The sequence below is a fragment of the Roseitranquillus sediminis genome (genome assembly GCF_016918935.1).
GTDB classification, from domain to species: domain Bacteria; phylum Pseudomonadota; class Alphaproteobacteria; order Rhodobacterales; family Rhodobacteraceae; genus Roseitranquillus; species Roseitranquillus sediminis.
Window position 1 is genome coordinate 22,837 of record NZ_JAFFOB010000022.1, and the last position, 49,779, is coordinate 72,615.

Annotated in this window: 43 protein-coding genes; 12 read left to right on the forward strand and 31 right to left on the reverse strand. The window is 67.7% G+C overall.

Going from position 1 to position 49,779, the window contains the following annotated elements:
- From JM664_RS15375 to purC, 6 genes are all read right to left on the reverse strand, one after another.
- On the reverse strand, nt 1-2,515 hold a 2,515-nt coding region (locus tag JM664_RS15375), incomplete at its 3' end, for an Rne/Rng family ribonuclease (RefSeq protein WP_227420819.1).
- Nucleotides 2,516-2,913: 398 nt separating this feature from the next.
- A complete protein-coding gene (locus JM664_RS15380; protein WP_227420820.1) occupies nt 2,914-4,242 on the reverse strand; it encodes a sigma-54-dependent transcriptional regulator in 1,329 nt (442 codons plus the stop codon).
- Between the two features lie 10 nt (nt 4,243-4,252).
- Complete coding sequence (locus tag JM664_RS15385) at nt 4,253-6,010, reverse strand: sensor histidine kinase (RefSeq protein WP_406675819.1); 1,758 nt, start codon at nt 6,008-6,010, stop codon at nt 4,253-4,255.
- Nucleotides 6,011-6,041: 31 nt separating this feature from the next.
- A complete protein-coding gene (gene purQ / locus JM664_RS15390; RefSeq protein WP_227420821.1) occupies nt 6,042-6,710 on the reverse strand; it encodes a phosphoribosylformylglycinamidine synthase subunit PurQ in 669 nt (222 codons plus the stop codon).
- Nucleotides 6,707-6,946 carry a phosphoribosylformylglycinamidine synthase subunit PurS gene (gene purS, locus JM664_RS15395; protein WP_227420822.1) on the reverse strand — a complete coding sequence of 80 codons (240 nt, stop codon included), beginning with the start codon at nt 6,944-6,946 and terminating at the stop codon, nt 6,707-6,709. Before purS ends, purQ begins: the two co-directional genes overlap by 4 nt.
- Nucleotides 6,946-7,707: a phosphoribosylaminoimidazolesuccinocarboxamide synthase gene (gene purC, locus JM664_RS15400; protein WP_227420823.1), complete on the reverse strand. Its 762-nt coding sequence runs from the start codon at nt 7,705-7,707 to the stop codon at nt 6,946-6,948. The genes purS and purC overlap by 1 nt, the downstream gene beginning before the upstream one ends.
- 152 nt (nt 7,708-7,859) lie before the next feature.
- On the opposite strand from purC, the gene JM664_RS15405 reads away from it, so the two are divergent.
- Nucleotides 7,860-8,174, forward strand: a complete 315-nt coding sequence (locus JM664_RS15405) for a DUF1476 domain-containing protein (RefSeq protein ID WP_227420824.1) — start codon at nt 7,860-7,862, stop codon at nt 8,172-8,174.
- A 90-nt stretch (nt 8,175-8,264) separates the two neighbouring features.
- Complete coding sequence (gene bmt, locus JM664_RS15410) at nt 8,265-9,272, forward strand: betaine--homocysteine S-methyltransferase (protein WP_227420825.1); 1,008 nt, start codon at nt 8,265-8,267, stop codon at nt 9,270-9,272.
- An 11-nt stretch (nt 9,273-9,283) separates the two neighbouring features.
- Here bmt and JM664_RS15415 read toward each other — a convergent pair whose 3' ends face one another.
- Complete coding sequence (locus JM664_RS15415) at nt 9,284-10,363, reverse strand: PA0069 family radical SAM protein (protein ID WP_227420826.1); 1,080 nt, start codon at nt 10,361-10,363, stop codon at nt 9,284-9,286.
- Nucleotides 10,364-10,501: 138 nt separating this feature from the next.
- Here JM664_RS15415 and JM664_RS15420 point away from each other — a divergent pair, with 138 nt between their 5' ends.
- Complete coding sequence (locus JM664_RS15420) at nt 10,502-11,206, forward strand: corrinoid protein (protein WP_227420827.1); 705 nt, start codon at nt 10,502-10,504, stop codon at nt 11,204-11,206.
- Nucleotides 11,207-11,428: 222 nt separating this feature from the next.
- On the opposite strand, the gene JM664_RS15425 is transcribed toward JM664_RS15420, so the two are convergent.
- Nucleotides 11,429-11,590 carry a hypothetical protein gene (locus tag JM664_RS15425; RefSeq protein ID WP_227420828.1) on the reverse strand — a complete coding sequence of 54 codons (162 nt, stop codon included), beginning with the start codon at nt 11,588-11,590 and terminating at the stop codon, nt 11,429-11,431.
- A gap of 244 nt (nt 11,591-11,834) precedes the next feature.
- On the opposite strand from JM664_RS15425, the gene JM664_RS15430 reads away from it, so the two are divergent.
- Both JM664_RS15430 and JM664_RS15435 read left to right on the forward strand, forming a co-directional pair.
- The gene (locus JM664_RS15430; protein ID WP_227420829.1) at nt 11,835-12,044 is read left to right on the forward strand and encodes a DUF6494 family protein; all 210 of its coding nucleotides are present in this window, start codon (nt 11,835-11,837) and stop codon (nt 12,042-12,044) included.
- Entirely contained in the window at nt 12,041-13,108 is a 1,068-nt protein-coding gene (locus JM664_RS15435; protein WP_227420830.1) for an Mrp/NBP35 family ATP-binding protein, read from the forward strand. Before JM664_RS15430 ends, JM664_RS15435 begins: the two co-directional genes overlap by 4 nt.
- 412 nt (nt 13,109-13,520) lie before the next feature.
- On the opposite strand, the gene JM664_RS15440 is transcribed toward JM664_RS15435, so the two are convergent.
- Nucleotides 13,521-14,033 carry a gluconokinase gene (locus JM664_RS15440; protein WP_227420831.1) on the reverse strand — a complete coding sequence of 171 codons (513 nt, stop codon included), beginning with the start codon at nt 14,031-14,033 and terminating at the stop codon, nt 13,521-13,523.
- A 123-nt stretch (nt 14,034-14,156) separates the two neighbouring features.
- Between JM664_RS15440 and JM664_RS15445 the strand changes: the two genes are divergently transcribed.
- Both JM664_RS15445 and JM664_RS15450 read left to right on the forward strand, forming a co-directional pair.
- Complete coding sequence (locus tag JM664_RS15445; protein ID WP_406675820.1) at nt 14,157-14,732, forward strand: L,D-transpeptidase; 576 nt, start codon at nt 14,157-14,159, stop codon at nt 14,730-14,732.
- Complete coding sequence (locus JM664_RS15450; RefSeq protein ID WP_227420832.1) at nt 14,729-15,442, forward strand: DsbA family protein; 714 nt, start codon at nt 14,729-14,731, stop codon at nt 15,440-15,442. The genes JM664_RS15445 and JM664_RS15450 overlap by 4 nt, the downstream gene beginning before the upstream one ends.
- Nucleotides 15,443-15,464: 22 nt before the next feature.
- Here the strand turns inward: JM664_RS15450 and JM664_RS15455 are convergent, their stop codons facing one another.
- The 9 genes from JM664_RS15455 to JM664_RS15495 all read right to left on the reverse strand — a co-directional run bounded on the left by JM664_RS15455 (nt 15,465) and on the right by JM664_RS15495 (nt 28,644).
- Nucleotides 15,465-16,775 carry an HlyD family type I secretion periplasmic adaptor subunit gene (locus tag JM664_RS15455; protein ID WP_227420833.1) on the reverse strand — a complete coding sequence of 437 codons (1,311 nt, stop codon included), beginning with the start codon at nt 16,773-16,775 and terminating at the stop codon, nt 15,465-15,467.
- Nucleotides 16,772-18,493: a type I secretion system permease/ATPase gene (locus tag JM664_RS15460; RefSeq protein ID WP_227420834.1), complete on the reverse strand. Its 1,722-nt coding sequence runs from the start codon at nt 18,491-18,493 to the stop codon at nt 16,772-16,774. The genes JM664_RS15455 and JM664_RS15460 overlap by 4 nt, the downstream gene beginning before the upstream one ends.
- Nucleotides 18,494-18,661: 168 nt before the next feature.
- Complete coding sequence (locus tag JM664_RS15465; RefSeq protein ID WP_227420835.1) at nt 18,662-19,708, reverse strand: ATP-grasp domain-containing protein; 1,047 nt, start codon at nt 19,706-19,708, stop codon at nt 18,662-18,664.
- Nucleotides 19,705-20,880: a tyrosine/phenylalanine carboxypeptidase domain-containing protein gene (locus tag JM664_RS15470; protein ID WP_227420836.1), complete on the reverse strand. Its 1,176-nt coding sequence runs from the start codon at nt 20,878-20,880 to the stop codon at nt 19,705-19,707. Before JM664_RS15470 ends, JM664_RS15465 begins: the two co-directional genes overlap by 4 nt.
- The gene (locus JM664_RS15475; RefSeq protein ID WP_227420837.1) at nt 20,877-21,662 is read right to left on the reverse strand and encodes an N-formylglutamate amidohydrolase; all 786 of its coding nucleotides are present in this window, start codon (nt 21,660-21,662) and stop codon (nt 20,877-20,879) included. Before JM664_RS15475 ends, JM664_RS15470 begins: the two co-directional genes overlap by 4 nt.
- A 42-nt stretch (nt 21,663-21,704) precedes the next feature.
- Nucleotides 21,705-24,467 carry a TRAP transporter permease gene (locus JM664_RS15480; protein ID WP_227420838.1) on the reverse strand — a complete coding sequence of 921 codons (2,763 nt, stop codon included), beginning with the start codon at nt 24,465-24,467 and terminating at the stop codon, nt 21,705-21,707.
- Between the two features lie 63 nt (nt 24,468-24,530).
- Nucleotides 24,531-25,487 carry a TAXI family TRAP transporter solute-binding subunit gene (locus tag JM664_RS15485; protein WP_227420839.1) on the reverse strand — a complete coding sequence of 319 codons (957 nt, stop codon included), beginning with the start codon at nt 25,485-25,487 and terminating at the stop codon, nt 24,531-24,533.
- 148 nt (nt 25,488-25,635) lie between these two features.
- Nucleotides 25,636-26,964, reverse strand: a complete 1,329-nt coding sequence (locus JM664_RS15490; protein WP_227420840.1) for an aspartate aminotransferase family protein — start codon at nt 26,962-26,964, stop codon at nt 25,636-25,638.
- Nucleotides 26,965-27,033: 69 nt separating this feature from the next.
- Nucleotides 27,034-28,644 carry an alpha-glucosidase gene (locus JM664_RS15495; RefSeq protein WP_227420841.1) on the reverse strand — a complete coding sequence of 537 codons (1,611 nt, stop codon included), beginning with the start codon at nt 28,642-28,644 and terminating at the stop codon, nt 27,034-27,036.
- Between the two features lie 477 nt (nt 28,645-29,121).
- Between JM664_RS15495 and JM664_RS15500 the strand changes: the two genes are divergently transcribed.
- Together JM664_RS15500 and JM664_RS15505 are read left to right on the forward strand one after the other, a co-directional pair.
- Nucleotides 29,122-29,877, forward strand: coding sequence for an N-acetylmuramidase domain-containing protein (locus JM664_RS15500; RefSeq protein WP_319637547.1), 756 nt, complete (start codon nt 29,122-29,124; stop codon nt 29,875-29,877).
- 1 nt (nt 29,878) lies between these two features.
- A complete protein-coding gene (locus JM664_RS15505) occupies nt 29,879-30,559 on the forward strand; it encodes a hypothetical protein (protein ID WP_227420842.1) in 681 nt (226 codons plus the stop codon).
- A 78-nt stretch (nt 30,560-30,637) separates the two neighbouring features.
- On the opposite strand, the gene JM664_RS15510 is transcribed toward JM664_RS15505, so the two are convergent.
- The 6 genes from JM664_RS15510 to JM664_RS15535 all read right to left on the reverse strand — a co-directional run bounded on the left by JM664_RS15510 (nt 30,638) and on the right by JM664_RS15535 (nt 36,416).
- On the reverse strand, nt 30,638-31,066 hold the full coding sequence (locus tag JM664_RS15510; protein ID WP_227420843.1) for a F0F1 ATP synthase subunit epsilon: 429 nt from the start codon (nt 31,064-31,066) through the stop codon (nt 30,638-30,640).
- Nucleotides 31,066-32,493: a F0F1 ATP synthase subunit beta gene (gene atpD / locus JM664_RS15515; protein WP_227420844.1), complete on the reverse strand. Its 1,428-nt coding sequence runs from the start codon at nt 32,491-32,493 to the stop codon at nt 31,066-31,068. Before atpD ends, JM664_RS15510 begins: the two co-directional genes overlap by 1 nt.
- 21 nt (nt 32,494-32,514) lie before the next feature.
- A complete protein-coding gene (locus JM664_RS15520) occupies nt 32,515-33,387 on the reverse strand; it encodes a F0F1 ATP synthase subunit gamma (protein ID WP_227420845.1) in 873 nt (290 codons plus the stop codon).
- Nucleotides 33,388-33,400: 13 nt separating this feature from the next.
- Nucleotides 33,401-34,939 (reverse strand): F0F1 ATP synthase subunit alpha, encoded by a 1,539-nt coding sequence (gene atpA, locus JM664_RS15525; RefSeq protein WP_227420846.1) that lies wholly within the window; start codon nt 34,937-34,939, stop codon nt 33,401-33,403.
- Entirely contained in the window at nt 34,940-35,500 is a 561-nt protein-coding gene (locus tag JM664_RS15530) for a F0F1 ATP synthase subunit delta (RefSeq protein WP_227420862.1), read from the reverse strand.
- A gap of 169 nt (nt 35,501-35,669) precedes the next feature.
- Nucleotides 35,670-36,416, reverse strand: a complete 747-nt coding sequence (locus JM664_RS15535) for a class I SAM-dependent methyltransferase (RefSeq protein ID WP_227420847.1) — start codon at nt 36,414-36,416, stop codon at nt 35,670-35,672.
- 62 nt (nt 36,417-36,478) lie between these two features.
- On the opposite strand from JM664_RS15535, the gene gloB reads away from it, so the two are divergent.
- The gene (gene gloB / locus JM664_RS15540; RefSeq protein ID WP_227420848.1) at nt 36,479-37,246 is read left to right on the forward strand and encodes a hydroxyacylglutathione hydrolase; all 768 of its coding nucleotides are present in this window, start codon (nt 36,479-36,481) and stop codon (nt 37,244-37,246) included.
- Nucleotides 37,247-37,418: 172 nt separating this feature from the next.
- Nucleotides 37,419-39,737, forward strand: a complete 2,319-nt coding sequence (gene clpA / locus JM664_RS15545; RefSeq protein WP_227420849.1) for an ATP-dependent Clp protease ATP-binding subunit ClpA — start codon at nt 37,419-37,421, stop codon at nt 39,735-39,737.
- Between the two features lie 81 nt (nt 39,738-39,818).
- Here clpA and JM664_RS15550 read toward each other — a convergent pair whose 3' ends face one another.
- The 3 genes from JM664_RS15550 to JM664_RS15560 all read right to left on the reverse strand — a co-directional run bounded on the left by JM664_RS15550 (nt 39,819) and on the right by JM664_RS15560 (nt 44,165).
- Nucleotides 39,819-42,332, reverse strand: a complete 2,514-nt coding sequence (locus JM664_RS15550) for a peptidoglycan -binding protein (protein ID WP_227420850.1) — start codon at nt 42,330-42,332, stop codon at nt 39,819-39,821.
- A 3-nt stretch (nt 42,333-42,335) separates the two neighbouring features.
- The gene (locus tag JM664_RS15555) at nt 42,336-43,541 is read right to left on the reverse strand and encodes a biopolymer transporter ExbB (RefSeq protein ID WP_227420851.1); all 1,206 of its coding nucleotides are present in this window, start codon (nt 43,539-43,541) and stop codon (nt 42,336-42,338) included.
- Nucleotides 43,542-43,625: 84 nt separating this feature from the next.
- On the reverse strand, nt 43,626-44,165 hold the full coding sequence (locus tag JM664_RS15560; RefSeq protein WP_227420852.1) for a gamma-glutamylcyclotransferase: 540 nt from the start codon (nt 44,163-44,165) through the stop codon (nt 43,626-43,628).
- 59 nt (nt 44,166-44,224) lie between these two features.
- On the opposite strand from JM664_RS15560, the gene JM664_RS15565 reads away from it, so the two are divergent.
- Nucleotides 44,225-45,220, forward strand: coding sequence for a DUF2125 domain-containing protein (locus JM664_RS15565; protein ID WP_227420853.1), 996 nt, complete (start codon nt 44,225-44,227; stop codon nt 45,218-45,220).
- A gap of 3 nt (nt 45,221-45,223) precedes the next feature.
- Here JM664_RS15565 and JM664_RS15570 read toward each other — a convergent pair whose 3' ends face one another.
- From JM664_RS15570 to JM664_RS15585, 4 genes are read right to left on the reverse strand one after another with little or no spacing between them, the layout of a single operon-like run.
- A complete protein-coding gene (locus JM664_RS15570) occupies nt 45,224-45,985 on the reverse strand; it encodes an extensin-like domain-containing protein (RefSeq protein ID WP_227420854.1) in 762 nt (253 codons plus the stop codon).
- Nucleotides 45,982-46,893 (reverse strand): prephenate/arogenate dehydrogenase family protein, encoded by a 912-nt coding sequence (locus tag JM664_RS15575; protein ID WP_227420855.1) that lies wholly within the window; start codon nt 46,891-46,893, stop codon nt 45,982-45,984. The genes JM664_RS15570 and JM664_RS15575 overlap by 4 nt, the downstream gene beginning before the upstream one ends.
- Complete coding sequence (hisC, locus tag JM664_RS15580; protein ID WP_227420856.1) at nt 46,890-47,978, reverse strand: histidinol-phosphate transaminase; 1,089 nt, start codon at nt 47,976-47,978, stop codon at nt 46,890-46,892. Before hisC ends, JM664_RS15575 begins: the two co-directional genes overlap by 4 nt.
- Nucleotides 47,979-48,019: 41 nt before the next feature.
- The gene (locus JM664_RS15585) at nt 48,020-49,447 is read right to left on the reverse strand and encodes a homospermidine synthase (protein ID WP_227420857.1); all 1,428 of its coding nucleotides are present in this window, start codon (nt 49,445-49,447) and stop codon (nt 48,020-48,022) included.
- Between the last annotated feature and the right edge of the window lie 332 nt (nt 49,448-49,779).

Here is a 49,779-nt window from a genome sequence, read left to right on the forward strand (position 1 = left end):
CCTGCTCTGCCTTGGCCCCGACCTGCTCATCCGTCTGGGGCGCAAACTGCTCGGCCGCCTGCGGATGTGCCTCGGACCGGGATTCGGCCGAGAGCGGCTCGGAGCGGTCCTCCCCGTCGGCCCGAACGCGCTGGGCCTGCTCGGGAGTGGGCTCGCGCGTCATCTCGGACTGCTCGGTCGCAGCCTGTTCTGCCGGCCGCACCTCGGGAACGAGCGTCGTCGAGTCAGCGGCGGACCCAACGGGCACGGCCTGTTCCGCCACCGGGTCAGCGTTCGCCTCCACCTGCTCCGGCGCGTCGGCATTTGACTGCTCGGTCCGCTTGCGTGACCGGCTGCGCGAGCGCTTCTTCGGCGCCTGGCTCTCCTCCTCCACTGCAGACTCCGGGGCTCGCTCCTCGGCGGGTGCCGCGGCCTCCGTCTCGGCGCGCTCGGCAGACGTCTCCGCACTACCGTTGCCCGACCGACGGCGGCGACGGCGGCGGCGCTTCTTCTTCGGCTGCTGATCATCCGAAGCGGCGGGCTCCGCCTCGCCGGTGTCTTCGGGCACGTCCTCCGGCGTCTCCTCCGACACGTCGTCTTCGTCAATCTCGCTCATGAGCGCCGCGTCGGCGGAGACCACCGGCGCGGTCGCCTCGACGACTCGAGTCTGCGGCGTCTTGAACTTCTCGACCTTGAAGTCCGGACTTACCAGCGTCGGGTCGCCCTCGACCCGGACGGCGAGGCCGTAGCGCGCCTCGATGCCCGCGACGTGCTCGCGCTTCTGGTTCATGATGTAATTTGAGATCGCAACGGGCGTGCGGACGAGAACCTCGCGCGACTTGCCGCGCGTGCCCTCCTCCTCGAGCTGTCGCAGGATCATCAGCGCCAGACTGTCGTCCGACCTGAGCAGGCCGGTGCCGTGGCAGGCGGGACATGGCTGCGTCGTCGCCTCGATCATGCCGGGGCGCAGGCGCTGCCGGCTCATCTCGAGGAGGCCGAAGCCGGAGATGCGACCGACTTGGATGCGCGCGCGGTCGCTCTTCAGGCTATCCTTGAAGCGCTTCTCGACCGCAGCGTTGTTCTTGCGCTCCTCCATGTCGATGAAGTCGACGACGATCAGCCCTGCGAGGTCGCGGAGCCTCAGCTGGCGCGCGATCTCCTCGGCGGCTTCCAGGTTGGTCTTGAGCGCCGTGTCCTCGATCGACCCTTCCTTGGTGGAGCGGCCGGAGTTCACGTCAATCGCGACCAGCGCCTCGGTCACGCCGATGACGATATAGCCGCCCGACTTGAGCTGCACCGTCGGGTTGAACATCGAGGCCAGGTAACTCTCCACCTGAAAGCGCGCGAAGAGCGGCAGCGAGTCCGCGTAGAGCTTCACGTTCTTCGCGTGGCTCGGCATGATCATCTTCATGAAGGCCTTGGCCGTCTTGTAGCCCTCGGCCCCCTCGACCAGCACCTCGTCGATGTCGCGGCTGTAGAGGTCGCGGATCGACCGCTTGATGAGGTCGCCTTCCTCGTAGATCTTCGTCGGCGCGATCGATTTGAGCGTCAGCTCGCGGATTTGCTCCCAGAGCCGCTGCAGGTACTCGTAGTCGCGCTTGATTTCGGTTTTCGTCCGCTGCGACCCTGCGGTGCGGATGATCAGGCCCGCGCCCTTCGGCACGTCGATCTCAGACGCGATCTGCTTGAGCTTCTTCCGGTCGGCGACGTTGGTGATCTTGCGGCTGATGCCGCCGCCGCGGGCGGTGTTCGGCATCAGGACGCAGTACCGCCCGGCGAGGCTCAGGTATGTCGTCAGTGCGGCGCCCTTGTTGCCGCGCTCTTCCTTGACAACTTGGACCAGCATGATCTGCCGGACCTTGATCACCTCCTGGATCTTGTAGCGGCGCGGCCGCTGCTTGCGCTTCGGACGGATATCGTCCGAAGCGTCGTCGTCGGCGACCGACTCAATCTCCTCGTCGCGCGACGCGGCGTCGTCCATGGCGCGGTAAGGCTCGCGCCCGTCGTCATCGTCCGACGAGTTGTCGGATGCGTCCTCCGATGTATCCTCGTCCAGGTCGACGATGTTCATGCCAGGGATGTCCGCCACGACCGCCGCCGTGCGAGCGCGCGCCTCCTCGTCGGCCTCGCCGCCTGACTCGGCAGGAAGTTCGACCGAAACCGCATCCTTGCCGCCTGCATCGGCCGACTTCCCACGGCGACGGCGACGGCCTTGTGCCTGCGACTCCGCCTCCTCGTCCTGAGCCGCGAAAGCCGCCTCTTCCGCCAGCAGCGCCTCCCGGTCCGCAACCGGGATCTGGTAGTAGTCCGGGTGGATCTCCGAGAAGGCGAGGAAGCCGTGTCGGTTGCCGCCATACTCGATGAAGGCCGCCTGGAGCGAGGGCTCGACCCTCGTCACCTTCGCGAGGTAGATATTACCAGCTAGCTGCCGCTTGTTCTCCGATTCAAAGTCGAAGTCCTCGACCTTGTTTCCGTCCACCACCACGACGCGTGTCTCTTCCGCGTGGGTGGCGTCAATGAGCATCTTCTTTGCCATATGATCTCTGTGCACGCGCCGGCCCGGCCGACCCCATGGGGTCCGGCAGGGCGGATCACGCGTCTGGAATGGGCGACACCGCGACGTCGAGACAAGCTCGGCAGATGCACCAATGCACCGCCCTCGCCCGTCCTGATCTTGTCGCGCGTCATCGCGTTTCTTCTCCGACGCCCTTCTAGAGCGCCCGTTTCATGCCCGCGCGGCCTCGCGCGGACGTCCTTCCGACCCCGCTCAGGGGCCAATCGGTCGCAGCGCAGACGGCGGAACGGCGTCGGCCTGCCTTGCGATGCGGCGAAACTTCATCGAGCAGCAGTCCCGAGGCCCGCCCGCCGCTCGTTGCGGTCAACATACGTGTCCCACGGCCGGAAATACAATGGCCAATCCGCGCGGATACACGTCTAGAGGTAGTCCGACCGGTTGAGGCCGTACTTAGCCATCTTCTCGTTGAGCGTGCGCCGCGGCAGGCAGAGTTCGTCCATGACGCTGACGATCGAGCCGCGGTGGCGGCGCATCGTGTTGTCGATCAGCATCCGCTCGAACGCGTCGACATATTGCTTCAGCGGCTTGCCCTCGGTGGTGATGGCCGTAGACGACGTTTCGTCCTCGGACATCAGAAGCGACGCGATGGAGCCGGTGCCGCGGCGCCCCTGCAGCACCGCCCGCTCAGCTACGTTCTGCAACTGCCGGATGTTTCCGGGCCAGGGCGCCTGCAACAGCTGCGCCGCCTCCTGCGCTGTCACCTCAGGCGCCGGACAGCCATAATCCTGCGCGCTCTGCTCGGCGAAGTAGGTGAAGAGCGAGAGGATGTCTTCGCCCCGAGCTCGAAGCGGAGGCAGCGTTATCTTCATTGCCGCGAGACGGTAGAAGAGATCCGGCCGCAGCAGGTCCTCGCACGTCCGCCCCTGTTCCTGCAGGTTGCAGATCGCCACGACGCGCGTTTCGGGCGGGTGTCCCTGCCCGTCGATCCAGGCCAGCAGGCGGGCCTGCAGGGCGGGCGTCAGCGCCTCGATGTGCTCGAGCACCAGGGTGCCGCCGCGCGCCTCCTCTATCAGCGGCAGCTGTGTCGCGTCGTCGCCGCCGAAGAGCCTGGCCGCCAGTGTGGCCTCGTCCCCCGACTGGCACGAATGCAGCACGAACTTCCGCCCCGGCTTGGCGCCGACGGCATGAAGCGCGTGGGCCACCAGCGTCTTGCCGGTGCCGGTTTCGCCATCGATCAGGACGTGGCCCTCGGCCTGTCCGAGGTCGATGATGTCCTCGCGCAGACGCTCCATGACCGGAGACGAACCCTGCAACTTGTGCATTATCCCGGCGCCATCGCTCAGCTCGCGCCTGAGCGCCCGGTTGTCGAGCGTCAGGCGCCGCGCTTGCGTGGCCTTGCGCGCGAGTTCGGTCATGCGCTCCGGGTTGAACGGCTTCTCAAGGAAGTCGAATGCGCCGACGCGCATCGCCTCGACCGCCATGGGCACGTCACCGTGCCCGGTGATCATGATGACCGGCAGCGCGCTGTCGACGCTCATCAGCCGCTTGAGGAACGTCATCCCGTCGACGCCGGGCATCCGGATGTCGCTGATGACGGCGCCGGGCCAGTCGGCGCCGATCGCCTTCAGCGCCTCCTCCGCGCCGGCGTAGGTCTCGGTCTCGAAACCCGACAGCGCCAACCACTGGCCGATCGACTGCCGCATGTCACTCTCGTCGTCGACTATCGCGATCTTCATCGACTTGCTCATCGTCCCCGTCCTATTCGGCCGCGGCAGCCGACCGTTCGTGAAGCGGCAGGTTCACTTCGAATACCGCGCCGCGCTTCTGGCCGTTGCGCGCCGTCAACCTGCCGCCGAAGTTCGATACGATGCCCGACGAGATTGCCAGGCCCAGCCCCACCCCGTCGCCGGGTGCCTTGGTCGTGTAGAACGGCTCGAAGAGACTTTCCAGATCCTCGATGCCGTGCCCGTTGTCGCGTACCGTCAAGCTGGCGCCGCCGCCGCCGGTTGTCAGCACCAGCCGGATCTCCGCCTCCGGCACGTCGCGCGTCGCGTCGAGCGCGTTGCGCATCAGGTTGATGATGACCTGCTCGAGCCGGATCCGATCGACCATCACCACGACAGGCTCGCGCGGGATCGAACGATGGATGCGCACGTTGCGGCTCTTGAGCTGCGGCTCCATCATCGCCAGCGCTGCAGAAACCGCGTCGCGCATGTCTATCGGTTCGACCGCCTCGCCGCCCTTGCGCGCGTAGCTCTTGAGCTGACGCGTAATCGCCCCCATCCGCTCGATCAGATCGTCGATGCGCTGGAAGGACGACAGCGCCTCCTCGGGCCGCTTGCGCTGCAGGAGCAGGCGCGCGCCGGCCAAGTAGGTCTTCATCGCAGCCAGCGGCTGGTTCAGCTCGTGGCTCACCGACGCCGACATCTCTCCCATCGCCGCCAGCTTCGAACTCTGCGCCAGCGTCTGCTCGGCGACCTCCAGGTGCCGCTCGGCCCGCTGCCGCTCCGCGATCTCGCGCTGCAGCGCGTTGTTGAGCTCGCGCAGCTCCGCCGTTTCGCGCTGGAAGAAGATCGAGCGCGACAACGCCTTGCGGCTGCGCAGGTAGAAGGCCAGCGCCAGCAGGATCGCGAAGCCCATGATCTCGATGGCGAGCACGCCGTTCACGCGCTCACGCACGCCCGAGTAGGTGGTGAAGCTGGTCATGCGCCAGCCCTGGAACGGGATGCGCGCCTCCTGCCGCATCACCGCCTCGCCCGAGAGATAGGCGTCGGGCGGCAGGGCGGTCCAGTCGACACTTGCCTGGATGGCCCGGCGGATGGCCGAGGGCGCCGAGCGCACCGCCAGCGCCTCCTCCTCAGTCCGTCCACGCCAGCGCCCTTCGGTCGCGAGAATGATCGCGCCTTCGCTGTTGGTCACCATCACGGCGTCAGAGAAACCTGCCCAGGCCTGCTCGAACTTCTGCAGGTCGACGCCCACCACGATGACACCGAGCACGTCGCCCGGCAGATCCATCTTGCGCGAATAGGTGAATTGATATCCGCCGGCCTCGGTCTGGTACGAGGTGAAGACGGTGTTCGACGCGCGCAGCGCGTCGACGAAGTAGGGCGCCCCGCGGTGCTGCTCCCCGATGCGGTTGCGGTCGGTCGCCGCCACCGTGCGCCCGTCGGAATCGAGCAGCATCAGCGATGCGGCTCCGATCTCGTCGCGGTATCCGATCAGGCGCTGGCTCGACTGTGCGTAATCGGCGGAGTTGAGGGCCCCGATCAGCGCAGGATCGCGCGACAGCAAGAGGGGCACCACCGACGCCCGCTGCAACTCCGAGAGCAGGTTGCCAGAATAGAGAGCCAACCTGACCTCGGCACGGTTGCGCGTGCTTTCGGTAAATCGCTCCGTCAGCCAGAGGTTCGTGACCCACACGACCCCGATCGCGACCGCCACGAAAAGCGCCAGCGCAAGCCGCGCGCCCAGCAGCGGAGGCATAGCGACATAGCGCAGGATCCCGCCCTCTCTCATCTTTCGAGATTACGCTTCCGGCACTCGCTTCTCAAGCGGGCACGGCATCCTCGACCAGACCCCGAAACAGCGCGGCGCCGTCGGTCAGGCCCAGTGCAGGGTCCGCGGCGCGCTCGGGGTGCGGCATCATGCCGAGCACGCGGCGGTTCGCGGACAGGATGCCGGCGATGTCGTCCACGGACCCGTTCACCGGCTCGCCGTAGGTAAAGGCAACGCGGTCTTCCGCGTGCAGCCGCCTCAGCGTCTCCGCATCGGCAAAGTAGTTCCCGTCGTGATGGGCGACGGGCACGCTCAGACTCTGCCCCGTACGGTACCCGGCGGTGAAACGACTGTGGGCCGTCGTCACCTTGAGCGCCACGGTCCGGCAGACGAAGCGGATGCCGGCGTTCCGCATCAAGGCGCCCGGCAGCAGGCCCGCCTCGATCAGCACCTGAAACCCGTTACAAACGCCGAGGGCGTAGCCGCCCCGCTCTACGTGACGGCGCAGTGCCGGAACTACCGGCGCACGCGCGGCGATCGCACCGCACCGCAGGTAGTCCCCCCAAGAAAAGCCACCCGGCACCGCAACGAGGTCCACCCCCTCCGGCAGCGCCGTCTCCTTGTGCCAGACCATCTCGACATCGGCGCCGGCACCGCGGAGCGCAACGGCCAGATCGCGATCGCAATTTGATCCGGGGAAGACGAGAACCGCTGCCTTCACGGCAACTCGACCTGCCAGCTCTCGATGACGGTGTTCGCGAGCAGCGTTTCGCACATGCGCGATATCTCGGCTTCTGCCGCCGCCCGATCCTCGGTGGCGAGATCGACCTCGATGACCTTGCCCTGCCGAACTCCGCGCACACCGTCAAAGCCCAACCCCGTCAGCGCCAGCCGGACGGCCTCGCCCTGCGGGTCGAGCACGCCGTCCTTCAGCATCACGGTGACACGCGCCTTCATCAGTTGATGAGCGTCGGCTTCGCCGCATGGGTCACATTGGTCGGCAACACGCCGAGCCGCTTTGCAACCTCGGTATAGGCATCGGCGAGGTTACCCAGATCGCGGCGGAACACGTCCTTATCGAGCTTCTCGCCCGTCTGCAGGTCCCACAGGCGACAGCTGTCGGGGCTGATCTCGTCAGCCACGACGAGGCGCTGGAAATCGCCTTCCCAGACCCGGCCGATCTCGATCTTGAAGTCCACCAGCCGAATGCCGACCGCCATCATCGTGCCCGACAGGAAGTCGTTCACCCTGAGCGCCAGCGCGACCATGTCATCAAGGTCCTGCTGCGTCGCCCAGCCGAAGGCGATGATATGCTCCTCGGTCACCAGCGGGTCGCCGAGCGCATCGTCCTTGTAGTAGAACTCCACGATCGGCCGCGGCAGCGCGGCGCCTTCCTCGAGGCCCAGCCGCTTCGACAGCGAACCGGCGGCGAGGTTGCGCACGACCACCTCCAGCGGGATGATCTCCACCGAACGGATCAGCTGCTCGCGCATGTTGATGCGGCGGATGAAGTGCGTGGGCACGCCGATCTGGTTCAGGCCCGCCATGAAAAATTCGCTCAGGCGGTTGTTCAGCACGCCCTTGCCCTCGACCACTGCGCGCTTCTCGGCGTTGAACGCCGTCGCGTCGTCCTTGAAGTACTGCACCAGCGTGCCCGGCTCGGGACCCTCATAGAGAATCTTGGCCTTGCCTTCGTAGACCTTCTTGCGACGTGCCATGAATGCTCCGAGAAAAAACCGGCGCCACGGGCGAGGCCCGGCACCAATGTGGGCCGATATAGGGGAAAGGCGTCTCGCGCACAAGCTTCCCCTCTTGGCACGCGGATGCGTGGCAGTCATATCGGGAATGAGATCCTTTGGGGAGAATGCCGATGACCACCTTCGACGACCGCGAGAACGCGTACGAGAACAAGTTCGCGCACGATGCGCAGTTGCAGTTCAAGGCCGAGGCGCGACGCAACCGTCTGCTGGGGCTCTGGGCTGCGGAGAAGCTGGGCAAGGATGGCGATGACGCCGTGGCTTACGCGCGCGAGGTGGTGAAGGCCGATTTCGAGGAGGCGGGCGACGAGGACGTCTTTCGCAAGGTCTCGTCCGATCTGGGCGACAAGGCAAGCGAGAGCGAGATCCGCGCCAAGATGGCCGAGTTGATGACCGAGGCCCGCGCACAAATCCTCACCGAAGTCTGACGCCGCTCGGCAAGGAGGGGTTTGCGCCGGCTGGCGCGCCGTGCGAGAAGCCGCGCCAACGCGCAGGTGGGATCTACGGAGCGACCTTTCATGAGCGACGCATTGACGAGCCTGCTCGCGCAGCGTGACTGGCTGTTGACCGACGGCGCCACCGGCACGAACCTCTTCAACATGGGGCTGGAGGCGGGCGAGGCGCCCGAGCTCTGGAATGTCGACCGACCTGATGCGATCCGGGCGCTCTACCGCGGATCGGTCGACGCGGGCTCGGACCTCTTCCTCACCAACACCTTCGGCGGCAACGCCTCGCGTCTCGCGCTTCACCAGGCGTCCGACCGCGTGGAGGAGTTGAACCGTGCGGGCGCCGCACTGGCGAGGGAGGTGGCTGACGCCTCGGGTCGCGAGGTCGTGGTCGCCGGCTCCATCGGACCGACGGGCGAGATAATGGCCCCGATGGGCTCGCTCACCCGCGAGGCCGCCGCCGACCTGTTCGAAGCACAGGCGGAGGGCCTGCGGGAGGGCGGGGTCGACATCCTCTGGGTCGAGACGCTGTCGGCCGGCGAGGAACTCGAGGCAGCCGCCGAGGCCATACGCCGCACGGGCATGCCGTGGTGCGTGACGATGAGCTTCGACACCGCCGGACGCACGATGATGGGGCTGACCGGCTCGGACCTCGTCCGCCTCGTGACGGCGCTGCCGCACCCTCCCATCGCCTTCGGCGCAAATTGCGGCGTCGGCGCCTCAGATCTCTTGCGCACCGTCCTCGGCATTGCGGCGCAGGGTCCGGAGCTTCCGATCATCGCCAAGGGCAACGCCGGCATCCCCAAGTTCGTGGAGGGCCACATCCACTACAACGGCACGCCCGAGCTGATGGCCGACTACGCCCGCCTTGCCCGCGACTGCGGTGCGCGCATCATCGGCGGTTGCTGCGGCACGACGCCGGAGCACCTCGTGGCGATGCGGCGCGCGCTCGAGACGCACGAGCCGGGGCCGAAGCCGGGGCTCGACGAGATCGTCGAACGGCTCGGCGCCTTTTCGTCGCTCTCGGACGGTGGCGAGGGTGCGCCGGAACGGCGTCCGCGGCGGCGGCGGCGCGGCTGAGTTCGCCGGAGTCAGAGCAGACGGAGCTGGTCGCCCTTCTGCGTCGGCGGCGCGAACAGGTCGCAGCGGAGTTCCGGCATCGCCCGATCCAGACCAGCACGGCGGAGCGCGACGCGGAACCGGCTGGCCAGAAGCTCGGCGTAGGTCCCCTGCCCCTTCATCCGCCGGCCCCACTCTGGGTCATAGTCGCGCCCGCCATGGCTCTCGCGCACCCGCGCCATAACGCGCGCCGCCCGCTCCGGCCGGTGCTCTGCCAGCCACTCACGAAAGAGCGGCGCAACCTCGAGGGGCAGCCGCAGCATCGCCCAGCTGACGGCCCGCGCACCGGCATCCCGCCCCGCTTCGACCAGCGCCTCGATTTCGTTACAGGTCAGCCCCGGGATCACCGGCGAGATCATGATCCTTACCGGAATGCCCGCTTCCGCCAGTCGCCGCAGGGTCGCGAGCCTACGCTGGGGCAACGGCACGCGCGGCTCGAGCGCCCTTGACAGCACTCTATCGAGCGTCGTGACAGTGATGCCCACCTGCACCAGTTGCAGCCGTGCCATCTCCGACAGGATGTCCAGGTCGCGCTCGACAAGGGTTCCCTTGGTGGCGATGGTCACCGGGTGGCGGAAATCCCGCAGCACCTCGAGAACCTGCCGCATCACCCGATGCTCCGCCTCGACCGGCTGATAGGGGTCGGTGTTCGTGCCGATCGCGATCGGCGCTGGAACATAGCGCTTGCGGCGCAGCTCGCGCTCCAGCACGCGCGGCATCTCAGGCCGGACCACTAGTCGCGTCTCGAAGTCGAGTCCGGGTGAGAGGCCGAGCCACGCATGGGTGGGCCGCGCAAAACAGTAGATGCAGCCGTGCTCGCATCCCCTGTACGGATTGATCGACCGGTCGAAGGGGATGTCGGGCGAGCCATTGCGAGTGATCGCGGCTCTCGGACGCTCAGCCGAAACCTCTGTGCGCAGTGGCGGCAGCGGCTCGTCGATCTCCCAACCGTCGTGCACCCGTGACCGTTCGAGCGATTCGTACCGGCCGCTGCGGTTCGTCCGCGCGCCCCGCCCCCTGCGTCGTCCCGGCTCGATGTCACCCGCCTCCATACGCCGAATGCTAGAACGTATGAAGAACATTTGCCAGACGCCCCTCCGCTTTTCATTCGCAGCGGCGGCGCCATCTGGTATGAGGCCGGAACCAACGTCACCCGACGGTATCCAAGACCTGCCTTTGTGGAGAGATCCATGGCCGACCAGGAAGACGACATCGTTCTCGCCGAACTTCCCGACGAGGAGCTGATCCCGCAGATGCACGACGACCTTTACGACGGGCTCAAGGACGAGGTCGAGGAAGGCGTCTATATCCTGCTCGACCGGGGCTGGGCACCCTACAAGGTGCTGACCGAGGCGCTGGTCGCGGGAATGAAAGTCGTGGGCGACGATTTTCGTGACGGCATTCTCTTCGTGCCGGAGGTCCTGCTGGCCGCCAATGCGATGAAGGGCGGCATGAACATCCTCAAGCCGCTGCTCGCCGAGACCGGAGCGCCACGCATGGGTCGCATGGTGATCGGCACCGTGAAGGGCGACATCCACGACATCGGGCAGAACCTCGTGACAATGATGATGGAGGGTGCCGGATTCGAGGTGATGAACATCGGGATTAACAACCCGGTCGAGAAGTACATCGAGGCGCTGCAATCGTTCGAGGCCGACATCCTTGGCATGTCGGCGCTTCTGACGACGACGATGCCCTACATGAAGGTCGTCATCGACACGATGAAGGAGTCGGGCATCCGCGACAACTACATCGTATTGGTGGGCGGAGCGCCCCTCAACGAGGAATTCGGCCGCGCGATCGGCGCCGACGCCTACTGCCGCGACGCGGCGGTGGCGGTCGAAACCGCAAAGAGCCTGATTGCGCGTCGGCACAACCAAGCCACCGCCGGCTGAGGCTTGGATCAGCGGTAAGCTCGCCAGTTCCGCGCCCGGAACCCGCGTCGCGGGCGGGACGATGAGCCACGTCGCCTTCCTACAGCTTCCCTACGCTTCTTCTCGGCCCAGAGGGGATAGTCCTCCCGCGCCCAGTTCCTGTCGGCGCGGCCGCAGCCGATGTCGGCGAATGCAGCCTCGAAATCTATCGAGCCGGATAGAAGTACGCGAACACGATTGCCATCAGAACGAAGCCGATGATCGAATGCCAGAGCAGAGACAGTCGGATGCCAAGATCTGCGCACCGAAGACGATCACCGACCAGACGATGAGCTTCGGTTCGAAGTCGAGATTCTTCGCAGCCGGATGCTCGTCGCCGAAGATGCGTCGCCGCGCCGGGTCCACGCCAGGACGCCCGGTTCGGAACGTCGTGCGCCACCCAGAACACGAAGGCGAGCTGGCAACCAAACGGCGGACGAACCGCTCCACGAAAGTGACTCGCACGATCGAGCAACCGGACCATGCGTGATCATCGCCAATAACGACTACCTGCGCTGCGACATGGTCAACCCCACCATAACCGAGCCGGCGCACCGCTTGCTCTCGGGCCCGCGACCGCCGACATAGAGCCGGAAAGAAGGAGGACGGGATGAGCGACGAATTCAACATGTCCATGCGCAAGTTCCTCAAGCAGGTCGGCGTTACCTCGCAGCAGCAGATCGAGGCGGCGTTGCGCGAGGCGCGCGAGGCCGGAAAGCTGGGCGACACGATCCACGCCCGCTGCGTGCTCACGATCGACGGCCTCGAGTTCCGCCACGAGGTCGAAGGCGACATCAGGACCGCCGGGGCGCCGGAATGAGCTTCAGCCGCGCCGACGTTCTCGAGGTCCTGCGGAGCCTGGCCGACCCCGCGAGCGGCAAGTCGCTGTTGGACGCCGACGTTGTCCGCGCCCTCACGGTCGAGGACGGGCGCGTGCGCTTCGTGATGGAGGTCGCGGCCGAGCAGGCGCCGACGATGGAGGCGGTCCGGCAGGAGGCCGTCGCGCGGCTCGAGCGGCTGGCCGGCGCCGGCAACGTCAGCGCGCTTCTCACCTCCCATACCGAACGCAAGCCGCCCGACCTCAAGATCGGCCGGCACCCCGACCAGCCGAAGGGCCCGCAGAAGGTGCCGGGCGTGGAGAGCATCATCGCCGTTGCGTCCGGCAAGGGCGGCGTCGGGAAGTCCACGGTCAGCTCCAACATCGCGGTCGCGCTCGCCGCCGAGGGCAAGCGCGTCGGCATGCTCGACGCCGACGTCTACGGCCCGTCGCAGCCGCGGATGCTCGGCATCTCCGGCCGCCCGGCCTCGCCCGACGGCAAGACCATCCTGCCTTTGCGCAACCATGGTGTGACGCTGATGTCGATCGGCCTCCTGACCCAGGAGGACGAGGCCGTGATCTGGCGCGGCCCGATGCTGATGGGCGCGCTGCAGCAGATGCTGGGCCAGGTCCAGTGGGGCCAGCTCGACGTGCTGATCGTCGACCTGCCGCCCGGCACCGGCGACGTGCAGATGACGCTCAGCCAGAAGGCCGAGGTCACCGGCGCGATCGTGGTCTCCACGCCGCAGGACGTGGCGCTGCTGGACGCGCGCAAGGCGCTCAACATGTTCCGCAAGATGAACGTGCCGGTGCTCGGCATGATCGAGAACATGTCTACCTACGTCTGCCCGAACTGTGGTCACGAGGAGCACATCTTCGGCCACGGCGGCGCGCGTGCGGATGCCGAGCGGCTGGGCATCCCGTTCCTCGGTGAGATCCCCCTCAACCTGGACATACGGATCGCCTCGGATGGCGGAGCGCCCATCGTCGCGACACAACCCGACGGGCCGCAGGCCAAGGCGTTCCGCGACGTGGCGCGGCGACTGATTGCCGAGGGCGTCGTCTGACGGCCGCCCGCCCAGCCGAACTTGGTGAATGGGCCAACGCCGGCGGCTTCGAGTTCTCGAACTGGCCGAGGATGACTTGGCCGCAAGGCGGGGCAGGCGGTCTCGAACGTCCGGTTCCGGCTTTCCAGCATCGGCCGCTCCACCTTCGTCAAGTTCGCGCGGATCGAGCCGGCGGAGCTCCCGCCGTGACCTAGGCACTGTCCGACCATCGTCGGGACCTACCACGCCCCCTCACCAGCAATCGCGCACAAGATGGCGCGGAGACAAGAGTACCTTCATGCAGGAGGTCCGAGAGGACGATGGATGCCCTCCGCGGCGTTAGTCGCAAGCTGACCGAGGCGGCGTGCGCGAAAGCTATCGTGCCATCCGACGCGGAGATCGACTGCGTCGCCGTTCACGACACCGGCTGAGGCTAGCGTCGGGGCTCGAGCCGGCGCACCACCTCCTCCACGACCTCCGCAAGGTCCTGCTCGGCGTCGACGTGGATCGCCTGCTCGTCCAGGTCCGGAGGCTCGAGCGTGTCGAGTTGGCTTTGCAGCAGCGCAGGCGGCATGTAGTGGCCCTGCCGGTGCGAGATCCGCCGCTCCAGTGCCTCGCGCGACGCGGTGGCATGGATCAGCACGACCTCGCCAAGCCGGTCGCGCAACATGTCGCGGTAGCGCCGCCGCAGCGCCGAGCAGGCCAGCACCACAGGAGCGCGCCGACGCGCCTCCGCGCAGGCGGCGGCGACGGCTTCGAGCCACGGCGCGCGCATGGAGTCGTCAAGCGGCCGGCCCGCAGCCATCGCCCGCACGTTTTCCGTCGGATGCAGGTCATCGGCGTCGACGTAGTACCCGTCGACACGCGCGGCGACGGCGCGCGCGATCGTCGACTTGCCCGCCGCAGAGACGCCCATGACGATGAGGACGGGATGCACTGCCTCCATCCCCGATGATGTGCACGGCCCGCCCCTCCGGGTCCAGCCGCACATGCGGGCGGATGCCGCAAGGAACACATTCCCACGTCCATCTATTGGAATATCAAGACGCGAAGCCGCAAGAGAGCGATCATGAACCCCAACCGTTTCCTGCCCACCCGACGACAGGCGCTGGCCCTGACCGCGGCCGCCTGCGCCGCGCCGTCCGCCGCCCTCCCACAGTCCAAGCCGTTCGTCTTGCCCGAGCATTTGCGCCCTATTCTTCTGAACGTGCGCGACGCCTTCGAGCCACAGACGATCCACGTCCTGCCGTCGCAGTACCACCTCTACTACATCGTCGAGCGCGGCCGGGCGCTGCGCTATGGGGTCGGCGTCGGCCGGGAGGGGCTCGAGTTCAAGGGCACCGCCGTCGTCGAGCGCAAGGAGGAGTGGCCGAGCTGGAGGCCGACCGACGAGATGATCGAACGGGAACCGGAGCAGTACGCGCGGTTCGAGGACGGCGTTCCAGGCGGACCGGAGAATCCGCTCGGCGCCCGTGCACTCTACCTCTACCAGAACGGCATAGACACATACTACCGCATCCACGGCACCAACCAGCCAAGTACCATCGGCACCTCGGTGTCGAACGGCTGCATCCGGATGCTCAACAGCCACGTCGCGCATCTCTACGAGCAGGTGCCGCTCGGCACCCGTGTCACCGTCTATTGAAACGTCGCGCTTTCGCCGCCGGAGCCATCGCCGCCGCGGCGGGTGCTCTTGTCATTGCCGCTCGGCGGGAGGAGCCGCTGCAATTCCGGGCCTGGCCGCCGGTCCCCGACCTGCGGACGCTGCCAGGCGGCGCCGCGACGGGAGCCGCGATCTTCGCCGGCCTTGAGCCGGCAGAGCCGGCGCCGGATGATGCGGCGCGCGATCTCTGTCCCGGCCTCTTCCGCGACGCGGCAGCAGGCGCTGTTCCGGTCGCCTACTTCACTGACCATTATTGCCCGAACTGCCGTCGCATGGCCGAGACGCTGGAGGAAGCGAGCGGCATTGCTCTGACGCGCCACGAATATCCTGTCCTGGGCGTGGCGTCGGTCGTCGCCGCGCGCGCTGCGCTTGCTGCCGGGCGACAAGAAGCGCTGGAGGCCTTTCACAAGCGGATGCGTCGCTCGGCCTTCCAACCCACCGAGACGTATCTCAGGGACGTCGCGGCCAGCCTCGATCTCTCCGTCGATCGTTTCATGGCCGACTTAAGCGATCCGGCGATCGAACGGCGGATCGAGGAGACGCGCGAGCTCGGGCGCCGGCTGGGAGTCGCGGCCGTTCCATCGACGATCGTCGGACGCACCGTCCTCGTCGGCGAAATATCCGCCCGCGAACTGGAGCGCCTGCTGCGGGTCGAACGAGAGGAGGGCTCGCCCTGCCCGATCCGCGCCTGATGGAGCGGAGGCGGGCTGCCCCTCAGTCGCCCCGCATCGCGCGGCGGAAGTAGTCCATCAGCGGCTTGGTCAGGTAAGCGAGCGGCGTGCGGTCGCCAGTCTGGAAGTAGGTTTCGACTGGCATCCCCGGCAGCAGCGTCTGCCCTTCAAGCTTCGCCGTCTCGTCCTCTGCAGGCAGCACCTCGACGCGGAAGTAGGGCGCGCCGGTCGCTTCGTCTTCGATGACGTCGGCCGACACCCGCGTCACCTTGCCCATGATCTCCGGCGTCCAGCGCTGGTCGAAGGCGGTGAAGCGCAGCCGCACGTCCTGCCCCTGGTAGACCTGGTCGACATTGACCGGCTCGACCTTTGACGCCACGACCAGCGGCTGGTCCTGCGCGATCACGAACATGATCGGCTCGGCCGGCTGCACGACCGATTGCAGCGCAAACACGCGGCTGCCGTAGATCACGCCCGAGACCGGCGCCCGCACCTCCATCCGCATCAGCCGCTCGCGCAGCGAGAGGCGCTGCTCTGCCAGCTCGATCTGCCGGAAGTCGAGGTCGCGCAACGTCGTGATCGCCTCCTCGCGCCGCGTAGTCTCGAGCTTCAGCTCCTCGATCGTCAGGCCCGAGATCCGCCCCCGGCTGCGCGCTATATCGGCCTCGAGCTTGCCGATCTCGCCGGTCAGGCGCGCATCCTCGCGGCGCAGGGACGAGACCCGGCTGAGCTGGATCAAGCCCTTTTCCAGCAGTTCCTCGCTGTCGGCACGCTCCGATGCGACCAGCTCCTGCTGCGTCCTGAGGCCGGCGAGTTGCGCCTCGATACCGCGGATCTCGTTGTCGATCTCCCTGCGCTGCTCAGCCAGCTGCTCCGTCTCGCGCGCGACCGTGTCGCGGCGCGCGTGAAACAGGTTGCGCTGCCCTTCCACCTGCTCGGCGACAGCAGGCACCGTCTCCGCCAGCTCCAGCAGGTCTTCGCCGAAGTCGATCTCGTCGCTCGCGTCCCGCTCGGCCACCAGCCGCGCCCGACGCGCCGCGATCTCGTGCAGCTGGCCGTCGATCACCGCCAGCTCGGACCTGAGCAGCGTGTCGTCGAACTTCAACACGACCTCACCAGCCTCCACCCGGTCGCCGTCGCGGGCGAGAATCTCGCCGACCACGCCGCCCTCCGGGTGCTGGACCACCTGCCGGTTCGACTCGACCTCGACCATGCCGGTCGCAATCACCGCGCCGGCGATCCTTGCCTGCACCGACCAGACGCCGAGGCCTCCGACTAGCACGATCAGCGCCGCGAGACCCAGCAGCACCGGGACCTTCACGCTCCAGTTGATCCTGCGCATCTGCCGGCTCATGAGGCACTCCTCGCGCTGATGGTCTTCTTCACGTCGCCCGCGTTCTGCAGCATCGAGCGCAGGATCTCGTCACGCGGCCCCAGGGCCGTCACCCGCCCGCCTTCCATGACCATCAGCAGGTCGCATTCCGAGATCGCCATCGGGCGGTGGGTCATGATCAGCACCGTCTTGCCCTCGGCCTTGAAGTCCCGCACCGCGGCGTTCAGCGCCTCGGTGCCCTCGGCATCGAGCGCGGAATTCGGCTCGTCGAGCACCAGGAGCTGCGGATTCTCGAAGAGCGCACGCGCGAGCGCGATCCGCTGCCGTTGGCCGCCCGACAGGCGGTGGTCGCGCATGCTGATCACCGTGTTGTAGCCATCCGGCAGCGTGCCGATGATGTCGTGCACGTTGGCGCGCTTGGCCGCCGCGACCACCGCTTCGGGATCAGGCCGGTCGGACATCTTGGCGATGTTTTCGGCCACGGTTCCGTCGAAGAGGAACGGCTCCTGCGGGAGGTAGCCGATGTGTCGCCCGAGTTCGGCGGAATCGTACTGCTCGATCGTCGCGCCACCCAGCCGGACCTCGCCCGTGGTTGGACGCATGAGGCCTAGGATCGTTCGCGCCAAGGTGGTCTTGCCGGAGCCGCTGCGCCCGATTACGCCCAGCGCCTGACCTGGCGCGAGCGTCACCGTCAAGTTGCTGAGGATGGGATCGACCGAGCCGCGCGGCACCACGCTCAGTCGCCGCACTTCCAACCGGGCCTCGGGTACGGGCAGCGACATGCGCTCGGCCTCGACCGGCGCGTCGCTCAGCAGTTCGCGCAGACTGCGCCAACCGGCGCGGGCCCGCTGCACCACCGGCCACTGGCCGAGCGACAGCTCGATCGGCGCCAGCGCCCGGCCGAGCAGGATCGATCCCGCGATCATCGCACCCGCTGTCATTTCGTTCTGCAGCACCAGCCATGCGCCCGCGGCCAGCATGGCCGATTGCAGGAAGAGCCGCGTTCCCTTCGTCACAGCCGTGAAGCCGCCAGTCCTGTCGCGCGCGCCCAGCGTCTCTTTCAGGGCGTGAAAACGCTTGTCGAGCCAGCGCGATGTCACGCTGTCCGCCATACCCTGCGCCCGGACCACCTCCGCCCCTGAATGCGCGTTGTCCGAGAAGTGCTGCGCCTCGCGCTGTGCGGCCGAGGCGCGCGTGCTGCGCGCGCGCGTCAGGAGCTGGTTCAGCACCGTCAGCACGATCAGGAATGTACCGCCGCCGACGGCCAGCCACCCGAGCATCGGATGAAAGATGAAGATCGCCGCCACGAAGATCGGCGTAAACGGCATATCGAGGAACGCGACGAAGGCGGGCGAGGTGAAAGCGTTCTGCACGGCCTCAAGGTCCTGCTGCGCCCCGGCGGGATTGCTGGCACCCGCATGGCCGCGCCGCTGAAACGCAAGGCGGAACACCCGTTCATCGAGGTCCGACTGGAACTGCGCGCCGAAGCGCGCGAGAATCCGCGTCCGCGCGAAGTCCAGCACCGTCATCAACGCGTAAAGCGCGGCCACCAGCGCAAAGAGCGCGGCCAGCGTCTCCTCCGACCTTGACGCAAGCACCCTGTCGTAGACCTGCAGCATGAAGAGCGGACCGGTCAGCATCAGCAGGTTCACGAAGATGCTGAAGCCGAACGCAAAAAGGATGAAGCGCAGGCCACGGTTCCGCGCCTGTTTGAGCTCGTCGATCTTTCGCGCTGTCATCTCGGTCCCGCTCGTCAGTTCGATCGGGAGACGGCCTCACGATCTCGGGCGTGCGGCATGGCTCTCTCGTCCCCCGCGCCCGGCCCTAGGACGTGGCGAACATCGCGTCCACAGGGTTGTGCGAAAGCAAGAGCGCCTCGGCAGACTTTCGCTTCCGCGACGCCTACCTCAGACGAACGACAGGTTATGGGAGTCGAGCGCCCGGCCGTAATGCTCGCGCAGCCGCACCTTGTGCTCGAGGTCGCGCAGGACGTGGCCGGAAAAGTCCTTGCCGGTCAGGTCCTCGACCATGCTGAGGCCGCCCGGAGTGTCGACGTTGATCTCCATCATCTTGTCGCCGACGATGTCGAGACCCGCGAGGTACATGCCGTCGTGGATCAGCTTCGGCCCCGCGATTTCGACCACCCGCAGCACGGCCTCGTCGGGCTCGACCAGTTCGAACGAGCCGCCGGCGGAGATGTTCGACCGTGCATCGCCGCTCTCATTGAAGCGGCGGATGCAGGCATAGCTGCCGTCGACCTGCATCACCCGGCCGTTGAGCGTGATGACCCGCAGGTCCCCGTCGGCGGCCGCCGGAAGATACTCCTGTGCGATGGCATATCCGTCGCGCAGGGTCGCCTCGATCATCTGGTTGACGTTGCCGCCCGAATCCTCGGTGATGACGAAGACGCCGTGCCCGCCCGAGCCCTGCAACGGCTTGATCACCGCCTTGCCGCCCTCGTCCTCGATGAAGCGCCGGATCACCTCGGCGTCGCGGGTGATGACGGTGCGCGGCCGGATCGCGGCGGGGTAGCGCTGGAAGTAGGTCTTGTTGCTCGCGTCGGTCAGCTTGAACGGGTCGTTCAGCACGATCACGCCCTGCGCCGCCGCGATCTGCGCGAAGAGCAGGCTGGAGCCGTGCGCCCAGGGCCGCTGCGGCAGCTCGTCCGCCGGGTCGCCCCTCAGCAGCACCACGTCCGCCTCGGACAGCGACACCCGCGGCCGCGGCGCCTCGTGGTCCTGCAGGTCGCCCAGCAGGTCGGCGTCGTCCTCGTATTCCTTGCGCCGGGGCACCGAACCGTGGGCGGTCACGCTGCCGTCCATCTCGTAGGTCAGGTCGATCAGCGAGACGAGGGCCACCTCGTGCCCCATCGCGATCGCCCGCCGCGCCAGCCGGATCGTTGTGAAGTTGTCCTTCTCGGTCGCGATGTCGTTGATGACGAAGATCAGCTTCATGGTCGGGATTCCTGCGTGTAGAACGATGTGAGTGACGTGGCGCGCGCGGCCTCGAGCTGGTCCAGCGCCGCCTCCGATCGCAGGTGCCGCGGCATCAGCGCGGGCGGCAGCGCCAGCCCTTCCTCCCGCAGGCTCTCCAGCGCCGGCAGATGCGCCAGCGCGAGCTTGCCCGCGAAGAGCGGCGCGATGTCGTGGCCGTCGGCGAGGTAGGCCAGCAGGTCGCGCAGCCCCTGAAGGTAGACCGCATCCTTGGTCAGCCCGCCGCCGCGCAGCGCCCGCACCGCCGTGTCGAAGGCACCGTGCGCGCCGATCCCGTGCGTCTCGTGCAGGAGGGCGAAGACCTCCTCCACCCCCTGCCCCTGCATTGCGGCATCGGCGGCCACCACCCGCCCGGCCAGCACCCGCAGCCGGTCGGCCGGCAGGCAGCCCGCCAGCCACTCGGCCAGCGCCGCCAGCCCCTCCTGCAGCGGATCGTAGTGCGCAAGCCCCGACTCGAGCTGCCGCAGCGGCTGCTGCCGCCCGTTGAACCGCGTGACGACATGTGTACCGACCTCGTGCGCGACCAGCGGCGCCACCCGCGCCCGCGGCACCCGCGTCTCCGCATCGATCAGCAGCTCGCCACGGTTCACCATCAGCGACGAGTTGAGGTCGTCGACGACATGAATCGCGAAGTCGAAACCGTCATGCTGCGCCCGGTAGGCTTCACGCTCCTCCTCGGCGGCGCGGACGAGGTCCGCAGCGCCAGCCTCGGCCGCCGCTTGCTCCCTCTCCGGGACCTCGGCCAGTATCTCATCCGCGTCGGCGAGAAGCGCGGGATCGGGCGCGCCGAAGAGCGCGACGCTCGCCTGCACGAACCCGTCGGTGCCTCTCAGCTCGACGAGGTCGACCTGCCGGTCGAGCTCCCGCGACTTCTCTCGCAGCAGCTCTCCGACCAGCGCGTGGTCGATCTCCTCCAGCGGCAGCTCTCTCAGCCGCCGGCGCAGCGTGCGCGGCTCGCAATGCAGCGGCGGGTAGGTCAGCGCCGGCGCGCTGCGGTAGCCCGAGGCGCGAAACGCCTCCCACCGCTCGTGGTTGCCGGTCGGCGACAGCGCCGTCAGCCAGTCGATCTCCGTCTCGATCGCGAAGAGCTCGGCGTCGACGATCCGGGCGGCAGGCTCCAGCGGCGCCGTCACAGCGCGGCGCGCGCCGCATCGACGGCGCGCCAGAGGTCTCGCCGCAGCGACTCAACCGCCCCCAGGTCGGCTCGCCCCGTCCACTCGTCCATGAAGATCTTCTTGTATTCCAGCGTGACGGTGCAGACCTCCTCGCCATAGGTGGCAAAGACCCATTCCGGCCAGTGACCGCCGTCCTCGAAGCGCACGTTCCGCCGCACGTCGAGCGGCCGCCCGTCCATCTCGCCCTCCAGTCCCTGCCACAGCGCCTCGACGACGCCGCCGAAGCGGCTCTCGTCCGCCGTCGTCAGCCCCAGGTCGATGTCCGGGTTGCCATGCTGCGGCGCGGGCGGCGCATCCGGCCCGTCCCTGCGGTGGTTGAAGCTGTGGATGTCGAGCAGCAGCAGCCGCCCGTGCTCGGCGATCGCGCCGTCGATCCACTCCGACATCATCCGGTAGAAGCGGTCCCGCTGCGCCAGCGAGCGCGCCACCATCTCCTCGGTCGGCCGCTCGTCCCAGACCTCAAGGCCCCAGGCGTCGGACGGCTCCAGGTAGACCGCCTCCTCCTCCGGCCGGTTCAGGTCCACCTCGAAGCGCGAGACGTGGGCGCGGAACACGTCGTCGCCGACGCCCGCCCAGATGTCGGTCAGCGGGTCCTCCTCGCGCCGCCGCGCGTCACCGTCGAGCGCGAGGCGCCCGGCAAGCTCGGGCCGCACCGCATGACCGGAATGCACGGAGGTCGCGATCACCGGACCGCCGCGGCGGAACGCCTCCCAGCGGTCCTGCTCTCTCTCTTCACTCATCCGGGGCGAACGCGCGGGCGCCGCCCCGGTTGCACCGCTCCGTCAGGCGACGGCCATCTGCGGCTGCGCCCGCCGGCGCTGCATCCAGACGATCAGCGCCAGAACCAGCAGCGCGGGGATGAACATCCAGTATTTCGACGGCTGCTCGGCCGGTGCCCGCACCAGCACGATCTCCTGGTCCCAGTCGAGCCCCGCTTCCTGCGCCACGCCGCCGAACTCGACGTTGTCGATCATCACCCGCTCGCCGTCCTGCATCAGCTCGATCCCCGCCGCCGCGATCCGTTCCGCGCCGGTCTCGCCCGCCGGTACCGGCAGCAGCGCGGTGAAGCTCACCGGGTCGCCGATCGCGTTCAGCCCGTCGATCCTCAGCCGCATCTGCTCGCCCGGACTGGCGGCCATGAACGCCTCCTCGATCTGCGCGGGCGGCAGGTCGTCCCAGGGCGGCGCCACCATGTCCATCCAGAAGCCCGGCCGGAACAGCGTGAACGCGATCAGCAGCAGCAGCACGCTCTCGTGGATCCGGTTGCGCGCCAGGAACCACCCCTGCGTCGCCGCCGCGAAGAGCAGCATCGCCACCGTCGCCACCACGAAGACGAAGATCCCCTGCCCCCAGCCAACGTTGATCAGCAGAAGGTCGGTGTTGAAGATGAAGAGGAACGGCAGCGCCGCCGTGCGCAGGCTGTAGAAGAACGCGACCACCCCCGTGCGGATCGGATCGCCGCCCGAGACTGCCGCCGCGGCGAAGGACGCGAGCCCCACGGGCGGCGTCACGTCCGCCATGATCCCGAAGTAGAAGACGAAGAGGTGCACCGCGATCAGCGGCACGATCAGCCCGTTCTGCTGCCCCAGCGTCACGATCACCGGCGCCAGCAGCGCCGAGACGACGATGTAGTTCGCCGTCGTCGGCAACCCCATTCCCAGGATCAGGCTCAGGATCGCCGTCAGGAACAGGATGGCGAGGATGTTGCCGCCCGAAAGCACCTCGACCACGTTCGCCAGCGCCGAGCCGACGCCGGTCTGGCTGACCGCGCCCACGATGATGCCCGCCGTCGCCGTGGCGATGCCGATCCCGATCATGTTGCGCGCCCCGGCGATCAGCCCGTCGAGCAGGTCCATCCCGCCCATCCGCGTCGCCGCGCCGAGGTTGCCGGTGCCGCGCAGCATCGCCATCAGCGGGCGCTGAGTCAGCAGGATGAATATCATGAACGCAGCCGCCCAGAAGGCCGATAGGCCGGGGCTCAGCCGGTCGACCATCAGTGCCCAGACCAGAACCACGACCGGCAGCAGGTAGTGCAGCCCGGCGCGGATCGTTGGCCCCGGGATCGGCAGTCTGGTAACCGGCGCATTGGGGTCCTCCATGTGCAGGTCCGCCTCGCGCGAGGCGATCCAGAGCAGCCCCACGTAGGCGGCCACGAGCAGTGCAAAGATGATGTAGCCCGCGGTCTCGGGGAAGGCCGGTCGGATCCAGCCCATGCCGTAGTAGACCGTGAAGCTGAGCGCGCAGACGGCGGCGATCGTGAAGGTGAGGCTGAGGAGCCAAGCGACCCACGGCTTAGGCTCCACCGGCCGCGGCAAGCCCTCCATCCCTGCCTTCATCGCCTCCAGGTGCACGATGTAGACGAGCGCGATGTAGCTGATGACGGCGGGGAGGAAGGCGTGCTTGACAACGTCGAAGTACGGGATGCCGACGTATTCGACCATCAGGAACGCCGCGGCGCCCATCACCGGCGGCATGATCTGACCATTCACCGAAGAGGCGACCTCGACGGCGCCCGCCTTTTCCGACGAAAATCCGACCCGCTTCATTAGAGGGATTGTGAAGGTGCCGGTGGTGACGACGTTGGCGATCGATGAGCCCGAGATCAGGCCGGTCATCGCCGACGATACCACGGCCGCCTTGGCCGGGCCGCCACGCATGTGGCCCATCAGGCTGAAAGCGACCTGGATGAAGTAGTTGCCTGCCCCAGCCTTGTCCAGGAGCGAGCCGAAGAGGACGAAGAGGAACACGAAGGACGTCGAGACGCCGAGGGCAATACCGAACACGCCCTCGGTCGTTATCCACTGATGATTGACGACCTCGGAAAGCGAGTTGCCCTTGTGCGCGATGATCGACGGCATCATTGGCCCGAGGAAGGTGTAGGTCAGGAAGACGGTCGCCACGACCATCAGCGCCGGTCCCAATGCCCGCCGCGTTGCCTCGAGCAATACGAGAAGCCCGATCACGGCGATCACGAAATCCTGCTGAATCGGCGCTCCGACCCGCTGTGCGATGCTGTCGTAGAAGAAGTAGACATAGAGCGCGGCCGCCGCGCCGGCGATCGCCAGCCCCCATTCCCAGAACGGGATGTAATCCTTGGGCGAGCCAAGGACGACCGCCGCGACGACCGCCAGGCCGATCAGCGGAATCCACCAGATCGTGGAATCGTCGCTCGCCCCGTAGATGAAGAGCACCGTCAGCAGGACGGGAACGCCCACGCCCAGCACCAGCTCGACCTTCGTGCGAGCCGCCGGATAGGCGGCGAAGGCGAGGAACAGGGCAAACGCGAGGTGGAAGCTGCGTGCCGCGGTGTCGTTAAATATGCCCCAGCCCAGGATGAATGGCAGGGGCGAGGCTATCCAGAGCTGGAACAGCGACCACGCTAGCGCGACGACGAGGATGGTGGCGCCCGCGAAACCGGTGGGCGAGCGGGCGCCGGTGTCCGACGAGGCAATGAGCTCATCGATCTCTTTCTGCGAGAGCCCCCCGTGACCGGCGGCGAGGTTCTCGACCTCGGCCGCCTGCAGCTGCTTGTCCTCGTCGGTCATGCCGGCCCCTCTCTCCTGGAGCGGCCGGCCCGCGTTCCGGGCCGGCCCGGTCGCGTCAGGCGCTCACTCGATCCAGCCCTGCTCGCGGTAGTAGCGCTCGGCGCCCGGATGCAGCGGCGCCGACAGGCCCTCCGAGACCATGTCCTCGGGCTGAAGGTTCTCGAATGCCGGGTGCAGGCTCTTGAAGCGGTCGAAGTTGTCGAAGACCGCGCTTACCACCTCGTAGACCACGTCGTCTGGCACCTCGGCCGATGTGACGAAGGTGGCCTTCACGCCGAAGGTCTCGGTGTCCTCGTCGTTGCCTGCGTACATGCCGCCCGGGATCGTGGCCGAGGCGTAGTACGGGTTCTCCTCGATCAGCTGCTGGATCGCATCGTTGTTTACGTCGACCAGTCTGGCATCGACCGTGGAGGTCGCCTCCTGAATCGAGCCGTTTGGGTGGCCGACGGTGTAGACGATTGCGTCCACGCGGTTGTCGCCCAGCGCCGCCGACTGCTCGGCCGGGCGCAGTTCGGACGCGAGCGAGAAGTCGTCCATGCTCCAGCCCATCGCATCCAGCACGATCTCCATCGTCGCCCGCTGGCCCGAGCCGGGGTTGCCGACGTTGACACGCTTGCCCTGCAGGTCCTCGAACGTCTCGATTTCGCTGTCGGCGCGCGCCACCACGGTGAAGGGCTCGGGGTGGACCGAGAACACCGCACGCAGGTCTTCGAACGCGTCGCCCTCATAGTCGGCACTGCCGTTGTAGGCGTGGTACTGCCAGTCGGACTGCGCGACGCCCATGTCCATGTCGCCCGCCTTGATCGCGTTGATGTTCGCGATCGAGCCGCCGGTCGACGGGGCGGTACAGCGGAGGCCGTGCTGGGCGGTCTCGCGATTCACGAGGCGGCAGATCGACTGACCGACGACATAGTAGACGCCGGTCTGACCGCCGGTTCCGATCGTGATGAAGCGTTCCTGTGCGGTCGCGCCTCCTGCGGCGAGCGCCGCGGCCGCCAGTGCGAAGGTGGCTGACTTCATGAACTTTCTCCCATGATACTTCCGGTCTCCGCGACCCTTTCGGGAACAGGACCTTGCGATTGGCCGAGCGTAGCATCCGTCTGCCCGGCCGCAACCTGTAACTGCCGGTGCTTGGGCGCGGTTCTCTAGACGTCGAATGGGCGCTCCGTCACCCGGCGCCGAGCGTCGTCCTCAATGCGCCTGAAAGCTTTGCGGTCAGCTCGTCGAGCTGCGCTTCCTCGATGATGAAGGGCGGCGCCAGCAAGACGTGGTCGCCGCTGCGGCCGTCGATCGTTCCCGACATCGGGTAGCAAATCAGCCCCGCCTCGAACGCCGCCGCCTTGAGCCGCCCCGCCACGCCCAGCGCCGGATCGAATGGCGCCTTGCTATCGCGATCCTCCACCAGCTCGACCCCCATGAAGAGGCCGCGCCCGCGGATGTCTCCCACGTTGGGATGCTGCCCCAGTTCCGCCGTGAGACGCTCGGCCAGCGCCTCGCCCATCCTTCGGACCCGCGGCAGCAGGCCCCGGCTCAGGATCGCTTCGACCACCGCCCGCCCTGCCGCGGCCGCGACTGGATGGCCGAGATAGGTGTGGCCGTGCTGGAAGAAGCCGCTGCCGTCGCGGATCATGTCGTGGATCTCGGCGGTGCACAGCATCGCCCCGATCGGCTGGTAGCCGGCGCCAAGGCCCTTGGCGATGCACACGATGTCGGGCGCCACCCCTTCCTGATCGCAGGCGAAGAGCGAGCCGGTGCGGCCCATCCCGCACATCACCTCGTCGAGGATCAGGAGGATGCCGTGGCGGTCGCAGATCTCGCGGATGCGGCGGAAGTAGCCCGGCGCGGGCGGCACCGCGCCGGCGGTCGCGCCGACAACCGGCTCGGCCATGAAGGCCATCACCGTCTCCGGCCCCACCCGCTCCAGCTCCGCCTCCAGCGCGTCCGCCGCGCGGCGGCCGTAATCCTCTGGGCTCTCGCCGTCGCGGCGCAGGCGGTATTCGTAACAGGGCTCGATGTGGCTCACGTCGAGCAGGAGCGGCGCGAACTGCGCCCGCCGCCACTCGTTGCCGCCGGCCGAGAGCGCGCCGATCGTGTTGCCGTGATAGCTCTGCCGCCGGGCGATCAGCCGCCCCCGCTGCGGCTCGCCCCGCTCGACCCAGTATTGCCGCGCCAGCTTGATCGCCGACTCGGTCGCCTCCGAGCCACCCGAGACGAGGTAGACCCGGTCGAGCGCTCCCGGCGCATGCTCCACCAGCAGGTCCGCCAGCGCCTCGGCGGGCTCCGTGGTAAAGAACCCGGTGTGTGCGAACTCCAATCGGTCGAGTTGCGCCTTGATCGCCTCGATGATCTCCACGTCGCCGTGCCCGAGGCACGACACTGCCGCACCGCCGGAGGCGTCGAGGTACTGCTTGCCCGACGCGTCGACCAAGTAGCAGCCGTGCCCGCCTACCGCCACGGGCGGCTGCTTTCGGCTGTGGCGGGCGAAGACGTGGTGCATAAGCGGGAGGGCCTTCAGCTGGCGCGTCGCCAGCCTATCCCCTGCTGCGGCGCGAAGGAAACCCCGTGGTCAGTCCGCGACGACCCGCACGTCCCGCTGCGTGGGCCGCATCAGCGCGAATCCGTTCGGCTCGAGATGCAGCTCGTCCCCCTCCAGCACCGCCCCCGCGGGCTCAGCCAGATCCACCGCACCGATCACCTGCACCGGCCGCGCTTCGGCCGACATGTTGAAGATGCAGAGCGTCGCCTCCTCGCCCTTCCTGCGGACGAAGGCAAGTACCGGCTCCGGCGCTTCGAGGAAATGGATGCCGCCGTGCCGCAGCTCAGGCCGCGATCGCCTGAGCGCCAGCATCGCGCGGTAGTGCTCAAGCACGCTGCCCGGCTCGCCCTCCTGCGACGCGACCGAGCGCGCAGCCTGCGGCGGCTTGACCGGCAGCCACGGCTCGCCCTCGGTGAAACCGCCGTGCGACGCGCTCCCGTCCCAGACCATCGGAGTCCGACAACCGTCCCGCCCCTTCATCACCGGCCAGAATTGCCTGCCTTCCGGATCCGTCAACTCGTGAAACTCCAGATCCGTCTGAGTCTGCCCCAACTCCTCACCCTGGTAGAGACAGACGGAGCCCGGCAGCGTCAGCAGGAGCGTGGCCGCCAGCCGTGCCACGTCGCCTTGGTGCGACCAGCGCGAGGCGTGACGAGTCACGTCGTGGTTGGAGAACGCCCAGACCGGCCATCCGTCCGGCGCCTCGTCGAAGAACCCCGCCACGCGCGAGCGGATGTGCGCGGCGCTGAAGGCCGGCCCCAGCATCTCGAAGCTGTAGGCCATGTGCAGCCGCCCGTCCCCGCGTGTGTAGTCCGCCATGATCGACGTCGATCGCTTGCCTTCGACGATCTCGCCCAGCAGCGCCCTATCGCCGTATTCGTCCATCAGCGCCCGCATCCGCTCGAGGAACTGGATGTTCTCGGGCCGCGTCTTCGAGAAGAAGTGGTACTGTGCGTCGTAGGGCTTGGCCCAGTCGACGCCCAGCAGCGCGGGGTCCGCCGGGTCGTCGCGCAGCTTCTCGTCGTGGAAGTAGAAGTTTGCGGTATCGAGACGAAAGCCGTCCACCCCTCGCTCCAGCCAGAACCGCATGCTGTCCAGCATCGCGTCCTGGACCTCGGGGTTGTGGTAGTTCAGGTCCGGCTGAGAGCGCAGGAAATGGTGCAGATAGTACTGCCGCCGCTGCGTGTCCCACTCCCAGGCCGGTCCGCCGAAGAGAGACAGCCAGTTCGTCGGCGGCGTCCCGTCGGGCAGTCCATTCGCCCAGACATACCAATCCGCCTTGGGATCGTCGCGTGACGAGCGGCTCTCCCGAAACCAGACGTGAGCCGAGGAGGAATGGCTCAGCACCTGGTCCAGCATGACCTTCAGGCCCAGCCCGTGCGCCCGCTCCAGCATTGCGTCGAAGTCGTCCAGAGAGCCGAAGATCGGGTCGATGCCGCAGTAATCGGACACGTCATAGCCCATGTCCTCCATCGGCGAGGGGAAGACGGGCGATAGCCAGACGGCATCCGCGCCGAGCCGCGCCACATGATCCAGCCGGCGGGTAATGCCAGGCAGATCACCCACGCCGTCGCCGTCGGTGTCCTGGAACGAACGCGGATAGATCTGGTAGATCACCGCGCCACGCCACCATTCCGACATGAGAACCTCCGGTGTTTCTTTTCCTGTCCTGACCTAAAGCCGTCAGGTCGAGGTCGGGTCCATGGCCGAGCCTCGCCACCAAGCCGCTTTGTCGACTGGACCCGATGCACGGAGGCGTGCGGGTTTCGGCGCCAGCGTCGGTGTTGCGGGAAACCTTCTTCAAGCGTCCGTCGCCTGAATGTGCTCTTTTCCAACCGCCGGCATCCTCGCCGCCCTGCACGGCCACCTTTGCAAGCACGGGAAAAGAGGATGCAGGACACATCAAGGACGAGAAGCGCTTTGCAATCACCGCCTGCCGAGCCCGCTTCGCCGCACGACAAGCTCGGTCAGGTCACGAAAACCATCCTTGACGCGAGGTCATCGGCTACGGGGACGATAGGCGCTCTCCATTCCGGGAGCAGGGCGATGTACCCAGTTTCGTTCATTATGCGCAGCGACCAGAATGCGGCGGCTCAACGGCTGGGTGTGCCGCTTGCGGTGATCAAGGCCGTCACGGCGGTGGAGGCGCGCGGCTCCGGCTTCATCAAGAACACCGACATGCCGTGCATCCTCTTCGAGGGGCACTGGTTCCACAAGTTCACGCGCGGCGCGTACGACAATCACTACCCGCACCTGTCCTATGCCAAGTGGACCAAGCAGCACTACAAAGGCGGACGCGGCGAGTACGACCGCCTGCTCGAGGCGATCACCGTCTCGGACGACCCGGATCCGGCTTTGAGATCAACGAGCTGGGGCCTCTTCCAGATCATGGGCTTCAACCACGAGATGGCCGGTCACGCGACCGTGCGAGAATTCGTCAACGCTATGGCGGAGAGCGAGGGCAACCAGCTCAAGGCCTTCGTCTCCTTCGTCGAGGCGGAGCCCGAGTTGGCGGAAAGCCTGCGCAGCCAGCAGTGGAGCGACTTCGCCTCGCGCTACAACGGGCCGGGATACAAGAAGAACCAGTACGACACCAAACTCGCCGCAGAATTTTCCCGCGCGCGCATCAAGCTTGACGAGGAGGCCTCAGGCGATCGCCTCGCGTTTGAGCGTGGCGATACCGCGACCCTGCAGTCCGCCCTGAACGTGGCTCTCGACGCGGGCCTCACAGTCGACGGCTGGTTCGGCGACAAGACAAGGCAGGCCCTGATCAGCTTCCAGGAGCGCGAGGGCTTGCAGGAAACGGGACGGATCGACTCCGAGACCTGCGCTCGCCTCGGCATCGACGTCAGCAGCTACAGTCTGGAGGCCTGAGATGGCAGCACCGTTCCTGGTCCCGGCAGCAATTTCTATAGCATCGGAATTCTTCCCCGTGCTGGCCACCCGGATGGGGGGACAGCGGGGACGAAAGCTGGCCGAGGACGTTATCGACATCGCCGCCACCGTCGCCGGGACACCGCGCGACGCGGACCCCCGCGACATCATCGCGAGCCTCAAGAAAGACCAGTCAAAGGCGGCGGAGGTGCGGCTGCGGCTGGAAGAACTCGATCAGGAAGAGCACCAGCGGGTGGTCGAAGACCGGATGGACGCGCGCCGCTATCAGGAGAGGGCGGGTCGCAAGCGGGGCGACTGGATGCTGATCGGCGTCATCACCGGCCTGGTCTCCTGCATCGCTGCCGTGATCTTCGGAGACCTGGACCCCACGACGTCGCCCGCGGCGATCGCACTGTTGACGACGATCGCCGGCGCACTTCTAAAGATGCTGAGTGATGCTTTCGCCTTCGAGTTCGGTTCATCTTCGGGCTCAAAGGAGAAGACACAGCACATCGAAACGATCCAGCGGCAGTTGATCGAGACGGCGCGGGAAAACCAGCGCGAACTGAACGCAACCCGCAATACGCCGCCGCGCGCTACGTCGCCCAGCGGCCCGCAGGCGCAGCAGGCGTCGGCCGGGCCACGCGACTTTGTGGGCGAGCTCTTGCAGATGAGCACCTGAGAATCTCCCGGGTCCTCGCAAGCAAGAACGGCCGGAGCTGGTCCGGCCGTTCATTCGCTCAGTCTGATTACAGGGCTTTCAGAGGTTCGGCTGCTCGGGGTCGAGCCCGATATGGGTGCCCACGGCAACCATGTCGGCAACGAGCTTCGCCGCCTCGTCGACCCCGTCCTCCTCACGCTCCCGAGCGGACTTATGGACCTCAGCCGCCTCGCGAACCATGGCGTTCATCACGTCGCGGGTGACCTCGTCACGCGGCAACGCCCGTTCCGCCAGAACCGTCACGCCATCCGCACCTATCTCGGCGAAGCCTCCCGTTACGACGAATTCCTGCTGGCCGCCCTGAGCCTCAACTCGCAGGAGACCGGGCCGCAGGCTCGTGATCGTGGGCGCGTGCGACGCCATTACCGTCATGTCGCCTTCCGCGCCCGGCACCATCACCGACGTCGCCTCGACCGACGTCAGGCGTCGCTCCGGCGAGACGAGGTCGAACTGGAACGTGTCAGCCATCAGGCGGCGTCCGCGGCCAGCTGTTCGGCTTTCGCCTTCACGTCGTCAATGTCGCCGACCATGTAGAATGCCGCCTCTGGCAGGTGATCGAACTCGCCGGCGACGACGCGCTTGAAGCTGTCGATCGTCTTTTCAAGCGGCACCTGCACGCCGGGCGAGCCGGTGAACACCTGCGCCACGTCGAAAGGCTGGCTGAGGAAGCGCTGGATCTTTCGCGCGCGGGCCACGGTCAGCTTGTCCTCCTCGGAGAGTTCGTCCATCCCGAGGATCGCGATGATGTCCTGCAGCGACTTGTAGCGTTGGAGAATCCCCTGCACGTCGCGCGCCACCTGATAGTGCTCCTCGCCCAGAACGGCTGGGTCGAGGATCCGCGAGGTCGAGTCCAGCGGGTCCACCGCCGGATAGATGCCGAGTTCCGAGATCGCACGGCTCAGAACGGTGGTGGCGTCGAGGTGCGCGAACGAGGTCGCCGGCGCCGGGTCGGTCAGGTCGTCCGCCGGCACGTAGATCGCCTGCACCGAGGTGATCGAGCCGGCCTTGGTCGAAGTGATCCGCTCCTGCAGCGCACCCATGTCGGTTGCCAGCGTAGGCTGGTAGCCCACGGCCGAGGGAATACGACCAAGAAGCGCCGACACCTCGGACCCCGCCTGCGTGAATCGGAAGATGTTGTCGACGAAGAACAGAACGTCCGAGCCCGACTGGTCGCGGAACTGCTCGGCGAGCGTCAGGCCAGTGAGGCCGACGCGGGCGCGGGCGCCCGGCGGCTCGTTCATCTGGCCGTAGACCAGCGCCACCTGGCTTTCGGAGAGGTTGTCGGGCTTGATGACCTCGGACTCGATCATCTCGTGATAGAGGTCGTTGCCCTCGCGCGTGCGCTCGCCCACCCCTGCGAAGACCGAGTAGCCTGAGTGCACTTTAGCGATGTTGTTGATAAGTTCCATGATGAGCACGGTCTTGCCGACCCCGGCGCCGCCGAAAAGGCCGATCTTCCCGCCCTTCGAGTAGGGGGCCAGAAGATCGATGACCTTGATGCCGGTCACCAAGATCTCTGACGAGGTCGCCTGCGCCGCGAAGGTCGGGGCTTCCTGGTGGATCGCGCGACGCTCCTCGGCGTCTACCGGACCCTTCTCGTCGACGGGCTCGCCGATGACGTTCAGGATCCGCCCGAGCGTCGCCTTGCCGACCGGCACCATGATCGGCTCGCCCGTGTCGGTCACGCGCGCGCCACGCACAAGGCCCTCGGTCGCGTCCATGGCAATCGTGCGCACGGTGCTCTCGCCAAGATGCTGCGCGACCTCGAGGACGAGGCGCTTGCCGTTGTTCTCGGTCTCGAGAGCGTTGAGGATCTCGGGCAGGTGGTCGTCGAACTGAACGTCGACGACGGCGCCGATGACCTGCGTGACCTTACCTGTTGCTCTGTCTGCCATCCTTCGTGTCTCCGGGTTCGGTCAGAGCGCCTCGGCGCCCGAGATGATTTCGATGAGTTCCTTGGTGATCGCCGCCTGACGCGAGCGGTTGTACTCGATCGTCAGGTCCTCGATCATCTCGCCGGCATTCCGCGTCGCGTTGTCCATGGCGCTCATGCGCGCGCCCTGCTCGCTCGCCGCGTTCTCGAGCAGCGCCGCAAAAACCTGCGTGGCGACCGCGCGCGGAAGGAGGTCGGCGAGGATGCCCTCTTCGCTGGGCTCGTAGTCATAGACGGTTGACGTATCTGCCGCGTCCTCGTCGAACTTCGCAGGGATGATCTGCTGCTCCGTCGGGACCTGATTGATCACCGACTTGAAGGTCGAGTAGTAGATCGTCGCCACGTCGAACTCACCATCGTCGAAGCGTTTCAGGATCTCCTGCGCAATGCCTCGAGCGTCGTCGTACCCTACGCGCTTGACCTCCGTCAGGTCGATATGACCCACGAACTTGTCAGCGTGATCCCGGCGCAGCATGTCGCGCCCTTTCCGGCCGACCGTCAGAATCTTGACCTGTTTGCCCTCGCCGAGGAGCTTCTCGACCCGGTAGCGCGCGAGACGCGTGATCGACGAGTTGAACGCGCCGGCCAATCCGCGCTCGGCGGTCATCAGCACGATGAGATGGGTCCGGTCCGAGCCGGTGCCGCGCAGCAGGCGGGGCGCAGTGTCGCTGCCGCCCACCGAGCGAGCGAGACCGGCCATGACCGACTGCATCCGCTCGGCATAGGGACGCGCCGCCTCCGCCGCGTCCTGCGCGCGGCGCAGCTTGGCGGCGGCGACCATCTGCATCGCCTTGGTGATCTTGCGCGTCGACTTGACGCTCCCGATCCGGTTTTTGAGATCCTTGAGGCTGGGCATCTATCCGTCCCGCTCAGGCGAAGTCGCGGGCGATTTCTTCGATCGCCGAACGAATCTTTTCTTCAAGCTCGCCCTTCACTTTGCGGTCGTTGTTGGTGATGTCGGCCAGCAGATCCGAATGCCTCGAGCGCAGGTGGTTGAGCAAAGCGGTCTCGAAGCGACCGACCTCGCTCACCTTGAGCTTGTCGAGGAAGCCGCTGGTGCCGGCATAAATCACGCAGACTATCTCCGCGTTAGTGAGTGGCGAGTACTGCGGCTGCTTCATCAGCTCCGTAAGGCGCGCGCCGCGGTTCAGCAGCCGCTGCGTCGAAGCGTCCAGGTCCGAGCCGAACTGGGCGAAGGCGGCCATCTCCCGGTACTGCGCGAGCTCCAGCTTGATCTTGCCGGCGACCGACTTCATCGCGTCCGTCTGCGCCGCCGATCCCACGCGGCTCACCGAAAGGCCGGTGTTCACTGCCGGGCGGACGCCTTGATAGAACAGCTCGGTCTCGAGGAAGATCTGGCCGTCGGTGATCGAGATCACGTTGGTCGGAATGTAGGCAGACACGTCCCCCGCCTGCGTCTCGATCAGCGGCAGCGCCGTCAGCGAACCCGCGCCGTGCTCCTCGTTCAGCTTCGCCGAACGCTCGAGGAGGCGGGAGTGCAGGTAGAACACGTCGCCCGGATAGGCCTCGCGCCCCGGCGGACGGCGAAGCAGCAACGACATCTGGCGATAGGCCACCGCCTGCTTGGAGAGGTCATCATAGACGATGAGCGCGTGCCGACCGTTGTCGCGGAAGTACTCCGCCATTGCAGTGGCGGCATAGGGCGCAAGGAACTGCATCGGCGCTGGGTCGGACGCGGTGGCCGCGACGACGATGGAGTATTCCATCGCGCCAAATTCCTCGAGCCGCTTCACCAGCTGGGCGACGGTCGAGCGCTTCTGGCCGATCGCAACGTAGACGCAGTAGAGCTTCTTGCTCTCGTCGTCGCCGGCTTCCTCGTTATACTTCTTCTGGTTCAGGATCGCATCGAGCGCGACCGCGCTCTTGCCTGTCTGGCGGTCGCCGATGATCAGCTCGCGCTGGCCGCGGCCGATCGGGATCATCGCGTCGATTGCCTTCAGGCCGGTCGCCATGGGCTCGTGCACCGACTTGCGCGGGATGATGCCTGGCGCCTTCACGTCCGCGACACGCTGCTCGGCAGCCTCGATGGCCCCCTTGCCGTCGATCGGGTTGCCGAGGCCGTCGACCACCCGGCCGAGAAGCGCGTCACCCGCCGGCACCGACACGATCGAATTCGTGCGCTTGACGACGTCACCTTCCTTGATGGTGCGGTCGGAGCCGAAGATCACGACGCCGACGTTGTCGGTCTCAAGGTTCAGCGCCATCCCCTGGATACCGCCGGGAAACTCGACCATTTCGCCAGCCTGGCAGTTGTCGAGACCGTATACGCGGGCGATGCCGTCACCGACCGAAAGCACCCGCCCGACTTCGGCGACTTCCGCCTCCTGCCCGAAATTGCGGATCTGCTCCTTGAGGATGGCAGAGATCTCAGCAGCTTGGATCGCCATTTATCCGGCCTCTTTCATGTTGTTCTGCAGTGCGTCGAGCTTCGAGCGGACCGAGGTGTCGATCATCTTCGAGCCCAGCTTGACCCTCAGCCCGCCGATCAGCCGCTTGTCGACCGACACGCTGAGCTTGACCTGGCGTCCCGCCGAGGCCTGGAGCGCGTCGGACAGGCGTCCGCGCTCCTCTTCCGTGAGTTCGGTGGCCGCCACGACCTCGGCCGTCACCTCGCCCTTCTCGTCGGCAATCCTGCGACGCAGTTCGGCGACCAGCTGGGGCAGGACGAAGAGGCGCCGCTTCGACGCCATCAGCCGAAGCGTCCGGCCAAAGATGTCCGAGAGGCCCATCCGCTCGGCCAAGGCGCCGATCGCGCGCTCCTGCGCGTCCCGCGAATAGATCGGCGAGTGGATGAGGTCGCGGAAGTCCTCGCTCTCCCGCAGCGCGCCATCGATTGTGTCGACGTCCGTTTCGACCCGCTCCAGAGAGCCATCTTCCTTGGCGAGTTCGAAGATCGCCGTTGCATAGCGGGAAGCGATGCCGGTCGAGATCGAGGCAGGTTCGGCCACGTCCACCCTTTCGTCGTAATGCACCGCCTCCTGCGCAGCTGCGCGGGGCGGTGTTCTGTCCCAGGATGCGGACATGCCCGCATCGAAATCGCGGCGGGTGTAGCAGAGGGTTTTGCCCCCCGCAACCGCCTACGGCGCTGCCGCGAGGGCGCCTGCGGGAGCGATGCCGTCAGGCCGGCTTGGGCTCCGGTGCGGCAATTCCATCAAGGATGCGTAGCGGGCGCCTCGCCCGCTCCGGCAGGCCCGGCGGACTTGACGCCGCCACCCGGCGCGTTGCCTCGACCATCAGTATGCCGCCTGCATAGCGGTTCGAGATGCGCCGCCCCGCCTCCTCCCAGAATGCACCGGTGCGGAGCCAGAACTCCTGTTCCGTCGGCGGCTGGAACAGCGCCGCCACATGCCGCTCCGGCAGGAAGCCCTGACGCTTCAACTGCACCTCGAGCTGGCCGAGCGAATAGGGCCTGCCGAAGCCGAAGGGCGTGCGGTCCCGCCGCGCCCAGAGCCCAGCTCGGTTCGGTACGATGAAGAGGATGCGGCCCTCTGGCGCCAGCACCCGCTCTGCCTCCTCGAGGAGCGAGGTCGGATGCTCGCTCGTCTCGAGTCCGTGGAGGAAGATGATGCGATCCGCCGACGCCGGCGGCAGAGGCCAGAGCGTCTCGGGACAGAGGACCGAGACGTTTGGCAGACCCGGCGGCCAAGGCATCACTCCCTGCTGGCCCGGCATCAACGCGACGACCCGGCGCGCGTCCGGGAGGTAGGGCCGCAGGAGCGGCACCGCGAAGCCAAAGCCAACCAGGCTCAGCCCAGCCATCTGAGGCCAGAGCGCCAGCACCTGTGACCTGATCGCGCGCTGTGCCGCCCGGCCGAGGCGGGTACGGTAGTAGAATGTCCTCAGATCTTGCACGTCGAGATGCATTGCCGCGTCCCCGGTCTTGGGCGATGCTTTGGGAAACCTAGGATCGCCCAAGGAAGAACGCCATGTCTTTCGACCTCGTGACCGTGCCCTGCAGGACCGACAACTATGCCTTCCTGCTCCATGATCGGGAGAGCGGTCGGACTGCGCTGGTCGATGCGCCGGAAAGCCCACCCATAAAAGCGGCACTCGATAAACGGGGCTGGTCGCTCCACGAGATCTGGCTGACGCATCACCATGATGATCATGTCGAAGGCGTAGAGGACCTGCGCGCGGTCTTCGGTCCTACCGTCACCGGCGGGCGCGATGACGCCGCGCGGTTGCCCGCCCTCGACCGCGAGGTCGGCGACGGCGATCGCTTCGATTTCGCAGGTGCCGAGGTGCGTGTCTTGGACGTCTCGGGCCACACGGTCGGGCACATCGCCTTTCACGTGCCGGACGCCAGGGCTGCCTTCACCGGCGACAGCCTCATGGCGCTCGGGTGCGGGCGCGTCTTCGAGGGTACTGCCGAGCAGATGTGGCGGAGCCTCTCGCGCCTTGCGGATCTGCCGGACGATACCTTGATATGCTCCGGGCACGAGTACACCGCGAAGAACGCCCGCTTTGCCTTTACGATCGACCCTGACAACCCGGACCTGCAGGCGAGGGCTCGTGAGATCAAGGCCGCACGCGGCGACGGGCGGGCGACCGTCCCGTCGCTCCTCGGTGTCGAGAAGTCGACGAACCCTTTCCTGCGGGCCCGATTGCCTGAGGTGAAGGCTGCCATAAATATGACAGATGCGAGCGACGCAGAAGCGTTCGCAGAGATCCGCAGGCGCAAGGACGCGTTCTGAGTGCGCCCTGAAAAGCGGCACGACGGGCGGCCTTGGCGGCACACGCCGAATTGTGCGAGCGGTTAACGAGAAGTGTCTTGAAGGAAAGGTTCTCTTACCGAACTTTAAGACTTGAGCGACCACGGTTGGAACGGGCCTCCACCCTCCGACCCAATCAGAGGAGCACACGCCCGTGCCTTCATTCTCCGACACGCTCGAGCAGGCGATCCATTCCGCGCTGGCGCTGGCCAACAGCCGGCGGCACGAGTTGGCGACGCTGGAGCATCTGCTCCTCGCTCTCACTGACGAGCCAGACGCAGCCAAGGTGATGCGCGCGTGCAACGTGGACCTCGACGAGCTTCGCCAGACGCTGGCGAACTTCATCGATGACGACCTGTCGACTCTCATCACCGAGATCGAGGGGTCCGAGGCTGTGCCGACGGCGGCCTTCCAGCGCGTGATTCAGCGTGCCGCGATCCACGTGCAATCGTCCGGCCGCACCGAGGTCACTGGTGCCAACGTGCTCATCGCGATCTTCGCCGAGCGCGAGTCGAACGCGGCGTTCTTCCTGCAGGAGCAGGACATGACGCGCTATGATGCGGTAAACTTCATCGCGCACGGCGTGGCCAAGAATCCGTCCTTCGGCGAGTCGCGGCCGGTTCAGGGAGCGAGCGAAATCGACGAGGACAGCCAGAGCGGCGAAGACGAGGGCAAGGAGAGCGCGTTGGCCAAGTACTGCGTGGATCTCAATGCGAAGGCGCGGAAGGGCGACGTTGATCCGCTGATCGGCCGCGAGTCCGAGGTGGAGCGATGCGTTCAGGTGCTCTGCCGCCGGCGCAAGAACAACCCGCTGCTGGTGGGCGACCCCGGCGTCGGCAAGACCGCCATCGCCGAGGGCCTGGCGCGCAAGATCGTCTCGGGCGAGACGCCCGAGGTGCTGTCGAAGGCCACCATCTTCTCGCTCGACATGGGCGCTCTGCTGGCGGGCACGCGCTACCGCGGCGACTTCGAAGAACGGCTCAAGGCTGTCGTCTCCGAACTCGAGGAGCACCCGGACGCCGTCCTCTTCATAGACGAGATTCACACCGTCATCGGCGCGGGCGCCACGTCCGGCGGCGCGATGGACGCCTCCAACCTGCTCAAGCCTGCGCTGCAGGGTGGCAAGCTGCGCTGCATGGGCTCGACCACCTACAAGGAGTTTCGCCAGCACTTCGAGAAGGATCGCGCGCTCAGCCGCCGGTTCCAGAAGATCGACGTCAACGAGCCGTCGGTCGACGACACGGTGAAGATCCTGAAGGGGCTGAAACCCTACTTTGAGACGCACCACGACATCCGCTACACGGCGGAAGCGATCAAGGTGGCCGTCGAGCTCTCGGCGCGCTACATCAATGACCGCAAGCTGCCCGACAAGGCGATCGACGTGATCGACGAGGCCGGCGCGGCCCAGCACCTCGTCGCCGAGTCAAAGCGGCGCAAGACTATCGGCGCTAAGGAGATTGAGGCGGTCGTCGCCAAGATCGCCCGGATCCCGCCAAAGAACGTCTCGAAGGACGATGCCGCTGTGCTCAAGGACCTTGAGGCGACGCTGAAGCGCGTGGTCTTCGGTCAGGACAAGGCGATCGAGGCGCTCTCGTCGTCAATTAAGCTTGCACGCGCGGGCCTTCGTGAGCCGGAGAAGCCGATCGGCAACTACCTGTTTGCCGGCCCGACTGGCGTCGGCAAGACCGAGGTCGCGAGGCAACTTGCCGACACGCTGGGCGTCGAGCTGCTGCGCTTCGACATGTCAGAGTACATGGAGAAGCACGCGGTGAGCCGCCTAATCGGCGCGCCGCCAGGCTATGTCGGCTTCGACCAGGGCGGCCTCTTGACCGATGGCGTCGACCAGCACCCGCACTGCGTGCTCCTGCTCGACGAGATCGAGAAGGCGCACCCGGACGTGTTCAACATCCTCCTGCAGGTGATGGACCACGGCAAGCTGACGGACCACAACGGCCGGCAGGTCGACTTTCGCAATGTCATCCTGATCATGACCTCGAACGCGGGCGCCGCCGACATGGCCAAGGCCGCAATCGGCTTCGGCCGCGACCGGCGCGAGGGCGAGGACACGGAGGCCATAGAGCGGATGTTCACGCCCGAGTTCCGCAACCGCCTCGACGCCGTCATCTCATTCGCGCCGCTCGGGCGCGACGTGATCCTGCTGGTCGTCGAGAAGTTCGTCCTCCAGCTCGAGGCGCAGCTGATGGATCGCAACGTCACCATCGAGCTGACCCAGCCGGCGGCGGAGTGGCTGGCGGAGAAGGGCTACGATGACCGGATGGGCGCCCGTCCGCTTGCCCGGGTGATCCAAGAGCACATCAAGAAGCCGCTTGCAGAAGAGCTTCTCTTCGGGCGGCTGGCCAAGGGCGGCGTCGTGCGGGTCGGGGTGAAGGACAACGGCCTTGATCTTCGGATCGAGCCGCCGCAGGCGCCTCGCCTCTCGTCGCGCAAGCCGCCGCTGCTGACGGCGGACTGAAGCCGTCCTTCGCTCCTGCCGCTCCGAAAGCGGCGGGAGCGTTTACGCACGCGCTTCTCATACCGGATACGGTGTGCGGGCTTACCTTTCCGTCAACTTTAGCTCGATGCGCCGGTTACGCGCCCGCGCATCGCTCGTCGGCGCCGTATCTACCGGCCGGTACTCGCCGAAACCGGCAGGGACCAGGCGGCGCGGCGGGAAGCCAAGCTCATCGGTCATGTACCGCACAACCGACAACGCGCGTGCTTGGCTCAGCTCCCAGTTGTCCTGATACCGACCGCGACCGGACAGCGGCCGGTCATCGGTGTGGCCATCGACGCGGAGCACCCAGTCTAGTTCGTCCGGGATCTCGCTCGCCACGTCCCCGAGAAGCGCCGATACACGTTCGATCTGCTGTCGCCCTTCCTCGGACAACTGCGCCGAGCCGGTCTCGAAGAGCACCTCCGACGAAAAGACGAAGCGGTCGCCCTCCACCCGCACTCCCTCGCGCGCGCCGAGCAGGTCGGTGAGTTGCACTAGGAAATCCGACTGGAATCGCTCCAGCCTTTCCGCCTCGGCCTCGAGACGCCGCCGCTCGGCTTCCTCTAGGTCCGCACGACGTCGCTCCTCCGCGGCCGCGCGGGCAAGTGCGGAGTTGAGCTGCGCCCCCAGCGTCTCGATCCGCACCTGCGCGTCGGCGTCACGGGTATCCGCAACGTCAAGAAGCCCCTGCAGTTCGCCGAGTTGGGCGCGCAGTGCCGCCACCTGTTCGTTCAGTGCCGCCACCTCGCGGCGGCTCTCGGCCGATGCCGCCTCCTCCCGCCCCAAGGCTGCGTTTGCCGCACTTAGCAAGGCCTCGCGCTGCTCGGCCTCGCTCATCGCCTCTTCGGCCTGGCGCTCGGCAGCCAGCCGCGCGGCCAGTGCGGCCGCGAGCTCCGCTTCCAGGTCGAGGCCCTCGGCGGCGGCCGACCGCAGCCGGTCGGCCTCCTGCCGCGCCGTCGCCAGCGCCTGCGCGAGCCGCTCACGCTCGTCCGCTTCCTGACCGGCCGCCGCCCGCAGCGACTCGAGCTCTGCTTCTGCCTGCGCCAGTTCCGCGCGAAGTACTTCCAGGTCGCCTTCATAGGCGTGGCGCGCTGTCTCCACTGCAGCCAGCGCCTCGTTCAGCAGGGCGACCTCGCCTTCCGCCTCGTCCCGGCTCAGCAGCGCGGCGGTGAGTGCGGCCTCGGTCGTGGTGAGCTCGATGCGCGTCTCCTCCTCCGCCGTCTCCGTCTGGGCCAGCCGCGCAGCCGTATCGTCGAGCTGCGCCAGGGCGGCAGCCAGCCGCGTCTCAAGATCCTCCGACGCCGCCTCGGCCGCTGCCAGGAGGGTCAGCGTCTCCTCCGCCTCCTGCCGGCGCTCCTCCAGCACCAGCGCCATCGCCGTCAGCTCCGCCTCCGACTCCTCAAGCCGTGAACGCAGCGCCTCAGCCGCCGCGGCCTCTGCCAGCCGCGCCTGCTCCTCCTCGGTCAGCGCGCCCTCCGCAACGGCGAGCTGGCGGCGCAACGCCTCCGCGGCGGCCGCTTCGGCCAGCCGCGCCCGCTCCTCCTCCGTCAGTGCCGTCTCGACCTCCGCCAGCCGCTGGCGCAGCGCTTCGGCCGCCGCGGCCTCAGCCAGTCGCTCGGCCTCCTCGGCACTGAACGCCTCCTGCGCCTCGGCGAGCCGCGCCTCCGTGCCGCTCAACTGCTGGCGGAGGTCGGCCGCGGCCGCCTGCTCGTCGGCTAGCGCCGTTTGAAGCGTCTCGACGCGGCGCTGCAGGTCGCCGTTCGTCGCCTCCCGCTCGGCCAGGTCTGCGCGCAGACCCTCCGCCGCTTCCTCCGACGCCGCCAGCTGGCTGGCGAGCGTGTCGCTCGTCTCCTCGGCGTCGGTCAGTGCCGCCAGCGCGTCCGAGAGCGAGGCCTCGCGCTCGCTCACCTGCGCCAGCGCGGCGGCGAGCGATGTATCGCGCTCCTCGAGGTCCGCTCGCAGTTCCGCCGTCATCGCCTCCAGCGCCTCGCGCCGCGCCGCTGCAAGCCGCGCCGCCTCCTCCTGCGCGTCCACCTCCTCGCGCGCCTGCGCCAATGCGAGCTGCAGCGCCTCGCGCTCGTCGATCAGCCGGTCGCGCGCCGTCTCCAGATCGGCCACCTGCCCTGCCAGCGCCGCACCCTCGCCCAGCGCCTCGTCCCGCTGCGCGAGAAGCGACGCGACCTGCTCCTCGAATGAGGCGATCCGCTCGGTCTGCGACGCCACCTCGTCCTCGAGCGCGCGGGCGTCGGCGGTGAGCGAAGCGATCAGCGCCGACTGCGCCTCGGCCTCCTGGCGGACCACGGACAGGCGGTCATCGAGGGCCGCGTTCTCGTCCTCGAGCCGCGCCACCTCCTGCTGCTCCGCTCCAAGAGCGCGCGCCAACGCATTTAGTTCGCTGGTCAGCTCGGTGAGAGCGCTCTCCTGCCCCGTGATCGTCTCGCGCAGGACGAACTGCACGACCATGAAGATCGTCAGGACGAACATCAGCACCAGCAGGAGGGCCGTCATGGCGTCGACGAAGCCGGGCCACGTCGCGCCCGCCATGCGGTTCACGGCGCGTCGCGTCATTGCCATGGATTAGCCCCTGCGGCCGACCAACGGGGTCGGGCCGTCTGCCGGACGTTGGCTCGCCTGCCGGACTGCCTTCGTCAGCTGCGCGATCTCCTGGCGCAGGTCCGCCACGGTCTCCTGCCTGCCGGCCGACATCTCCTCGAGAATGCGCAGGAGCTGGACGTCCATCGAGCGCAGGCGCATCCGGCTTTCGGCATCGATACCGCCACCGGCGGCGCCCTCCTGCATCTGCCGCTCGATCAGGTCCGCCAGCCGCGCCTGGGCCTGGGCAAGCTGGCCCATCGCGGGATCCGGCCCGTCGCTCTCGAGCTGCAACGCCAGCCGCTCCAGCGTCTCGGTCAGGCGGCCGAGCCGGGCATCCGTCTGTGCCCGGTTCTCCTCCGTCTGCGCGTGCAGGGTCTGGAGCGATTCCATCTGCCCCGCCATGTGCTCGAAGACCGCCGACAGACCGCCCTCGCCCGACCCTTCGCCCTCGCCGGAGGAAAAGCCGACGCGGGTGATGGTCGACAGCCACTCCTCCAGCTCGCGGTAGAAGCGGTTCTGGCCGTGGCTGGCAAAAAGCTCCAGCAGGCCGACCACCAGCGAACCGGCCAGGCCGAGCAGCGACGAGGCGAAAGCGACGCCCATGCCGCCCAGCTGCGCCTCGAGACCGCCCATGAGCCGGTTGAAGACGTCGAGCCCGCCCTCGCCGTCCCGCGGCGCCAGCGAACGGATTGTCTCGACCAGCGCCGGCACCGTTGTAGCAAGACCGTAGAAAGTGCCCAGAAGTCCCAGAAAGATGAGCAGGTTCGTGATGTAGCGCGTGATGTCCCGCGCCTCGTCGATGCGCGTCGCCACGCTGTCGAGGATCGACCGCGCCGAGGTCGAGCCGATCCGCATCCGCCCCGGTCGCGACCTCAGCAGCGCCGCGAGCGGCGCCAGCAGCCGCGGCGCGCGCGTCATCTGGTGACCGGGCCGGTTCACAGCGAAGCCCTCGATCCAGCTGACGGATCCCACGAGCTGCAGCACCTGCCAGAAGCAGGCCAGCACCCCGATCACGAAGACGAACGCGATGAAGCCGTTCAAATACGGGTTCGCCAGGAAAACCGGCGCCACGCTGGGCGCAGCCAGATATGCCCCGAAGCCGACGAGACCCAGGACGATGACCATCGAGAGGATCTGTCGGACAGGTTGCGAGAAGTGCGCGTCTGCCTCGCGATCGAGCAGGTCCATTGCGAACGGGTCCTGTCGCCGGTGTTTTCCCGGCATTGTTAGGCGCAAGTGCCTGTCGAGCCAACCGCAAAGCGCGCGGCAGCGTTAAAGGGCAAGATCACGCACCCGCCGCGCCAGCCAGTCGAGCTCCGGGTCGCCGATGCCGAGCTCGTGAAGGTGCGTGACGGTATTCCAAAGATATTCCGTGTTCGGCCCCCTTCCGCCGCGGGCGCGCGAGATCATGGCGGCCTGCTCGTCCGGGGTCAGGTGGCCGCAATACTGCTCGTGGTCGGTGTCGACCACGAAGGCCACAGCCTCGACCTCGCGGCCGTCCGCGAGCCGGATCGGCAGGCGCTGCTCGTGGTAGGCCGACGAGATCAGCTCCCGCTCGCGCAGGTAGGCAAGCGTCTCGTCCTCGCTACCCGCCTCGGCCCGCAGCGCCACGCCGGTGCAGGCGAAACCCGGCCGCGGATTCAGGGCCAGCACCAGCCCCGGTTGCGCCTCGGTCCCGCGGTGATGGATCGACAGCATGCAGAACGAGCGCGCGTGGTCGGCAAGCGTCGCAATCGACCGCTCCGCCACCGGAAAGCCGGCGTGCCACATCAGCGAGCCGTAGCCGAACACCCACAAGTCGTCGCGCCGCATGCGCTGGCCCTTCTTCTTTCGCGGCCTTATAACGGCCCCTCAAACCGGGGGAAACGCCGATGCGCGCGCTTCTGATCGTGGTCCTGCTCGCGGCTGCGGGTTGGAGCGGCTACTGGCTCGTGGGCGCCCGGTCCTTGGAACGGGCGGTCGAGGCGTGGCTCGTCGATCGGAGATGCGAGGGCTGGGCGGCCGACGCCGCGTCGGTCGATGTCCGCGGCTTTCCCAACCGCTTCGACCTCACGCTCGAGGCGCTCGACCTGGCGGACCCTGAAACCGGCCTCGCCTGGAGTGCGCCGTTCTTCCAGGTGCTGGCGCTCAGCTACCGCCCGAACCATGTCATCGCCGTCTGGCCACCGGACCAGACCATCGCGACGCCCGATGAGCGTGTCGCGGTAAGCGCGGACGATCTCCGCGGCAGCCTCAGACTCGCGCCGGGCACGGACCTTGCGCTTGAGCAGGCGACGGTGGTGGCTGAGGCCCTGCGCCTTGAATCGGACGCGGGCTGGGAGGCGGCGCTGGAGAACGGGAGGCTGGCAGCGCGTCGGGTGGAGGGAACGACCTACCAGATCGGGGTTGAGGTGCAGGACCTGGCGCCCGCGGCGGAGGCGGTCGAGCAGATCGACGCCTCGGCTGCCCTGCCCCGCGAAGTCGACCTCCTGCGCCTCGACGCGCTCGTCACCTTCGACTCGGCCTGGGACCGGCGCGCCATCGAGAAAGAGCGGCCGCAGCCGGTGGCGATCGACCTGACCGAGGCGCGGGTGAGCTGGGGCGAGCTGGACCTGCGCCTTGGTGGCGAGGTGGACGTGGGGCCGGACGGTGTGCCTGTGGGACGCATCACCGTGCGGGCGCAGAACTGGCGCGAGATGCTTACGCTCGCGGTCGCCGCGGGCCTGATCCCGGAGGGGCTGGCGCCGACGCTCGAGAGCGGCCTCGGCCTGCTGGCCGGGCTTTCCGGCGCGCCGGGGACGCTCGATGCGCCGCTCGACCTGGCGAACGGGCAGATCTCGCTGGGCCCGGTCCCGCTCGGACCTTCGCCGCGGCTGATCCTGCGCTGAGCCTCAGCGGCAGTAGCTCGAGCCCCGGCGCTTGGTGTCGAAGTGGAAGTGGTCTCGGTGGAAGCGGTCCGCCTCCGGCCCGAGCACCGTGCCGAAGCGTCCGCAGGCGGCGCGGTGCATCCGGCGCAGTCTCGATCCGTGCTCTTCGTCGTCCCAGCCGTGCAGCACGCTCAGCGTCTGGCCGCTGGCGAGAACGATGCCCGAGATGTCGATCGCCCGTCCCTTGCCATGCTCCGACACGCGCGCGTCCGGCTGGTTGTTGATCCCGCGGCAGACGTAGTGCGCCGCCACACGCAGGCCCGCAGGACCGCCGCCGAATTGCCCAATGGCCGGCTTGACGCCGCCCTCCACCCAGCCCTTCAGCGCCTTGGCGGTGCGACAGTCCATGACGGCCGGCTGCCTAAGTCGGAGGCCGGCGACATGGCTGACCCGCACCGGCGCGTCGATCGCACACGCCTGCAGGCGGCCCGCGATCGGCGCCAGCGTCTCGCCGCGGATCGCCGGGTCTCCGCAGACCGAGCCTGTCGCGAGCACGCCCGGCGAGGCGAGGCGGAGACTGCTGGCGCGCACAGTGGCGCCGCGGCGCAGGTTCTCGGGCCGCGGCTCCGGGCGGATGGAGTGGTCGAGCGATACTTGCGGCCGTGTAGTCTGCGTCACCTCGGGCTGCGGAAATGGCATCGCCCGTTCTTCCGGCCGGATCGACACGTCGGGCGCCGACTGCGCCGCCGTCGCCACGAGGGCGAGCACGACGGGAAGAAGCCTCACCGGCCGCTACCGCGGCCGAAGTCCGGTGCCGGCGTGTCCTGCCCCGCCTCGATGATGCCGCGGCGGATCGCGCGGGTGCGGGTGAAGTAGGCGTGCAGGTGCTCACCGTCGCCGGACCGGATCGCGCGCTGCAGCACGAAGAGTTCCTCGGTGAAGCGGCCGAGCACCTCCAGCGTAGCCTCCTTGTTGGTCAGGAAGACATCGCGCCACATGGTCGGGTCCGACGCCGCGATGCGCGTGAAGTCGCGGAAACCGGCCGCGGAGTACTTGATGACCTCGCTGTCCGTCACACGCCGCAGGTGATCGGCCACGCCGACCATCGTGTAGGCGATGAGGTGCGGCACGTGGCTTGTCACCGCCAGCACGAGATCATGGTGGTCGGGGTCCATCGTCTCGACATGCGAGCCCATCCCCTCCCAGAGCCGCGCGAGCCGCTTCACCGCCTCGGGATCGGCATCCTCCGGCGGCACGAGGAGGCACCAGCGGTTGTGGAAGAGCGTCGCGAAGCCCGAGCGCGGCCCGGACTGCTCGGTCCCCGCCAGCGGGTGGCCGGGAATGAAGCGGACGCCCTGCGGCACGTGCGGCGCGACCGCCTCCACAACCGCCCGCTTCACCGAGCCCACGTCGGTCAGCGTCGCGCCCGGCGCGAGGTGCGGTGCAATCTCGGCGGCGACGGCGGCCATCGCGCCGACCGGCGTCGCCAGCACGACGAGGTCGGCGCCCTCGACCGCCTCGGCGGCACTGTCGGTCACGCGGTCGCAGAGCCCGATCTCCAGCGCCGTCGCCCGCGTCTCGGCGGACCGCGCCGTGCCCACGATCTCGCCGGCGAGCCCGCCTGCTCGCATGGCATGGGCCATGGACGAGGCGATCAGCCCCAGTCCGATCAGCGCAACGCGGCGGTATATCACGACGCCATCGCCCGGAAACCGGCCAGCGCCGTCACGACGCGCGCGCAGGACGCCTCGTCCCCCACCGTGATCCGCAGCGCCTCGGGAAAGCCGTAGCCTGCGACACGGCGCACGATGATGCCCTCTTCGCGCAGGTGCGCATCGGCGGCCTCCGCCTCCCGCCGGTCGGCGAAGCGGGCGAGGACGTAGTTCGCGTGCGACCGATCCGAGGGAATGCCCAGCCCCGCCAACTCACCTGCGAGCCAGGCGCGCAGGCGGGCGTTCTCGGCGCGGCAGAACTCGGCCCACTCGCGATCCCGCACCGCCGCCTCCGCCGTCTCGAGCTGCGTCTGCGACAGGTTGAACGGCCCGCGGACCCGGTTGAGCACGTCGATCACGTGGTCCGGCCCAAAGGCCCAGCCGATCCGCAGCCCGCCCAAGCCATAGAGCTTGGAGAACGTCCGCGTCATCACGACATTCTCGCGCCGGCCGACCATTTCGGCGCCGCCGTCGTAGCCCTCGGCGAACTCGGCGTAAGCGCCGTCGAGCACCAGAAGCGCCTGCGGCGGCAGCCCCTCGGCCAGCCGCTCCAGAGTCGCGCCGTCGATCATGGTCCCTGTCGGGTTGCCCGGGTTCGTCACGAAGACGAGCCGCGTCGCCCCCGAGCACGCCCCAAGCAGCGCGTCCACGTCCACCGTCCGGTCCCGCTCCGGCACCTCGACGGGCAGCGCTCCGGCGGCAAGGGCGCAGATCCGGTACATCGAGAAGCCGTGCCGCGTGTGCAGAACCTCCTCGCCCGGACCGGCATAGGCCTGGCAGAGAAAGGTCAGGATCTCATCCGAACCGGCGCCACAGATGATGCGCCCCGGTTCCAGCCCATGCACCTCGCCGATCGCAGCGCGCAGGGCGGCGTGGTCGGTCGAGGGATAGCGATGCAGGCTCTCGACCGTGGCGGCGAAGGCCGCCTTCGCGCGCGGACTCGGCCCCCACGGGTTCTCGTTGGAACTGAGCTTCAGCACGTCTGCGCGACCGGCCAGACGGCTCTCGCCGCCCTGATAGGGCGCGATGTCGAGGATGCCGGGCTGCGGGCGGATCTGGTCGGTCATGTCGGCGCTCTTCTAGCGGCGCGGCGCGGGGGCGGAAAGCCTCAACTCGCCAGCACGTTCCGGAACTGCCACGGGTCGCTCTCGTCGATGTCCTCGACGAAGTTGAACTGGCTCCAGCGGTCGGTCAGCGGCGTCCAGTCGGTGTAGTGCGCCTCGACCGGGCCGAGGTAGGGCCGCTGGATCTCGAGGCACCGCGAGTGATCCATCTCGTCGGTCTCGACAATGCCCGCCTCCGGGTTCTCCAGCGCCCAGACCATGCCGGCGATCACCGCGCTCGCCACCTGCAGACCAGTCGCGTTCTGATACGGGGCGAGGTCGCGCGTCTCCTCGATGGAGAGGCGCGAGCCGAACCAGAGCGCGTTTCGCTCGTGGCCGTAGAGCAGGACGCCCAGCTCGTCGATGCCGCCCGTGATCTCGTGCTCCGTCAGGATGTGCTCCCGCTCCTGGATGCGGCCCGAGCCGAAGGTCTCGTGCAGGCTGAGCACCGCATCGTCGCACGGATGATAGGCATAGTGGCAGGTTGGCCGATACTCGGGCTCCGGTCCCTTGCCCACGGTGTAGTAGTCGCTGATCGAGATCGCCTCGTTGTGGGTGACGAGGAAGCCGAATTGTGGCCCCGGCGTCGGGCACCAGGTGTGGACGCGGGTGATCGCACCAGGCCGGTCGAGCCAGATCCCCGCTTGGCAGCCGCCCTCGTGGCGGTTGCCGTTCTCGGGGAACCATGTCTCGTGCGTGCCCCAGCCCAGCTCGGCGGGCTGAAACCCTTCGGCGACGAAGCCCTCGACCGACCACGTGTTGACGAAGGTGCCCCGCGGTCGCGGCAGATGACGCGCCTGCGTGTCGCGCTCGGCAATGTGGATGCCCTTGACACTCAAGTCGCGCATCAGCGCCGCCCAGCCATCACGCTCGCCGGGCGCAGGGGTTTCACGACCCGTGTCGCGCGCCAGCGTCAAGAGCGCCTCCTTCACGAACCACGAGACCATTCCCGGATTCGCGCCGCAGCAGGAGACGGCGGTCGTGCCGCCCGGATGGCGCGCCTTCTCGTCCCGCACCGCCTGCCGCAGTGCGTAGTTGGTGCGCTGCGCGTTGCTCTCGGTCTCGAAGTAGAAGCCGGCCCACGGCTCCACGACCGTGTCGATGTAGAGGGTCCCGATCTCGCGGCAGAACCGCATGAGGTCGAGCGACGAGGTGTCGACCGACAGGTTCACGCAGAAGCCGCCGCCCTGCGGGAACACGTCCCGCAGGACCTCCCGGTAGTTGTCGCGGGTCAGCGCGGTCTGCACGTGCCGGATGCCGCGCTGGGCGAGGAAGTTGTGCTGGTCGTCATGCGGCTCGATCACAGCCATCTTCGTCAGGTTGAACTCGAAATGCCGCTCGATCAGCGGCAGCGTTCCCTTGCCGATCGATCCGAGACCGATGAGCACGACGGGGCCGTCGATGCGGGCGTGGACGGGGTAGGCCTGGCTCATGCGCTCCTCCTTCGGTCGGGCGCCTTCTAGCGGCCCGGCGACGCGGGTACCACCCGCGACCGGCGCGTGGGAGGCGAGGATCATGCTTGGCGAGACCCGCCTAGGCCGGCGCGCCCGAGCCCGGGCTGACCGCAGGCTGGAACCTGCGGCGGATCAGTGGAGCGCTCGCCGCCCGTCAGATTTCAGACGCGCGGATGGCGATGCAACTTCCGAAGAACAGGAGCCGCTGCTCGCGATTCCCAATGCGTTTCCGCGCCCGGTTTGCTCAAGCGGTGAGTTCTGCGCGGTTCAGCGCGCAGTGTGACCAGAGCTCGTCCATCGCGCGCACCAGC

Excerpts from the sequence above, each read along its gene's own strand:
- atpD (WP_227420844.1), bottom strand. The coding sequence starts at position 32,493 with ATGGCAGACAGAGCAACAGGTAAGGTCACGCAGGTCATCGGCGCCGTC.
- hisC (WP_227420856.1), bottom strand. The coding sequence starts at position 47,978 with ATGACCGACCAGATCCGCCCGCAGCCCGGCATCCTCGACATCGCGCCC.
- JM664_RS15490 (WP_227420840.1), bottom strand. The coding sequence starts at position 26,964 with ATGCACCACGTCTTCGCCCGCCACAGCCGAAAGCAGCCGCCCGTGGCG.
- JM664_RS15465 (WP_227420835.1), bottom strand. The coding sequence starts at position 19,708 with ATGAAGCTGATCTTCGTCATCAACGACATCGCGACCGAGAAGGACAAC.
- JM664_RS15420 (WP_227420827.1), top strand. The coding sequence starts at position 10,502 with ATGGCCGACCAGGAAGACGACATCGTTCTCGCCGAACTTCCCGACGAG.
- JM664_RS15445 (WP_406675820.1), top strand. The coding sequence starts at position 14,157 with ATGAACCCCAACCGTTTCCTGCCCACCCGACGACAGGCGCTGGCCCTG.
- JM664_RS15405 (WP_227420824.1), top strand. The coding sequence starts at position 7,860 with ATGACCACCTTCGACGACCGCGAGAACGCGTACGAGAACAAGTTCGCG.
- JM664_RS15480 (WP_227420838.1), bottom strand. The coding sequence starts at position 24,467 with ATGACCGACGAGGACAAGCAGCTGCAGGCGGCCGAGGTCGAGAACCTC.
- gloB (WP_227420848.1), top strand. The coding sequence starts at position 36,479 with ATGTCTTTCGACCTCGTGACCGTGCCCTGCAGGACCGACAACTATGCC.
- JM664_RS15560 (WP_227420852.1), bottom strand. The coding sequence starts at position 44,165 with ATGCGGCGCGACGACTTGTGGGTGTTCGGCTACGGCTCGCTGATGTGG.
- JM664_RS15485 (WP_227420839.1), bottom strand. The coding sequence starts at position 25,487 with ATGAAGTCAGCCACCTTCGCACTGGCGGCCGCGGCGCTCGCCGCAGGA.
- JM664_RS15460 (WP_227420834.1), bottom strand. The coding sequence starts at position 18,493 with ATGACAGCGCGAAAGATCGACGAGCTCAAACAGGCGCGGAACCGTGGC.
- JM664_RS15535 (WP_227420847.1), bottom strand. The coding sequence starts at position 36,416 with ATGCATCTCGACGTGCAAGATCTGAGGACATTCTACTACCGTACCCGC.
- JM664_RS15455 (WP_227420833.1), bottom strand. The coding sequence starts at position 16,775 with ATGAGCCGGCAGATGCGCAGGATCAACTGGAGCGTGAAGGTCCCGGTG.
- JM664_RS15550 (WP_227420850.1), bottom strand. The coding sequence starts at position 42,332 with ATGGCAATGACGCGACGCGCCGTGAACCGCATGGCGGGCGCGACGTGG.
- JM664_RS15510 (WP_227420843.1), bottom strand. The coding sequence starts at position 31,066 with ATGGCTGACACGTTCCAGTTCGACCTCGTCTCGCCGGAGCGACGCCTG.
- JM664_RS15495 (WP_227420841.1), bottom strand. The coding sequence starts at position 28,644 with ATGTCGGAATGGTGGCGTGGCGCGGTGATCTACCAGATCTATCCGCGT.
- JM664_RS15475 (WP_227420837.1), bottom strand. The coding sequence starts at position 21,662 with ATGAGTGAAGAGAGAGAGCAGGACCGCTGGGAGGCGTTCCGCCGCGGC.
- JM664_RS15505 (WP_227420842.1), top strand. The coding sequence starts at position 29,879 with ATGGCAGCACCGTTCCTGGTCCCGGCAGCAATTTCTATAGCATCGGAA.
- JM664_RS15380 (WP_227420820.1), bottom strand. The coding sequence starts at position 4,242 with ATGAGCAAGTCGATGAAGATCGCGATAGTCGACGACGAGAGTGACATG.
- JM664_RS15415 (WP_227420826.1), bottom strand. The coding sequence starts at position 10,363 with ATGGAGGCGGGTGACATCGAGCCGGGACGACGCAGGGGGCGGGGCGCG.
- JM664_RS15385 (WP_406675819.1), bottom strand. The coding sequence starts at position 6,010 with ATGAGAGAGGGCGGGATCCTGCGCTATGTCGCTATGCCTCCGCTGCTG.
- JM664_RS15585 (WP_227420857.1), bottom strand. The coding sequence starts at position 49,447 with ATGAGCCAGGCCTACCCCGTCCACGCCCGCATCGACGGCCCCGTCGTG.
- purC (WP_227420823.1), bottom strand. The coding sequence starts at position 7,707 with ATGGCACGTCGCAAGAAGGTCTACGAAGGCAAGGCCAAGATTCTCTAT.
- JM664_RS15520 (WP_227420845.1), bottom strand. The coding sequence starts at position 33,387 with ATGCCCAGCCTCAAGGATCTCAAAAACCGGATCGGGAGCGTCAAGTCG.
- JM664_RS15430 (WP_227420829.1), top strand. The coding sequence starts at position 11,835 with ATGAGCGACGAATTCAACATGTCCATGCGCAAGTTCCTCAAGCAGGTC.
- JM664_RS15555 (WP_227420851.1), bottom strand. The coding sequence starts at position 43,541 with ATGGACCTGCTCGATCGCGAGGCAGACGCGCACTTCTCGCAACCTGTC.
- atpA (WP_227420846.1), bottom strand. The coding sequence starts at position 34,939 with ATGGCGATCCAAGCTGCTGAGATCTCTGCCATCCTCAAGGAGCAGATC.
- purS (WP_227420822.1), bottom strand. The coding sequence starts at position 6,946 with ATGAAGGCGCGTGTCACCGTGATGCTGAAGGACGGCGTGCTCGACCCG.
- JM664_RS15440 (WP_227420831.1), bottom strand. The coding sequence starts at position 14,033 with ATGGAGGCAGTGCATCCCGTCCTCATCGTCATGGGCGTCTCTGCGGCG.
- bmt (WP_227420825.1), top strand. The coding sequence starts at position 8,265 with ATGAGCGACGCATTGACGAGCCTGCTCGCGCAGCGTGACTGGCTGTTG.
- JM664_RS15435 (WP_227420830.1), top strand. The coding sequence starts at position 12,041 with ATGAGCTTCAGCCGCGCCGACGTTCTCGAGGTCCTGCGGAGCCTGGCC.
- JM664_RS15565 (WP_227420853.1), top strand. The coding sequence starts at position 44,225 with ATGCGCGCGCTTCTGATCGTGGTCCTGCTCGCGGCTGCGGGTTGGAGC.